Source organism: Streptomyces sp. NPDC004838 (assembly GCF_053600955.1).
The window spans coordinates 1-57,671 of the sequence record NZ_JBSGAW010000033.1; the positions used below are offsets into that span (position 1 = coordinate 1).

The window sequence follows — 57,671 nt, forward strand, 5'->3', positions numbered from 1 at the left end:
CTCCCCACCGCCACCTACGTCGAAATCGACGGCGCACCCCACGGACTCCTCACCACCCACACCACCGAAATCAACCAAACCCTCCTCGACTTCCTCCGCCAGTGACCCCTGTGCGGCGCAGGGGGTGGGCGGCCTCGCACGACCACTCATAGTTGACTGGTCTACTTCGAAGGGAGGTGGAAACCATGCGGGCCACCCACAGTGACACTCGCCGCAGGATTCTCGACGCCGCCCAGCGGATCATGGCGCACAAGGGGTTCTCCGCGGTGGGTATCAATGAAGTCCTCGCCGCGGCCGGCGTGCCCAAGGGGTCCTTCTACCACTACTTCACCTCAAAGGACGCCTTCGGCGAGGCGATGATGAGGTCCTACTTCGCCGACTACCTCGCCGACATGGACCGCATCCTCGCCGAGCCGGGCCGGACCTCGGCCGAGCGGCTGATGAACTACTGGCGGCACTGGCGCGATACACAGAGTCTCGACGACTTTCAGGGCGGGTGCCTCGCCGTCAAGCTCGGCGCCGAGGTCGCCGACCTGTCGGAGTCCATGCGGCTCGCGCTCAAGGACGGCACCGCCGCAATCATCGACCGCCTGGAACGGGCCGTCATCGCCGGCCTCGAGGACGACTCACTGACCGTCGACGACGACCCCCGTGCCACCGCGCAAGTCCTGTACGACCTGTGGCTCGGAGCCGCCGTCATGGCCAAGATCCACCGCGACACCGTCCCGCTCGACACCGCGACGGCGGTCACCCGCCGCCTTCTGCACCTGTAACAGCCCACCCATACGCCACGGTCCGCGCCGTCGCTTCCGGCGCGGACCGTCCCGGTCGCCTCGACAGAGGCGACCGGTCTACGAGAAGGGGAGACCGTGAAGGTCCTCATCGTCCTCACCTCGCACGACCAGCTCGGCGCCACCGGCAGGAAGACCGGCTTCTGGCTGGAGGAACTGGCCGCCCCCTACTACCGTTTCAAGGACGCCGGCGCCGACATCGTCCTCGCCTCCCCCAAGGGCGGGCGACCGCCGCTGGACCCCAAGAGCAACGAGCCCGGCTTCCAGACCGACGACACCCGCCGCTTCGAGTCCGACCCCGACGCCACGGCCGCCCTCGCCCGCACCGTCCGCCTCGACACCGTCTCCGCCGACGACTTCGACGCCGTCTTCTACCCCGGCGGCCACGGCCCCCTGTGGGACCTCGCCGAGGACCAGCACTCCATCCGCCTCATCGAGACCACGCTGCGTGCGGGCAAGCCCCTCGCCCTGGTCTGCCACGCTCCCGGCGTCCTGCGCCACGCCACCGGCTCCGACGGCGCACCCCTGGTCCAGGGCCGGAGGGTCACCGGGTTCACCAACGAGGAGGAAGCCGCCGTCGGCCTGACCGATGTGGTTCCCTTCCTCGTCGAGGACGAACTCACCAGGCTCGGCGGCGACTACTCCAAGGCGGGCGACTGGGAACCGTACGTCCTCACCGACGGCCTGCTCGTCACCGGCCAGAATCCCGCCTCCTCCGCCCCCGCCGCTGACGCCCTCCTCGCCCTCGCCGCCCGGACCGCCGCACCGTCCACACCCGCGCAGGAGCGCCTCCGCGGTGATGCCGGCAACTCCAACCGCCGCGGCGAGACCGAGCCGGTGGCCGGTTTCACCGCCTCCCCGCAGCTGGCCGAGGCCCTCCAGCAGGTCCTGGCCGACCTGGTCGAGCTGAGCCTCCAGGGCAAGCAGGCGCACTGGAACATCGTCGGCCCCAACTTCCGCGACCTCCACCTCCAACTGGACGAGATCGTCGACACCGCCCGCGAGTACAGCGACACCGTCGCCGAGCGGATGCGCGCCCTGGGCGCCGCCCCGGACGCCCGCACCGACACCGTGGCCGCCACCACCACCCTGCCCGTCTTCCCCGCCGGCGTGCAGGACTCCACCACCGTGGTCGACCTGGTCACCACCCGTTTGAACGCCACCGCGCACACCGCCCGTACGGTCCACGGCGGCGTCGACGCGGAGGATCCCACCACCGCCGACATCCTCAACGAGATCATCGGAGCCCTGGAGAAGCAGGCGTGGATGCTCCGGGAGGAGATCCGCAAACCCGCCTGAGCGGCAGCCGGGAGACCGCATCCGGCAGTGGTCCGGGTGCGGTCGGGTGTGTCGCGAATGGGCTGCGTGAGCCCTCTGGGGCGCGGTTTTCCGCGGTGATCGGGGGTGTGGCGTGTGCGTTCCGGTGTGTGCGATGGTCGTCCTGCCGGGGCCGCGCTCCCGGACCCGGCCTCTCCGCGCCGGGCAGGGCGCGGGCGGAATGAGGAAGAATCCCCAAGTCAGGCCCTCGTCGGCGCACTTGACGCGGTCCGAGGCGGATTCTAGCGTCATGCGTCATATCTGATATGCGACTGTCGGAGAGCGAGAGCGTGTACCGATGACCTTGGCACCGGCCCCCATCCCCTCCCGCACCCAGTACGTCCTCGACGCCGTCAGGCGCGCCATCCTCGCCGGACGCCTGCGGCCGGGGCAGGCGCTCGTCGAGACCGAGCTGGCCGGGCGGTTCGGGGTGTCCAAGACCCCGGTCCGGGAGGCGCTCAAGACGCTCGCGGGTACCGGGCTCGTGGTGATGAGCCAGTACCGGGGCGTCACCGTACGGACCGTGGACGCCGCCATGGCCCATCAGGTGTACGACGTACGGTTGCTGCTGGAGCCGGAGGCGCTGCGCCGTACCGTCGAGCGGGACGCCGGTCTGGACGCGGCGGACGAGGCGCTGGCGGCGGCCGACCGCGCCGCCGACGGGGCCGAACGCTCCCTCGCCGACCGGCGGTTCCACCGCGCGCTGTACGCGCCCTGCGGGAATCCGCTGCTCGTCCGGATGCTTGACGACGTGCGCGACCAGGCCGCGCTGGTGGCGGCCGTCGCCTGGGCGGCCGGGCCGTCCTGGGAACGGGAGGCCGCCGAGCACCGGGAGATCCTGCGGCTCGCGCGGAGCGGCGACGGCAAGACCGCCGCCCGTGCCCTCCACGAGCACATCCGCGGGTTCGTCCGCCGGGCCTTCCCCGACGCCCGCGTATCGCCGAAGGGCGCTGAATCCCCCGACGCGGACGGGGCATGACGACCGCGCCCGCCAACCCTCACACCGCCCCGAGCCGGATGGACCGAGCCGTTGGGCCGCCACCGCACGGCGGCACGCCCAGGGGCGCCGCCCGGGGTCTTGGCCCCGGCTCTTCGCCCGGGCTCTGAGGCCGCTACCGGAGCGCCGCCGCGATCATCTTCTGGGCCACCGGCGCGGCCAGGCCGTTGCCGCTGACCTCCGAGCGGGGGCCGCCCGCGTCCTCGATCAGCACCGCCACGGCGATCTGTTCGCCGGTCTCCGCGTCCTGGGCGTACGAGGTGAACCAGGCGTAGGGCGTCTCGCTGTTGTTCACACCGCGCTGGGCCGTGCCGGTCTTGCCGCCGACCTCGGCCCCTTCGACCCGCGCGTTCGAGCCCGTGCCGTCCTCCACGACGGTCACCATCGCGCTGCGCAACTGCTCGGCCGTCCTCTCGGAGACGATCCGCCGCGAGTCGCCGTCGTACGCGTCGAGGGTGGTCCCGTCGGAGTCCACGACCTTGGAGACCATGTGCGGGGACTCCATGACCCCGTCGTTGGCGATCGCCGCGGAGACCATGGCCATCTGGAGCGGAGTGGCCGTCACATCGAACTGCCCGATGCCCGTGAGAGCCGTCTGCGACCTGTCCAGACCGGTCGGATAGACGCTGGCGTACGCCCGTACCGGAACGTCCTGCTCCGAGTCGTTGAAGCCGAACTTCTCCGCCGTCGCCCGGACCTTGTCCTGCCCCAGATCGACCGCCAGTTTCGCGAAGACGTTGTTGCACGAGTAGCGCAGAGCCGTGCGCAGGGAGGCGTTCTCGCAGGGCGCGTCGCGGATGTCGTTCTCCAGCACCCGGGTGGTGCCGGGAAGGGTGTACGGCATGGGGCTCTCGGTCTCCTCGTCCACCGAGCCGTACAGCCCGTCCTCCAGCGCGGCGGCGGCGACGACCAGCTTGAACGTCGAACCGGGGGCCAGCGGCTGCCGCAGCGCCCGGTTGACCAGCGGCTTGTCCGGATCGTCCAGCAGCTTCTGCCAGGCGGCGGCGTCCGACGTGCCGGCGATCACCGAGGGATCGTACGAAGGGGTGCTGACCAGCCCCAGGATCTGTCCGGTCTTCGGGTCGAGGGCGACGGCCGCGCCCTTGGCGTCGCCGAGCGCCTCGTACCCGGCCCGCTGGACGTCGGGGTCGATGGTGGTCAGCACATCGCCCGGTGTCTGCTGCTTGCGCGTGACCGCGTCGACGGGGTTCTTCAGCCGGGTGTCCGTGCCGTCGAGGACCTGGCTGTAGATGCCCTCCAGCTGGGTCGAACCGTATGCCTGCGAGCTGTAGCCGGTGACCGCCGCGTAGAGCGGGCCGTCCGTGTAGGTGCGCTTGTACGCGAGATCGCCGCCGGTGGTCCGGGCCGAGCCGGTGACGGGTGATCCGGCCACGACGATGTCGCCCAGCGGCTGGGCATACTGGTCGATGACCTTGCGCCGGTTGTTCTCGTTGTCCGCGAGCGCCTTGGCGTCGTACGCCTGCACCCAGGTGGCCTGCACCAGCAGGGCGAGCACCAGAAGCAGGCTGAAGGCGGCGACGTGTCTGATTGTCTTGTTCATCCCAGGTGAAGACGAATGGGGTGGATCACGAGGTTCCCCGGCGGTGTCTTTCTGAGGAAATCCTCATACGGGCCCGACCGCCCGGCCGCCGCCCCGGATCGCCCGGAACCGTCCCGACCTCCGGCCCCTCCGGACCCCCCGGACCTCCCGGACCCCCCGGATCACCGGGGCGAGACGAACCCCGCCTCGTACGCGGCGATCACCGCCTGCGTGCGATCCCGCGCGCCCGTCTTCGCCAGCACCGCCGCCATATGCGTCTTCACCGTCGCGGGCCCCACGCCCAGCCGTCCGGCGATCTCCGCGTTCGTCAGACCCGTCGCCACCAGCCGCAGCACCTCGGCCTCCCGCTCGGTCAGCCGCGCCACCCAGGCCGGCGGCCGTCCGGCGACCGTCGAGCCGTGACCCGCGACCAGGGAACGCACGGCGGCCGGGAAGAGCACGCAGTCGCCGCGGGCGACCAGCCGGACCGCCTGCACCAGCTCCTCCGCGGCGGATCGCTTCAGCAGAAAACCCGACGCGCCCGCGCGGAGCGCGTCGTACACATACGAGTCGTTCTCGAACGTCGTCACCACCACGATCCTCGGCGGGGGCTCCACCGTGGCCAGAATCCGCTCCGTGGCACGGATGCCGTCGATCTCCGGCATTCGTACGTCCATCAGCACCACGTCCGGGCGCAGCTCCCGCACCGCCGACACCGCTTCCGCGCCCGTCGCCGCCTCGCCCACCACGTCCAGATCGGGCTCCGCGTCCAGGATGACCCGCAGTGCGGTACGGACCATCCGCTCGTCGTCGGCGAGGAGGACCCGCACCGCGCTCACCGGGGCCCTCCCGGCGGGCCGCCCCGGCGGCCGTTCAGCGGCAGCCGGGCACTCAGCAGCCAGTTCCCGTCCGCCGGCCCCGCCCGGGCCACGCCGCCGAGCAGCGTGGCGCGTTCGGTGATGCCGCGCACCCCCCGACCGCCTCCGGGACGGACCACGGGCGCCCGCTCGGGCAGCGGATTCTCCATCCGGATCTCCAACTCCTCACCGCGCAGGGCGATCCACAGGGACACCGGGGCCGCCCCGGCGTGCCGCAGGGCGTTGCTCAGCCCTTCCTGGACGATGCGGTACGCCTCGCGCGACACCGGTGGGGGGACGGCCGCCGTGTCGCCGTGCGAGGTGAGTGTCACGGGCACGCCACCGCGGGCGAGCAGACCGTCCAGCGCGCCGAGATCCGGCCCGTCGGCCGGTTCGGAGTCCTCGCGCAACAGGCCGAGTACGGAGTCGAGTTCGCCGACCGTGCGGCGGGCGGTCTCCTCGATCACGGTCAGTGCCTCCCGTACGAACTCCTGGTCGCCGTCGGGATGGTCGAGGACGCGACGGGCCGCGCCCGCCTGGAGCGTCACCGCGCTCAGCGCGTGCCCCACCGAGTCGTGCAACTCGCGGGCGAGCCGGTTGCGTTCGGCCAGTCCGGTCGCGCGCCTCTCGGCGGCGGCGAGCCGGTCCGCCGGGGTCGGGCCGAGAAGCGCCGGCGCCAGCCGGGCCACCAGCCACCCGGCGGCCGCGGCGACGGCGGCGAGGGCCAGCAGCATCGCCACCCCGACGAACGGCAGCACCGACAGCGCCCCCGGCGACAGCTCGGGGAGCTGGAGCCATCTCCTCACCCCCGGCGCGAACGGCGCCAGGAGCAGGCACACCGCCAACGGCGGCACCGCCAGCGAGATTCCGCCGACCAGCCCGCCCACCCCGGTGTGCGCGGTGAACCAGACGGCCGTCCGCACCCGTGCGGCCCGGGACCGCGCGGGCCCCTCGGCGAACCGGGAGGCGGGCACCCCGCACAGCGCCCTGGCCGCGGCCACCGACAGCGGTCTCGCCGACGGGGAGAGCGCGGTCAGCGCGGCCAGGGGCAGGGCGACGGCGTACGCCATGAACTGGTCCGTCAGGGAGCCGACGAACTCGTTCCGCGGACCTCGGAGGGTGCCGACGAGCGCCAGCGACGCGAGCCAGTACGGCATCAACAGCGCACCGCCCAGGATGAGATGGAGCCAGCGCATCCGGGCCCCGGCGCCGAACAGCGCCCGATGGCCCCGGAGCACGAGCGCCGTCACCGCCCGTGCCGCCGCAACAGCCCCGCGATGCCGGCGATGAGGAGGATGCCCGCGACCATCTCCACAGCGTAGGTGAGCGTGTACACGCCGGTCACGCCCTCCTTGGCGCGTGCTTCCGCCCCCAGTGAGGAGAGCGTCAGGAGGCCGCCCCAGGTCGCCATCGCGCCGGAGCCCACCCAGACGCCGGCGAGCGGGAGCCGCACCGGCAGCCGGTGCGCACGGCGCAGGAGGAGTGCCGCCGCGCCCGCGACGGCCACGGCCACCAGAACGGCCCGCACACCCTCCAGCAGGTGGAACTCCGCGGTACGGGAGGCGACCTCGCCGGAGGTCCACCCGAACGCCGAACCGCTCATCCAGAGCAGATGCGCGACGGCCGGGAACACGGCGAGCAGCGCCCCCGCGCCCAGGGCGAGCCGGGGGAGCCGGGCGGTCGTGCTCAGCACCCCGTCGCCGGTCCGGGCGCGCCACAGAGGTTCCCAGCGCTCACGGGCGTACAGCACGAACAGCGCGCCCAGCGCCAGGCCCTGGACGATGAAGCCGCAGTAGACGACGAGGAAGACCCAGTCGTGAAGGTAGGGCTCCTCGGGCGGGGCCGCTCTCTCCGCGCCGTCGAAGAGCGGGGCGATCAGCTGGAACGGGAAGCCCGCCATGATCGGGGCGAGCAGTCCGCTCGCGGTCCAGACAGGGAAGGTCAGGAACCAGGCTCTGACCCGCCTGCCCCAGGGCCGGGTGAGCAGGAGGGCGAGGACGACGACGGCCGCGTCCATCAGCGCGGTGACGGTGTTGAGGACGATGAAACCGGCCCGGTTCTCCAGCAGGACGCTGTCGTCCGGCACGCCGATCCGGCTGCCCGCGATCCACGCGGTCTTGAGGGCGAGATACGGGACACAGGAGGCGATCGTGACGGCGCGCAGCACGGAACGCACGCGCGTCGCCCGGCCGATGGGCGGAGAACCGACCGAGGGACCGGTCAAGGGACCGGCCGAGGGACCGGCCGAGGGACCGGCCGAGGGACCGGCCGACGAGTCGCCGGGTGTCCGGGCGGCCTTCGGATCGGCGGGGAGCGGGTTGTGTGTCATGACCGCCACACTCCCGGCCGGCGGCGGCCCTGCACCTCCTGCGCCGGGGTGATCCGCCTCCCCCGCACGGCGGAGGCGGGCCGCGCCGTGTCCGCCCGACGGCATCGGGGGCTCGGGGCCGGGTGGCGAGCGCCCGGCTCACGCCCGCGCAGCCGGGCGGTCCGCACCGAGCAGCTGATCGCGGTCCCGTGCCGGAGCGCGGTACGGGATCGCGACGCCGAAGCAGCGGCATGTATACAGGCTCGACTCGGGGTAGCCGACGACCTATCGGACCGCGGCGAGCGAGTGCGTGCCGGGGCGGTCGGCGAAGTGCTCCGGCAACTCCACCGTCCGTACAGCCGACTTGGCCCGCGCCCCACCACCGCAATCGGCCGTCGACATCGCTCCATGTCCCCTCCCGGCCGCGTCTGCCGCCGCGGGCCCTCTCGGCCGCTGCCGACCTGCTTGACCGTGCGGAACGCCCGGAAATAGTCTTCAGCTGCCATTCATCATCAGGAACTTTGTTCACACCACCGAACAGATCGAACGGGACCTGGGGGATGGCGATGTAAGGGGCGACAGGAGCAGAACGGAAGATCCGGAAGGAAGCCTCGGTGGCAGCAGCACCAGTCTGGAGTGTCGACCCCCGCAACGGGAACGCGCGTGAGCAGGTCGCGGTCGAGTCCTCGGCCGAGGAGATCGACCAGGCCGTCCGGGCCGCGCACGCGGCACGCGCCGCGCTCGCCGACCGGAGCGCACGGGCGCTGCTGCTGCGCACCGCCGCCGAGCTGCTGGACGCGGCGCGCGATCACGTCATCGAGGCCGCCGACGCCGAGACCGCACTCGGCCCCACCCGGCTCACCGCCGAACTCGCCCGCACCACCGGGCAGTTGCGCGCCTTCGCCGACGTCGTGGACGAGGGTGCCTTCCTCGACGTCCGGATCGACCACGCGGACGCCTCCCGCACCCCGCCCTGGCCGGATCTGCGCCGGTACAAGATCCCGCTCGGCGTCGTCGCCGTCTACGCCGCGAGCAACTTCCCGCTCGCGTTCTCCGTCCCCGGCGGCGACACCGCCAGCGCGCTCGCGGCGGGCTGCCCGGTCGTCGTCAAAGCGCACCCCGACCACCCCGCCACCTCCGAACTCTGCGCGTCCGTCCTGCGCAGGGCCGCCGCGAAGGCCGGACTGCCCGAGGACGTCGTCACCCTGGTCCACGGCTTCGACGCCGGACTCCGGCTGGTGCGCCACCCGCTGGTCGCGGCGGCCGGATTCACCGGTTCCGTACGCGGTGGGCGGGCCCTCTTCGACGCGGCCGCCGCCCGCCCCTCACCCATCCCCTTCCACGGCGAACTGGGCTCCCTCAACCCAGTCGTCGTCACCGAGGCCGCCGCCGCCGAGAAGGCCGAGCGGATCGGTACGGGGCTCTCGGGCTCGATGACCCAGGGCGAGGGCCAGTTCTGCACCAAGCCCGGCTTCGTCCTCGTCCCCGAGGGCGGAGCGGGCGACCGGCTCCTGACGGCCCTGACGGCCGCCGTCAGCGAGACCGAGCCCGGAGTGATGCTCGACCACCGGATGCGCGCCGCCTTCGTCGACGGTGTACGGGAGCGGGCCGCGCTGCCGTTCGTCGAGGCCCCCATCACCCCCGGAGCGGGCGGCGAGCACACCGTCAGCGCCGGATTCCTCTCCGTACCGGCACGGCTGCTGGCCGCCGAAGGCCCCCACGACCTGCTCCTCGAAGAGTGCTTCGGCCCGGTCACCGTCATCGCCCGCTATGCGGACGAGGCCGAGATCACCGCCGTACTGGACCGTCTCCCCGGCAATCTCACCGCCACCCTCCATCTCTCCGCCGCCGAGGCCGCGGGGGATGGCCGGGGCGCGGAACTGCTGGCCGGGCTCACCCCGCTCGCCGGACGCGTCCTCGTGGACGGCTGGCCCACCGGCGTCGCCGTCGCCCCCGCGCAGCACCACGGCGGCCCTTACCCGGCCACCACCTCCACCGCGACCTCGGTCGGTGCCACGGCGATCGAGCGCTGGCTCCGCCCGCTCACGTACCAGACCACTCCCGAGGCGCTCCTCCCGCCCGAACTGCGCGACGACAACCCCCTCGGCCTGCCGCGCCGGGTGGACGGAACCGCCGAGAACCCGGCGGGCTGAGCACTCGCCCGCTTCCCCGTGGGGCTTCTCGCGCGGACCGGCGCGGTCGGTGTGGGTGGCGGCGTCCGGCGGGCTCGGCCACGATCGCGCAACGCCGCCGGGCCGGGCCCCGCGGATCCCGGACGCGTCCGCCGCCGATCATGAAAACCTGCGGAGGATCGTGGTCCCGACGGGAGGAATGCCCCGTTCGCCGGTTGTGTTGACGACACGAGGGACGCATCCGTCCCCGCACGTCCGTGGTCCGTCCTCGTTGCCGTTCTGTGGATCCCGTGGAACCACGGGTCCCCTGAGAACGCCCTCAACACCTGGAGAGAGAGTCAGCATGCGCGTCGAGATATGGAGCGACATCGCCTGCCCGTGGTGCTACATCGGGAAGGCGCGCTTCGAGAAGGGGCTCGCGGAGTTCGCCCATCGCGACCAGGTCGAGGTGGTGCACCGTTCCTTCGAACTCGACCCGAACCGTGCCAAGGGCGACACGGGGTCCGTCGTCGACATGCTGGCGGCGAAGTACGGGCGTACCCGTGAGGAGGTCCGCGCGATGGAGGAGAACGTCGCCTCCAACGCGCGCGCCGAAGGGCTCGGCTACCGCACCGAGGGCCGTGACCACGGCAGCACCTTCGACATCCACCGGCTGCTGCATCTGGCCAGGGCGCACGGTCGCCAGGGCGAGCTGCTGAACCTCGCCTACCGGGCCAATTTCGCCGAGGAGCGGTCCGTGTACGACCCGGAGGTGCTGGTGGCGCTCGCCGTGGAGGCCGGACTGGACGAGGGCGAGGCCCGCGAGGTCCTCGCGGGCGACCGGTACGCCGACGACGTACGGGCCGACGAGCGCGAGGCCGCCGAACTGGGGGCGAACGGGGTGCCGTTCTTCGTCTTCGACCGTCGTTACGGAGTCTCGGGCGGACAGCCCGCGGAACTGTTCACCCAGGCGCTGGAGCAGGCGTGGAAGGGGCGGGAGATCACTCCCATCGCGGGTGTCGCCGCTGCCGCCGAGGGGGCCGACGCGGCCGTCTGTGACACGGACGGGTCGTGCGAGGTACCCGGGAGCGCCCGCTGAGCGGCTCCTGAGCGGCCGTCGCGGGCGGTGGGCTCCGGCCGGGTCCTGATTGACCGGGGCCCGGCCGGACCTCAGTGTGATCGTATGGAGACTCTGGGCGGTGCCGAGTTCACACCCGACAACACCTATCTGAACACCTCGTCCTCCGGTGTGCTGCCCGGCCGGGCAGTCGCCGCCATGACGGCCCTGCTGGGCGAACTCGCGGCCGGTCGTCCCGGCAGGGAGGGCGACTTCTCGGCGTTCGCCGCCGCCCGGCGGTCCTTCGCCCGGCTGAACGCCGTGGCCGAGGACCGTGTCGCCCTCGGCGGCTCCCTCTCCGCGCATGTCGGACTGATCGCGAACTCGCTGCCGGCCGGTGCGGAGGTCCTCTTCCCCCGGGGCGACTACACCTCGCTCATCACCCCGTTCTCCGTACGCGGCGACCTGCGGCTGCGGTACGCGCCGCTGGCGGATCTCCCGGACGCCGTGCGGCCGGACACGGCGCTGGTGGCGTTCTCGTCGGTGCAGTCCGCCGACGGCCGGATCGCCGACCTCCCGGCGGTACGGGCCGCCGCGGCGGCGCACGGCGCCCGTACGCTCGTCGACGCCACCCAGTCGGCGGGGTGGCTGCCGCTGGACGCGGGGGAGTGGGACTTCACCGTCACGAGCGCGTACAAGTTCCTGCTGTGCCCGCACGGGGTCTCCTTTCTCACGGTCACGGAGGAGGCCCAGGAGTCGGTGGCGCCGATCCTCGCGGGATCCTTCGCCTCCGAGGACTGGACCGTCTACGGACCGGTCGAGCGGCTCGCCCGCTCGGCGCGCCGCTTCGACGAGTCGCCGGCGTCCATGGCGTATCACGGGGCGGCGCGGTCGCTGGCACTGCTGGAGGAGATCGGCGTCGACGCCGTCCACGCGTACGACACCGCCCTCGCCCGGCGGTTCCGTGAGGGGCTGGCGGAGATCGGGCTTTCCGCCCTGCCGGGCGACTCCGCGATCGTCGCGGTTCCCGGTCTCGGCCACCGGGCCCCGGAGCTGCTCAGGGAGGGGATCGTCGTCTCGGATCGCGCGGGCAACCTGAGAGCGGCGTTTCACCTGTACAACTCACAGGACGATGTGGACCGCACGCTGGGCTCGCTGGCGCGGGCGGCGGCCGGGACGTGACCCTCCGGCGTGCGGGTGTCGAGAGGGAGAGCGCGCGGAGGCTGTGAGGTACGAGCGGTCGAGCACGGTCGACCGTCGACAGACGCTGGAGCGCCCCGTGGGGTCCCCCCCCGGACGGAGTCCGGGGGAGAACCGAGCCCTCAAATAATCAGTCCGTGCCGTGTCAGCCCGTACCGTGGCAGTCCGCCGTCTGTTCGCAGAGATTGGCCTCCACCTTGGACAGCAGCCGGGTCAGCTCGGCCCGCTCGGTCTCCTCCAGGCCCGCGAGGGTCTGCTCTTCGAGGGTTCCGAGGGACTCCTGGACCGCCCAGCGGAGGCCGCAGCTCTTCTCCGTGGCCTCCACGAGGACCGCGCGGCGGTCGGCGGGGTCGGGGCTGCGGCGGACATGGCCCGCCTGTTCGAGGCGCTGGAGCATTTTGGTCACCGTGGACGGGTCCAGGTCCGCGGCTTTGATCAGTTCGGACTGCCGTACCGGGCCCGCCTGCCACAGGTGGAGCATGACGAACTCCTGGCCGGGGTAGAGCCCGAGCGCCCTGAGCTTCTTGCCCGCGGCCATCCGGTGCAGCCGGGCGACGCGGGCGACCGAGTATCCGACGGGACCGCCGAGAGCGGAGGCCGACACGGCCTCCGCGCAGGCGGATTCGTTCCCTAGCGGCAGTCCGGCGAGCTGCTCGTCGCAGACAGGGTCGGTCGCGGCCTCGGACTTCATCGGGACTCCTCGGGAGCGCTGGCTCTGGACTGGCGGAAAGTGTTCCCCGGTTCCTGGCCAGTGTCTCGCAGAAATTTTACCTTGGTCGGCCAATAATCGTGCATTGGCCGACCAAGTAAATGCGCTACAGTGACTCCCGGCAGAGATGCTTGGCCGACCACATATCTTCTTGGGAGCCTCCATGACCACCGCATTCGACCCGATCGACCTGTCGGGCCGGCAGCTCGCGAACCGTATCGCCATGGCGCCGATGACCCGCAGCCGCGCCTACGGTCCCGGCCTCTCGCCGACCGAGCTGGTCGCCGAGTACTACGCGCAGCGCGCCTCGGCCGGTCTGATCATCACCGAGGGAATCCAGCCATCCGTCGTCGGCCAGGGCTACCCCGACACCCCCGGTCTGCACAGCGCGGAGCAGGTCGCCGCATGGCGTAAGGTCACCGACGCCGTCCACGCCCGCGGCGGCACGATCTTCTCCCAGATCATGCACGCCGGCCGGATCGGGCACCCGGATCTGCTGCCGGGCGATCTCCACCCCGTGGCCCCCTCCGCCGTCGCCGCCGAGGGACAGGTCTTCACCAAGGAGGGGCCGAAGGACTTCCTCGCCCCGCGCGAGCTGACGGCGGACGAGATCGGGACCACGGTCGACGACTTCGTCTCCGCCGCCCGCAACGCCGTCGACGCGGGCTTCGACGGCGTCGAGCTGCACGGCGCCAACGGCTACCTCATCCACCAGTTCCTCGCCCCGAACACCAACCTGCGCACCGATGAGTGGGGCGGCACGATCGAGGGCCGGATCCGCTTCGCCCTGGAGGTCGTCCAGGCGGTCGTCAAGGAGATCGGCCCGTCCCGGACCGGGCTGCGCATCTCTCCCAGCGTCCCGGTCAACAGCATCGAGGAGCCCGAGCCGCAGCCCCTCTACACCGCGCTCGTACGGGAAATCGACCCGATCGGACTCGCCTATCTGCACATTCTGGAGGGTGCGCCCGAGCTGCGTGATCTGACCCTCGCACTGCGCAAGGAGTACTCCGGCACGATCGTCCTCAACGCCGCGACCGACGGACCGACCGACCATGGCGCGCTCGAACTGATCGAGAACGGCACGGCCGATGTGCTCGCCTACGGCGCGCTCTTCCTCGCCAACCCGGACCTGCCGGTCCGGCTGAAGGCGGCGGGCCCGTACAACACCCCCGACCCCACCACGTTCTTCGGCGGCGACCACAAGGGATTCACGGACTACCCGACCCTGAGCACGGTCTGAGCCCGGTACCCGCTCCTCCTCGGCGGGGAATCGAGGCGGCACCGGGACGGGGGCACACGGGGACAGCGAGATGGGGGGCAGCGAGACGGGGGGCAGGGGGATCACGGGAGGCAGGGAGAACACACGGCACAGGAGGGGGAACACACGGGGACGGGAACGGGAGGGGCAGCGGGGCCGGGGGCCCGCACTCTCCCGTCCCCGTCCCCGTGGTGCCGGGTGCCAGCCCCCTCCCGTTCCCGTGCTCCTGCCGTACGGACGGGCCTACCGCACGGGTGTGAAGTCCCGTGCCCCGATGAACTCCGGCCTCGGCGCCGGCGCCGCGAACGGCGTCACCGCCGCGTTCTCCACGCTGTTGAACACGATGAAGACATTGCTGCGCGGATACGGGGTGATGTTGTCCCCCGAGCCGTGCATGCAGTTGCAGTCGAACCAGGTCGCCGATCCCGCCCGGCCGGTGAACAGCCGTATGCCGTGCTGATCGGCGAGCCGGGTCAGCGCCGCGTCGGACGGGGTCCCGGCGTCCTGCATCCGCAGCGACTTCTTGTAGTTGTCCTGCGGAGTCGCGCCGGCGCATCCCAGGAACGTCCGGTGCGACCCCGGCATGATCATCAGGCCGCCGTTGGTGTCACGGTTCTCCGTCAGCGCGATGGAGACCGACACGGCGCGCATGTTCGGCAGCCCGTCCTCCGCGTGCCAGGTCTCGAAGTCCGAGTGCCAGTAGAACCCCGACGCCCCGAAGCCCGGCTTCACATTGATACGGGACTGGTGGACGTACACATCCGAGCCGAGGATCTGCCGCGCCCGGCCCACCACGCGCTCGTCGCGCACCAGCGCGGCGAAGACCTCGCTGATCCGGTGCACCTCGAAGATCGAGCGTACGTCCTGCGACTTCGGCTCGATGATCGAGCGCTCGTCGGCGCGTACGGCGGGATCGGCGATCAGCCGGTCCATCTCCGCGCGGTAGAGAGCCACTTCGCCGTCGGATATCTGGTCCGGGACGCCGAGGAAACCGTCACGCTCGAAGGCGTCGAGGTCGGACGGGACCATCGGACCCGGCGTGCCCGGCGCCGACCAGACGACCGGGTCCTGACGTGGGGTCACCACCTCGGCCGTGCCACGGGTCGGGTAGAGATCGCTGCGTACGGCGGCGGCGGTCGCCATGGTTCAGCCCTCCTCGGTGATCAGGGGATAGACGCCGTTCTCGTCGTGGTCCTCCCGCCCGGTGACGGGCGGGTTGAAGACGCAGATACAGCGGAAGTCGGTCTTCGGGCGCAGGGTGTGGCGCTCGTGCCCGTCGAGCAGATACATCGTTCCGGGCGTGATCCAGTGGGTCCGGCCCGTCTCGTCGTCGGTGAGTTCGGCCTCACCCTCCACACAGAGCACGGCCTCGATGTGGTTCGCGTACCACATCGACGTCTCCGTGCCCGCGTACAGCACGGTCTCGTGGAGGGAGAAGCCCACCTTCTCCTTCGCGAGCACGATCCGCTTGCTCTCCCAGGTGCCGGACGCGGATCTCACATGGCGCTCGGTGTTCTCGATGTCCTTGAACGATCGGACGATCACGGTGCGTTGCCGCCTTTCTCCTGCGGTACGGGGCTGTGTGTGGGGCCACGGGTCGGGTGCGGTGGGCGTACGGGGAGGTCAGGCCGTCTCGCGTACGGAGCGGGCGAGGATGCGCAGGCCCTCGTCCAGTTCCTCGGGGGTCACGGTGAGCGCGGGCAGCAGTTTCACGACCTCGCCCAGCGGGCCGGAGGTCTCCAGGAGCAGCCCCAGTTCGAACGCGCGGGCGCAGATCGCCGACGCACGCGAACTGTCCGGGAACTCGAGACCCCACACCAGGCCCCGGCCCCGGAAGGACACACCGGGCTCGGTGCTCTCGTTCGCGATGGCGAGCAGGGCCTGTTCGACCTGCTCGCCGCGGGCCAGGGTCTGCTTCTCCATCTGCCCGTCGGCCCAGTAGGCGTCCAGTGCGGCGGCGGCGGTGACGAACGCCGGGTTGTTGCCGCGGAAGGTGCCGTTGTGCTCGCCCGGCTCCCAGACGTCCAGCTCCGGCTTGAACAGGCAGAGCGACATGGGCAGCCCGTAGCCGCTGATGGACTTCGAGAGAGTCACGATGTCCGGGGTGATGCCGGCGTCCTCGAACGAGAAGAAGCCCCCGGTGCGGCCGCAGCCCATCTGGATGTCGTCCACGATCAGCAGCATGTCCTGCCGCTCGCACAGGGCCTGGAGCGCGCGCAGCCACTCGGGCCGGGCGACATTGATCCCGCCCTCGCCCTGCACGGTCTCGACGATCACCGCGGCCGGCTTGTTGAGCCCGGATCCCTGGTCCTCCAGCAGGCGTTCGAACCAGAGGAAATCCGGGACCCGGCCGTCGAAGTAGTTGTCGAACGGCATCGGCGTGCCGTGGACCAGGGGGATTCCGGCCCCGGCACGTTTGAAGGCGTTGCCGGTGACGGCGAGCGATCCGAGCGACATGCCGTGGAAGGCGTTGGTGAAGGAGACGACCGACTCGCGGCCCTTCACCTTACGGGCCAGCTTCAGCGCCGACTCGACCGCGTTGGTACCGGTCGGTCCGGGGAACATCACCTTGTACGGCAGATCGCGCGGTCGCAGGACGATGTTCTGGAACGACTCCAGGAAGGCCCGTTTCGCCGTGGTGGCCATGTCCAGGCCATGGGTGATGCCGTCGCGTTCGATGTAGTCGATGAGTGCGCGTTTCAGCACCGGGTTGTTGTGGCCGTAGTTGAGCGATCCGGCACCGGCGAAGAAGTCGAGGTAGGTGTGGCCGTCCTCGTCGTGGAGGCGGCTGCCCTGCGCGCGGTCGAAGACGGCGGGCCAGCCGCGGCAGTAGCTGCGCACCTCCGACTCCAGGGTCTCGAAGACGCTCAGGGCGGGCGGGGTGATGGTCACAGCGGTCTCCCGATGGGGTCGGTCAGGCGGAGATGGGGCTGATGCGGTAGAGGACTTCCGGCTGATGCGCGTCCTCGCCGGGAACCGGGTGGCCCGCGGAACCGGTGCGGTCCGCGTGGTCCGTGGAGCCTGGGCCCGTGCGGCCCGAGTTCGCGCGGTCCGCGTTCGTGCGGCCCGAGTTCGCGCGGTCCGAGTTCGCGCGGTCCGCGTTCGTGCGGCCCGAGTTCGTGCGGCCCGAGTTCGCGTGGTCCGCGTGGTCTGTGAGGTCCGCGGCGCTGTCGACCGGCGCGGGATTCCCGGCGCGCTCGGGATCCCCGGCGTTCGCCGATTCCCGCGGCGTCCGCGGGAACAGCGCGCCCTCGAAGAGGACTTCGCGTTCGAGCCGGGCGCCGTGGCGTTCCGCGTACGCGGTGAACAGCCGATCGGACGCGGTGTTGTCGGGCGTGACGGTCGTCTCCAGCTCCCGGATTCCGAGGTCGCCGGCGACCCGGGAGGTCAGCGCGTCCAGCAGGGTGCCGGCGAGCCCGCGCCCCCGGTGCTCCCGGTCGACGGCGATCTGCCAGACGACCAGGGTCTGGGGGCGGTCGGGCCGGGCGTACCCGGTGACGAAGGCGATCGGTTCGCCGTCGAGGTCGCGCGCCACCAGGGAGGTGGCCGAGAAGTCGCGGCACCACAGCAGATAGCTGTACGAGGAGTTGAGGTCCAGGACCTCGGAGTCGCGGGCGATGCGCCACATCGCGGCTCCGTCCTCCACACGGGGCGTTCCGATATCTGTGAATTCGCTGTCAGACGGGGTGTGGGGCGTGGCATGAGGTGCGGCTCGTACAAGTTGGTCTTGCGCGGCGGTCATGCCCAGGAAATTTACCTAGGGAAATTGAGAAATGCATGGCGGAGAAGGGTTGGGTGAAGGCGGTCCATGTGTTATCGCGCGGGCGCGACCGCCGATATGAAGAGTGGGAGATTTATGACCGTTTGTACGGTAGATAAGTGATGAAACGGTCGCAGTGTGGAGTCGGTCACACCGTGAGACCGGTGGATCGATCTTGTCGGAACCTTGGCGTTTAGGGTTGGAGAACCGGGGCAGAAGAAAACGGGAAGCTGTCTTCGAAAAGACGGCTTCCCGTGTTTCTTAATGCTTTGGGTTCTTGCTCGGATTCAATTCCTGGATATATGGCTTTCTCTTATCGCCAGGCTTCGGTGACCGCTCGCCCCGCGGCCTCCAGATCGACCACGGCACCCGTCTCGGCGAGGGCCGCGCCCAGCGCCGCGAGCGAGGAGCGCACCGCGCCGCGCGTGGCGTCCACGCCGTAGTGGTTGACGCGGATCATCTCCTTGGCGAGCGGGCCTCCGCCCGCGATCAGCGGCAGGGAGGGATCGGCGGACAGCGCCTTCGCGACCAGTTCGGAGGCGTTGCCCCCGGCCGGGGCGCGGAGCGTCGTCGCCACCGGAGCGGCGTCCCGTGCCTCGTACACATACGGTTCGAGGCCGCCACCGAGCGCGGTGGCCCCGGCGCGGGTCGCCGCGGCGGCCGAGGCGTGACGCGCCATCACCGCGTCGAGCCCCTCCGCTTCAACGCGCTCCACGCACGCCTCCAACGCCAGCATCTCCAGCTGCGCGGGCGCGTGCAGCAGCGCCTTGCGGCCACCGTCGATCCAGCGCTCCTTCCAGTCCAGGAGGGAGAGGTACGAGCGCCGGGGCGCGGCCGGATTCGACGCGAACCGCCGCCAGGCGCGTTCGCTCACCGACACAGCCGACACCCCGGCCGGGCCGCCCATCGCCTTCTGCGCGCCGATCACACACAGGTCCACGCCCCAGACGTCCGGCAGCAGCGGCTCGGCGGCGACGGAGGCCACCGCGTCCAGCATGAAGAGCGCGCCGTGGGCGCGCACCGCCTCGCCGATCTCCGCGACCGGGTTCGTGTTGCCGGTGGCCGCCTCCGCGTGCACCAGTGAGACGAAGTCGATCTCCGGGCGGGCGGCCAGGGCCTGTTCCACCTGCTCTGCGGTCACCGCCGTGTGGAAGGGAACCTCCAGATCGACGACCTCGGCGCCGCAGTCCCGGAGCCAGTTCCCGAACGTCTGCCCGTACGGGCCCGTCACCACGTTCAGCGCGGTCGAACCGGGCCGTGCGCCGGCGCGGATGCAGCCCTCCAGGGGGAGCAGCGCCTCGCCCTGGGTGATCACCACATCCTGTTCGGTGCCGAGCAGCGCGGCCACCCGCCGTTCGATGCCCGCGAAATGGGCGGCGGTCAGCGGGGGGAGGTCCAGAAACGGATGCGTCACGGTGGTGCCTTCTTCGACATGGGTCCTCCCGGCGGGGGCCGGGAGCTCTCGGTCGAGGGTACCCAGGGCCCCCTCGTACAGTGCAGATGTGACTCCACCTACCGCTAAAGGCGGCGGGTTTCCTGTGTCGGTGGCTGGGCACCGTGGCAGAGGGTCAGCCCGGCCCTGTTGAGCACGTTGAGCGCGCCTACGTGGTCGGCGTTCGCGAGGAAGCCGCATGCGGTGCACTCGAACTTTGCCTGGGTGACGCGGTTCTCCTTGGCGACGTGCCCGCATTCGGGGCAGGTGCGGGAGGTGTTGCGGGCGTCTACCGGGATCACGCGGCGAGCGGCACTCTCAGCCTTCTGCGCCAGGATTCCGAGGAACAGTCCCCAGCCCGCGTCGAGGATGCTGCGGTTGAGCCCGGCTTTGGAGGCGGCCCCGTTCGGCAGGAAGCCGCCGGGGGTCTCGGGGTCGGGCCTGGGTGCCGGTCTCTTGGTCATCCCGGCGGTGTTCAGTTTCTCGTGCGCGATCACGTCGTTCCCGGCGACGAGCGCGTTTGCGGCTTTGTGGTGGTGGTCCAGGCGCTGGCGCCGGATCTTGGCGTGCAGCCTGGCGGCCTTCCGCGCTGCGGCCCGGTGCTTCTTCGTGCGGCGTCGGGTGCGCTGGGGGAACGTCGAAAGATGCTGCTGGGCTGCGGCCAGGGCTTCGGCGGAGGATTCGAGGAAGCGCGGATTGGCGACGTGCTCACCGTTGGACGTGGTGAGGAAGTGCGTCACGCCCATGTCGATGCCGACGATGCCGCCGGTGGCGGGGAGCGGTTCGGCGGGCACCTCGTCGCAGGCGAGGACGACGTACCAGTGCCCGCCCTCGCGCTTGACCGAGATGGTCTTGGCCCGGCCGCGCACCGGGCGGTGCTGGTGCACGCGGACGTGCCCGACGCCTTGCAGGCGTAGGCGGGTTTGGGTGTCGTGCGGGGTGGAGTCCCAGCGGCATCCGTCGCCGTTCCTGGGGAAGGTCACGGTGTCGAAGTGGCCGACGCCCTTGAACCTGGGGTAGCCCGGCGTCCGACCGGCCTTCAGGCGCCGGAAGAACGCGGCGAACGCCTTGTCCAGGCGGCGCAGCGTCGCCTGCTGCGAGGAGAAGGACCAGCGGCCCTGACGCTCGGGGTCGACGGTGCGGATCTCCTTGAGCTGGGCGGACTGCTGCCCGTAGGTGACCGAGGTCTTCGAACTGTGCCGCCAGGCGTCCCGGCGTTCCTGGAGCGCGCCGTTGTAGAGCGAGCAGTGATCCCGGAGCATCTCGCTCAGGGCCCGCTTCTGGCGCGCGGTCGGGCGAAGACGGAATTTGTAGGCGCGGATCACTTCCACGCCTCCTTCTCGCCCTTCTTCCAGGGGCGCTCCCACTGGGTGTCGATGTACTCCTCCACCGTCGCCGCCGATACCGCGCCGACCGAGGCGGCGAAGTACGACGACGACCACAGTGTGGGCATCTGTGACTTCAAGTGCGGGAACTCGGCCCGCAGCACGCGGGAGGTGAGACCCTTGAACTGGTTCGCCACATAGGAGGCGGACGACTTCGGATCGTGCTTGACGGAGAGGTGCACGTGGTCCGGCATCACCTCAAGGGCGATGATCTCCCACCCGTGTTCATCCGCTTTGGCCCGGATCAGCTCGTCCAGACGTTCCGCGACCCGGCCGTCGAGGACCGGGCGGCGGTACTTCGGGCACCACACCACGTGGAGCCCGAGGTCGTACACGCCGCCGGAGAACCGGCGAACCTTCCTGGTCACAGTCACGTGATTACTATACACACTTGCTAAGTCTAGTGCGACCGAGAGGCAGTACGGGTGAACAGTGCAGATCCATGGGCCCCGCTGAGGTCAGAGCAGGGCCGAGAAGCCATTCCCCACCCCGCTCAAGCGGGGCGTCCCCCGGCTAGGTCCTGATGGCAGATATGAGTGATCACGTGGTGCTTCATGTGAAGGGGCGGGTGCTCGTCGGCGCCGACGACGTACGCGATGAGCTGTGGGTCGTGGGCGGGCGCGTCACCTACGAGAGGCCGTCGCGCTCCGGCGACGCGCTGACCGTCGAGGGGTGGGCGCTGCCGGGGCTGGTCGACGCGCACTGTCATGTGGGGCTGGACCGGCACGGACCGGTGGACGACTCGACCAGCGAGAAGCAGGCGATCGCCGACCGGGACGCCGGAACCCTGCTGATCAGGGACGCGGGATCGCCCTCCGACACCCGCTGGATCGACGAGCGCGAGGACCTTCCGAAGATCATCCGGGCGGGCCGCCATATCGCGCGCACCCGCCGCTACATCCGCAACTACGCCCATGAGATCGAGCCCGGCGACCTGGTCGCCTATGTGGCCCGAGAGGCCCGGCGGGGCGACGGCTGGGTCAAGCTCGTCGGCGACTGGATCGACCGCGAGGTCGGGGATCTGTCCGCGTGCTGGCCGCGCGGCGCGGTCGAGGCGGCGATCGCCGAAGCGCACCGGCTGGGGGCGCGGGTGACCGCGCACTGCTTCGCCGAGGACTCCCTCCGGGATCTGGTCGAGGCGGGAATCGACTGTGTCGAACATGCCACCGGGCTCACCGAGGACACGATTCCGCTCTTCGCCGAGCGCGGGGTCGCCATCGTCCCGACGCTGGTCAACATCGCCACCTTCCCCGCGCTGGCGGACGGCGGTCAGGAGCGGTACCCCGTCTGGTCCGCCCATATGCGGCGGCTGCACGAGCGCCGGTACGACACGGTCCGGTCGGCGTACGACGCCGGCGTCCCGGTCTTCGTCGGCACCGACGCGGGCGGCTCGCTGCCCCACGGTCTGGTCGCGGCCGAGGTCGCGGAACTGGTGAAAGCCGGGATTCCGCCGCTCGAGGCGCTCTCGGCGACCACCTGGGGCGCGCGGGCCTGGCTCGGCCGCCCGGGGCTCGACGAGGGCGCACCCGCGGATCTCGTGGTCTACGGCACGGATCCGCGGGCGGACGTCAGGGCGCTCGCGGATCCGCGCCGGGTGGTCGTGAACGGGCGGATCGTGGGCTGATCCGCCCGCCGTGCGGTCATCGCCGTGTTGACCGAGCGTGACTTCTCGGGGTGGACGGTCGTTAAGACCCTTTTTGTGGGATTCCCTGCACTTGACCGGCGTACGCCCTCGTCGCCTTCGAGGGCGGGGAAAAAGGGAACGTCCGTGCCTCATGAATCGAATACAGGATCGGAAACCCCTCTTTGGAGTGAACTGACGCCCAGTGTCTGGAAGTTCACTCTCAGTGCGTAAAGATGATTGGCGTCTCAGTCGCCGCATTCCACGTGTCCCCGTGGAATGCGGACGGCGTCATTCCTCTTGTGGGGGTTCCACCATCTTGAACAGCGACACCTTTCGCATGTCCGCCCGCCGTTGCGCCTCCATGACGGCCGCCGTCGCCCTCGTCGCGGCACCCGTCGCGCTCGCCGGGCCGGCGCACGCCACCGGCGGCGACGCGGAGGGCCGGGCCAGCGCGGCCGTGCTCCGCACGGGACTCGACGTCTCCCTGCTCAACAAGACCGTCAACGTTCCGCTCACCGCGTCCCTGAACGAGGTGAAGGCCCCCGCCAGCGCCGAGAAGACCGCGCTCTCCGTACAGCTCGACGGCGTCGACGGGGGCAAGCCGTTCCAGGTGCTGCGCGCTGACGTGGCCACCGCGAAGGCCACCGTCGACAAGGAGAAGTCCGAGGGCTACGTCAATCTCGCCAACGCCAAGGTCCATGTGCCCGGCCTGCCGCTGCTCTCGCTCATCGAGGTCGAGAAGGTCACCTCCAAGGCGGTCTGTCCGGCGGGCGGGAAGCCGACCGCCGAATCGAACGTCCTTGGCGAGGTGAAGGTACTCGGCAAGAAGATCACCCTGACCGCCAGCGGTCAGACCCGCGTCGAGGTGCCGGGTGTCGGCGTGGTGACCCTCGACCTCTCCCGGACCGAGACCACGAGCCGTACGGCCGCGGCCACCGCGCTCGAACTCAAGGTCGCGGTGAACCCCCTCAACCTCAACGTCGCCGAGGTGAACGGTTCCGTCACCCTGGTCGAGGCGAAGTGCGAGGCCCCCAAGGCCGCGGAGCGCGAGGAGGAGCCCGAGGAGGAGCCCGAGACGTCCGAGGAGCCCACGGCCGCTTCGACCCCCGGCATCAAGGCCCACGGCGGCGACACCCCCGTCGAGACCGAGAACCTCGCGGAGACGGGCGGCAGCTCCTCCACGATGTACATCGCCGGCGGCGCGGCCGTCCTCCTGGGCCTCGGCGGCGGCGTCATGCTCCTGAACAGGGCACGCGCCCGTAACCGGGCCTGACTCCCACAGGCGTCCCCTCGCGGGGACGGGTGCCGGGGACCCGTGGCCGGGGAGCTACGGGTCCCCGGCCACCTTCGGTCCTGTGCCGCCCTCGCCGTCACCGGGGTTCCCGCGCCGGGCTGCCGCCCTTTGCGCCGGGCCGTTCGGCAGCCGCCGGAGCCGGTGGCGTCGCGCTCAGTCCCCGACCATCGTCAGGGCCTGGTCCAGCGCCTGGAGAAAGCGGTTCGTCGTGGTGCGGTTGCGGACCGCGAGGCGGATCCAGCCGGGGCCGAGGCCCGGGAACGTGTCGCCTCGGCGGGCGGCGAACCCCAGGCGGCGCAGCCGCTCCCGTACCTCCGCGCCCCGCCGCACATGGACGAGGACGAAGGGACCCGCCGCCTCCTCCACCACCCGGACCTCGTCGAACTCCGCGAGCCCCGCGAGCAGATGGGCCCGCTCCACCGCGATCTGCCGCGCCGCCTGCTCCGCCTCCTTCAGCGCCGCCGGATCCACACACGCCTCCGCCGCCGCCAGCGCGGGAGCCGAGACCGGCCACAGCGGCTGCGCGCGCTCCAGCGCGCGGACCGTGTCGGGCTCGGCCAGCACATAGCCGATGCGCAGACCCGCGAGCCCCCAGGTCTTGGTGAGGCTCCGCAGCACCACCAGTCCCGGTACGTCCGTCCGGTCCGCCAGCGTCTCCGCCTCGTCCGGCACCGCGTCCATGAACGCCTCGTCCACCACCAGCAGCCGCCCCGGCCGGGCGAGCGAGGCGATCGCGGACGCCGGATGCAGCACCGACGTCGGATTCGTCGGGTTGCCGATCATCACCAGATCCGCTCCGTCCGGCACCGCCGCCGGATCGAGCCGGAAGCCGTCCCTCTCCCGCAGCAGCAGCCGTTCCACCTCGTGCCCGGCATCCCGCAGCGCCGCCTCGGGCTCGGTGAACTGCGGGTGCACCACCAGCGGATGACGAACCGTCAAGGCGCGGGCCAGCAGTACGAACGCCTCCGCCGCGCCCGCCGTCAGCAGCACCCGCTCCACCGGGAGCCCGTGCCGCTCCGCGACGGCTGCCCGTGCGGCCCGGCCGTCCGGGTAGGCCGCCAGAGAGGTGAGCGAGGCTGCGATACGCGTACGCAGCCAATCCGGGGGAGTACCGGCACGGACGTTGACCGCGAGATCGATCAGCCCTTCGGCCGCGTCCCGCATCTCCACGTCACCGTGATGGCCGAGATCATATGGGTCAGTGTGCGTGTGCATGGCTGCCGTGCTGGTGCCCGTGACCATGCCCGCCATGCCCGTGCCCGCCATGCCCGTGCCCGCCGTTCCCGTGACCGTGGTGGTGCCCGTCGTCGTCCGGGTGGTAGTGCGGCTGCTGCGGCATTCCGACCTTGTCCTCGAACCCCGGCAGCGCGATCCGGTACACGCACGAGTCGCAGTTCATCCGGATGTCACCGGCCACGGCCTCCCGGTACCGCTCCATCACCAGATCGAGCAACTCGTCGGTGGGACCGATCACATCGGCCGCGAAGACCTCCACCTCGGGATGCCGGGCGGCCCACTCCTTCGTCTGCGTCCGCACCCGCTCCGGCAGAATGCCCGTGAACAGGAAGTACGGCAGCACGACGACGCGCCGCGCACCCAGCCGTACACACCGGTCGAGACCGTTCGGCACATCGGGCGCGGCCAGCGACACGAACGCCGTCTCCACCCCTGCGTACCCACGCCCCTCCCAGAGCAGCCGCGCCGCCTTCAGCACCTCGGCGTTGGCGTCCGGGTCGGTCGACCCCCGGCCCACCAGCAGTACGGTCACCTCCGCCCGGTCGGCGGAGGAGTCACCGAGGGCCTCGGCTATCCGGCGCTCCAGCACCGTCAGCAGCGCCGGATGCGGTCCGAGGGGGCGGCCGTAGGTGTACGAGATCCCCGGATGCCGCTCCTTCTCCCGGGCGAGCGCCGCCGGGATGTCGCCCTTGGCGTGTCCGGCGGAGACCAGCATCATCGGCACCGCCGCGAAACGTCTCACCCCGCGCTCCACGAGTTCGGTGACGGCTTCACCGAGCGGCGGTGGCGACAGTTCGATGAAGCCCCCGGCGACGGGGAGCGAGGGGTTGCGGCGTCCCAGCTCCCGTACGAAGTCCCGGAAGGCCCCGGCCCCCGCTTCGTCTCGGGTGCCGTGGCCGGCGATGAGCAGTGCGGGCGGGGTGGTCACGCGTTCTCCTTGGGGTGAGGGTGGTACAGCAGGGCGTTGAGCGCCGCCGCGGCGACGGCGCTGCCCCCTTTCTCGGACACATTGCTGACGGCCGGGAGCCCGCTGTCGCGCAGCGCGGCCTTCGACTCGACCGCGCCGACGAAGCCGACGGGCAGACCGATGACGAGCGCCGGCTCCGCGCTCAGCGTCAGCAGCTCCTCCAGCGCGGTGGGCGCACACCCGATGACCCAGATCGCACCGGGCCCGACCTGCTCGTACGCCAGCCGCACCGCATGCGCGGAACGCGTCAGCCCCTGCCGGGCCGTGGCGTCCTTCAGCCGGCAGACGGTCTCGCGGCGGGTGATCCCGGCCGCGACCATCTCCACGTCCACGACGACGGGGGCCCCGGTGTGCAGCGCGTCGTGCGCCACGGCGAGAGAGGCTTCGTCGCAGACCAGATCCGCCGCGTAGTCCAGATCCGCGGCGGAGTGCACGACCCGCTCCACGACGGCCCGCGTCAGCGGCGGCAGCCCGGTGGTGTCCAGCCGGGCCCGCAGCCTGCGGAAGGACTCCTGTTCTATGGGGTGGACGACACGGGTCATGCGGCGGCTCCGGGGTGAGGGTCGGTGCGTGCGGTGGCGTCGGCGGATCGCGAGATCATCGGGATCTGGCCGGAAAACGATGGTCGCGTGCCGGGAATCGGGCACCGCGACCGGGCACGGTCAACTCGTGGGCGACGGTGGGTGATCAGGGCTCCGGGCTGTCGCGCCCGCCGCGGCTCGTACGCCGACGGGGTCCCGGCGGCTCGTGCGGACGGGCCGCTCGGCGGCTCGGGCACGGCCTGGGACACGGCCCCGGACGCTTCCGCGCGATACGGCTTCCGGCGCTGATCCGGCTCCCGGACGCGGCGCGGCTCCTGGACACGGTCCGGCTGCCGGACTCGCTGCGGCTGTCGGACGGCGACCGGTGCTCCCCTGTGGCACCAGGCATCGCGCAGGGCCCGTACGTGCCGGAGAGCCCGCGCGTGCCATGAAACCCGTATGCGCCGGGGAGCCCCTGCGTGCCATGGAGCCCGTACGCACCACCGGACCCCGTACGCACACCGAGCCCGGCGCGCGTCCCGCACATGGACGCGCGCCGCTGGGCTCCGGGTCATGCCCGGAGGGGTGCCCGGGATCATGACTGCCACCGATAGCCGCGCGGGGTCACCATGCGGCCCGCGATCTCGCGGGTGGCCGTGTTGCCGACCGTCACGACCGTCATCATGTCCACCGCGGAAGGATCCACTCCGGCGAGTGTCGTCACTCGGCTGGATTCATCCGGCCGGGAAGCGTTCCGTACGACGCCCACCGGAGTTCCGGGCGAGCGGTGCTCGGCGAGGATTCCGAGCGCTTTCGGAAGCTGCCAGTCGCGGCCACGGCTGCGCGGGTTGTAGAAGGTCACGATGATGTCGGCCTCGGCCGCCGCCCGTACCCGGCGTTCGATGACCTCCCACGGGGTGTGCAGGTCGGAGAGGCTGATCGACACATGGTCGTGGCCGAGCGGCGCGCCCAGGATCGCCGCCGCCGCGAGGGCCGCGGTCACTCCCGGCACGCCCACCACGTCGATGTCGTCGGACGCCTCGGCGAGTGCGGGCGACGCCATCGCGTACACCCCCGCGTCACCGCTGCCGATCAAGGCGACCGCGTGCCCCGCGCGGGCTTCGGCCACGGCCGTACGCGCGCGTTCCTCCTCCGCGCCGAGACCGGATTCCAGCACTCGGGTGCCGGGCCTGAGCAGATCGCGGATCTGGTCGACGTACTGGTCGAGCCCGACCAGCACCGACGCCCGCCGCAGTTCGTCCGCCGCCCGAGGCGTGAGCAGATCACGTGCGCCGGGCCCGAGGCCGACCACGGCGAGCCGGCCGCGCGGCGGCCTGCGCGCCACCGCGCAGGTCGCCATCGCCGCCCGCCCCTCGGGGCTCGACTTCCGCTTCGGCACGAGGAGTTCCCCGCCCCCGGCGAGGGCCGCGGCCTCCGCGACCGACGGAGTCCCCACGGCAGCGAGCGGCGCTCCGGACGGATTCGGTACGGGGATCTCCGCGAGGCGCTCGGCGGCGTACGTCACCAGCGGCACCCCGAGCCGCTCCGCCGCGCCCACGATGCCCGGCTCGCCGGCCTTGGCCTCCACCGTCGCCAACTCGGCCACGCTCAGCGCCGAAAGACCCGCTCCGCGCAGGGACTCCCCGATGAGCCCGAGGACTTCGTCCACCGGCGCTCCGCTGGACGCGCCCACCCCGACGACCAGCGACGGGGGCCGCAGGACCGCCGCCGAAGGCCCCAAATCCAGGAGCCGGTCGGTCACATGAAGCACGGCATCGGCATCGGCATTGGCATCGGCAGCGCCCGGCCTCGCGTCCGACGGCCTGGCGTCCGGCGACCCCGCGGTCGTCGCCTCCGGAACCGGCAGTTCCGCGCTCGTCGGCTCCGTGCTCGTCGGACTCACGTTCGGTGGCAGCGGCGGCAGCGGCCACACCGCGTCCGCCCGCAGTTCCACCGGCTTCCCGTCGAGCAGCGCCCGCGTCACGGACGCCACCGCGCCCTCGACCGGCAGGCCCAGTGTGTCCAGCCCCGGCACATCCGTCGCGTCCGTCGCCGTCGTCACCACCGGCTCACAGCCGAGTACTTCCGCGACCCGGCCCGCCAGTTCGTTCGCGCCGCCGCCGTGCCCGCCGAGGAGGGAGACCGCGTACCGCTGCCCCTCGTCCACGCAGACCACTCCGGGATCGGACGCCTTGTCCGCCAGCAGCGGGGCGATCAGCCGTACGGTCGCTCCCGTCGCGAGGAAGCACACCAACTGCTCGCACTCCGCGAAGGCGCGCTCCACGGCGGTCCGGACCGGGCCCTCGTACACGCGGGTGCGGCCGGGCCAGGCCGATACGAGCCGGTCGCGGGCGACGGCACCCGCCGCCGTCGCGGAGATCAGGCCGATCACTGGGTCTCTCCTTCACTGGTTCCGACGCCGACTCCTGTCGGCGGCGCTGTCGCCGTTCCTGCCGTTCCTGCCGTTCCTGCCGTTCCTGGCGTTCCTGCCGTTCCTGGCGTTCCTGCCGTTCCTGGCGTTCCTGGCGTTCCTGGCGTTCCTGGCGTCCGCCCGGTCGCCCGTACCGCGGGGCGTGCGACGGGCCGTCCCGCCGTGGGACCGGCCTCCGGCCGGGTGCCCGGATCCTCGGCCCTGTCCGCCGGGCGGTCGCCCCAGAGCAGGAAGACCGGATTGGCCGCCGCGAGCCGGGTCACATCCCCCGGCAGGGGCGCGAGCCGGGCCGAGTTCAGCAGTACACCGTCGACCGCGAAGCCCGCCCCGGTGAGGGCGGCCCGTACCGAGGGCACGCGGTCCAGCGCCGCCAGCGCGACGACCACCGTGCGCCGAGCCCGCCGCGCGCACGCGCCGACGATCGCGGGCAGATCGCCGCCACCGCCGCCGATGAACACCGCGTCCGGGTCCGGGAGGTCCGACAGCGCGGCGGGAGCGGTCCCGTGCACCGTCTGCACCTCCACGCCGTGCGCCACCGCGTTGGCCCGGATCCGGTCGACGCCGTCCCCGGACTTCTCCAGCGCGACGACCGCCGCACCGAACCGCGCACACTCCACGGCCACCGAACCGGAGCCCGCGCCGATGTCCCACACCAGTTCGCCCGTACGCGGCCCGAGGCGGGCCAGTGCGAGCGCCCGTACCTCGAACTTGGTGATCATCGAGTCGCGGTGGTCGAAGTCGCCCTCGTCCAGCGCCCATCGGGAGGGGTTCGCGGCGGGCCCGGCGACGGTGAGCTGCCCCGGAGCCAGCTTCCGGGTCTCGTCCAGGCAGAGGACCACGCTCACCGCGTCCCACGTGCGCCCGGCCGCCAGGGCCGGAGTCAGCCGTTCGACGCGCTCGTGCTCCGGATCGCCGAGCGCCGACGCCACCACCAGGGTCCGGTCCAGGCCCGCCAGCGCGGCCCCCAGCTCCGCGGGGCCCGCGCCGGGGCCGGTCAGCACCGCGGTCTTGGGGTGCGCCCGGCACACATGGACGGCGGTCCGCAGATCACGGCCGTGCGCGCTGACGACCACCGCGTCGTCCCAGGGCAGGCCGAGGCGGGCGAACGCGACCGCGACGGACGCCGCTCCGGGCCGTACGTCCAGGGCGTCCGGACCGAAACGGTCCGCCAGGATCCGTACGATCCCGAAGAACCCCGGATCTCCCGAGGCGAGCACCACCACCCCGTTCGCCTCGCCGATGCCGATGCCGATGCCGACGCCCTCGCCGATTCCCTCGCCACGACCGCCGCCACCCCCGACGGCCTCCTCGATACGGTCGAGCGCCGGGGCAAGCGGACCGAGGACCATCTGTTCGGCGGCGGTCGGCACGGGAGCCGCCGCAAGATGCCGCCGCGCCCCCACGACCAGCGTCGCGGACTCCAGAGCCGCGGCGTCCCGTACGGAGAGCGGCCCCCCGGTACCCGTGCCGATGACGGTGATCACGGCGTCGCGCCCTGGGCGCGCAACGCCTTGCGGGCGGCCGGATCGGCCTTGCGGAAGCCGTGGAAGTGGCCGGGGTGGTACAGATGCGAGCGAGTCCCCGACGAGGAGAGCGCCGGGCCGACCAGGAACAGCGTGTGCTTCCAGAGCTTGTGCTCCTTGACGGTCTCCTCCAGCGTGCCGATCGTGCAGCGCAGAATCAGCTCCTCCGGCCAGGTCGCCTGATACGCGATCACCACCGGAGTCCGCGTCGGATAGCCGCCTTCCAGCAGCTCCTGGGCCAACTGTCCCGAGCGCGCCGCCGACAGGAACAGCGCCATCGTCGTCCCGTGCCGGGCGAACTCACGCACCTCCTCGCCCGGCGGCATCGGCGTCTTCCCCCCGCCCAGCCGGGTCAGGATCACGGACTGCGCGACCTCCGGGATCGTCAGCTCCCGCTGGGCGATCGCGGCGACCGCCGAGAACGACGACACCCCCGGCACGATCTCCACCTCGATGCCCAACTCCCCGCACCGGTCGAGCTGCTCCTGGGTGCCGCCCCACAGGGCGGGGTCGCCGGAGTGGATACGGGCCACCCGCAGCCCCTCGGCACGGGCGCGCGCGTACACGGCGACCACGTCCTCCAGCGACATGGCGGCCGAGTCGAGGATCTCGGCCCCCGCACGGGCGTGGTCGAGGACGTCGGCCTGCACCAGGCTCGCCGCCCAGATGACGATGTCGGCGTCGGAGATCGCCCGCGCGGCGCGGAACGTCAGCAGATCGGCGGCACCGGGGCCGGCGCCGACGAATGTCACCTTGCCCTGTGCGCCGTGTACGGCAGCGGCCATGATCGGGTCCTCCGGGATCGAAAAATCCGTGTGTCTCGTGTGTTTCGTGTGTCTGGTGTGAAACGGGTGACTGGGGCTGCCGCGCAGGAGATACGGCGAGGTCACCGCACCGGCGAAGGCGCAGGGCGGTCTTCGTCGCGCCCGGCGTGTTCCTGATGACGCCGTCCGGCGGCCGGACGGCGCGACGCGTCACCGTGTCGCCCGAGGCGCCGAACCCGGACGACGGCCCGGATTCCGTAACGGACGACGGCCCGGATCCGGTGTCGGACGACGGCCCGGATTCCGTAACGGACGACGCCCCGGATCCGGTGCCGGACACCGGCCCGGTTCCCTGCCAGCCAGTCCGCCCGGTCTATGGGATGTCACAGCTTGCCGCCTCTGCCGCCGTCGCGTGGCGCGGGGGCGATCAGCGTCGAGAGATACGGCAGAGGCACGCCGTCCAGCTCGTCCATCTCGGACGCCTGCCGAATCGATTCACCGGGCAGTCCGAGAGCGGATCCCCACACCGCGCCCTCCGTCCGCCCGGTCTCCCGCAGCGCCGTCGCCACCTCGGCGGCCAGCCGTCCGAACTTGTACGCCACCACCGTCCCCGGCCCCTCCAGCGCCTCCTTCAGCACGGCGGCGCCGGCCGTCACCGGGACCAGCGTCAGCGGTTCGGTGCCCTCGGTCAGCACCGCGCCGCTCCGGGCCGCCAGATCCTGCATCGCAGTGATGCCCGGCACGGTCTCCACGGCCGTGCCGGGAACCAGCGCGCCGATCGTCTGCGCGAGATAGGTGAACGTTGAATACACATTGGGGTCGCCGATCGTCGCGAACGCGACACGGCCCCGCTCGCGCAGCAGCTCCGCCACCCGCGCGCCCGCCGCGTCCCAGGCGGCCTCGCGCCGGGCCCGGTCGGTGCGCTCATTGAGCGCGAACACGATCCGTACGACCTTCTCCGCGCCGACGTAGTGCAGCACGGTCGCCTCGGCGCGCCCCCGCTCACCCGTCTCCATGACGGGCACGACGACGACATCGGCCTCCCGAAGCTCCCGTACGCCCTTCACGGTCACCAACTCCGGGTCGCCGGGCCCCACTCCGACCCCGATCAGCCTGCTCATCGCGCGCACCTCTCCATGAATCGACGGGCGACACCGGGCTCCGCGGCCCAGTGCGTATGCAGATAGCTCGCATGCACGCCCCGCTGGACGAATCCCTCGGTCCGGCGCTCCGGGCGGACGAGGCCCCAGGCGGGGGCCGGCCCCGCGCCCGGTGCGATTCCGGTCCGGTGGAACTCGTGCCCGCGCAGCCTTGTCCCGGCCACGGCGAGGCAGCTGTCGCTCACCGCGACGGCCTCCCGGTACCCGAGCGTCAACCGCTCTCCCATCCGCGCGTGGGCGTCCAGCACCCCGCACATGGGCCGCTCGTCGAGTGACCGGGACAGATACAGCAGCCCCGCGCACTCGGCGGCGACGGGTCCTCCTCCGCGCGCGAACTCCGCGACCGCCTCGCGGAGCGGTTCGTTCGCCGACAGCTCCGGCGCGTACACCTCGGGGAACCCGCCTCCGACGACGATCCCGGCCGTGCCCTCGGGCAGCGACTCGTCCCGCAGCGGGTCGAAGGGGACGACGTCCGCGCCGTACGCGGTGAGGAGTTCGAGCTGCTCGGCGTACGAGAACGTGAACGCGGGCCCGGAGGCCACGGCCACCACCGCCCGCCCGCCCTTCCCCGACGGGTCCTGGGCGGTACTCAGTCGGGAGCCCGCGCTCCACGGCCCGGCGGAGCCCGCGCTCCACGGCCCGGCGGAGCCCGCGCTCCACGGCCCGGGCGAACCCGCGCTCCACGGCTCGCCGCCCACGGCGTCCCAGCTCGGCGCGGACCGCGCCAACTCCATCAGCGCCCCCAGATCGCAGCCCCGCCGCACCAGATCGCCCATCGCCGCCACCGAGGCCACCGCGTCCGCCCGCCGCTCCGCCACCGGCACCAATCCCAGGTGCCGCGAGGGAACCGCGACCTCCGCACCCCGCCGCAGCACGCCCAGCACCGGCACCCCGGAACCCTCCAGCGCCTCCCGCAGCAGCGCCTCGTGACGGTCGGAGCCGACCTTGTTGAGGATCAGGCCGCCGATCCGGACCATCGGGTCGAAGGAGACGAAGCCGTGCACCAGCGCGGCCACCGACCGCGACTGCGACGACGCGTCGACGACGAGCACCACCGGGGCGCGCAGCAGCTTGGCGATCTGCGCGGTGGAGGCCAGCTCGCCTTCGCCGGCCACACCGTCGTACAGCCCCATCACGCCCTCCACCACCGCCACATCGCACCCCGCCGCGCCATGCGCGAACAGCGGCGCCATCAGCTCCGTACCGCACAGATAGGCGTCGAGGTTCCGGCCGGGGCGGCCCGTGGCCAGCGCGTGGTAGCCCGGATCGATGTAGTCGGGACCCACTTTGTGCGGGGACACGGCGAGTCCCGACGCGGCGAAGGCCGCCATCAGGCCGGTCGCGACGGTGGTCTTGCCGCTGCCGGAGGACGGCGCGGCGATGACGAGTCGTGCTACCACTCGATACCCCGCTGGCCCTTCTGACCGGCGTCCATCGGATGCTTCACCTTCGACATCTCGGTCACGAGATCGGCGAAGTCGATCAGCTCCGGGGGAGCGTTACGGCCGGTGATCACCACATGCTGGTTACCGGGACGGTCCCTCAGCACGGAGAGCACCTCGGCGGTGTCCACCCACCCCCAGTGCATGGGGTAGGCGAACTCGTCGAGGACGTACAGCCGGTACGTCTCGGCCGCCAGATCGCGTTTGACCTGCTCCCAGCCCTCGCGGGCGGCCTCCTCGTTGTTGAGCTGCCGGTCGCGCTGCACCCATGACCAGCCCTCGCCCATCTTGTGCCAGTCGACCGGGCCGCCCTCGCCGGACGCCCCGAGCACCTTCAGCGCGTTCTCCTCGCCGACCTTCCACTTCGCGGACTTCACGAACTGGAACACCCCGATCGGCCATCCCTGATTCCAGGCGCGCAGCGCGAGCCCGAACGCGGCCGTCGACTTGCCCTTGCCGATGCCCGTGTGGACGACGACGAGCGGACGGTTGCGGCGCTGGCGCGTGGTGAGTCCGTCGTCCGGTACGACGGACGGCTGTCCCTGCGGCATTACGCGACCCTCCTGCCCGAACGGGAAACGGAACCGGAACCGGCCCTCAGACCAGACCCGGACCCAGCCGCAGCCCCTGAACCGGACCCAGCCCCAGCCCTGAGACCGGACGTGGACCGGGATCCCGAGCGAGCCCCCGAACCCGCGGCCCGAACGTCCCTCACCAGCCCGGAGATCGCGTCCGCCCGCAACTCGTCGAGCGACACAGCCGCCCCCTGAAGATCACCGGCGAGCGTGCCCGCGAGCCCCAGCCGCACCGGCCCCGACTCGCAGTCCACCACGATCGCGGCCGTCCCCTCGGCGGCGTGCAGCCGCGCGGCGCGCGACGCCAGCGCCAGCGGGTCGGGCCCACCGGTCGCCCGGCCGTCGGTCACCACGACCAGCAACGGCCTGCGCGAGGGATCGCGCATCCGCTCCACCCGCAGCACGTCACGCGCCCTCAGCAATCCGGCCGCCAGCGGCGTCCGCCCGCCCGTCGGCAGCAGCGCGAGCCGGGCCGCCGCCGTGTCCACCGACGAGGTCGGCGGCAGCACCACCTCGGCGTCCCGGCCCCGGAAGGTGACCAGCCCGACCTTGTCCCGGCGCTGATACGCGTCCAGCAGCAGCGACAGCACGGCCCCCTTCACCGCGCTCATCCGCTGCCGGGCCGCCATCGAACCGGACGCGTCCACCACGAACAGCACCAGATTGGACTCGCGCCCCTCCCGTACCGCCTGCCGCAGATCGTCCCGGCGCACGACCAGCCCGTTGCCCGAACGTCCCCGCGCCCGCTGGTACGGGGCCGCCGCCCGCACCGTCGCCGCCAGATGCAGCTTGGTGAGCGCGCCCCGAGGCCGCCGCGCCCCCGTCGTCCGGCCGTGCTCGGCACGGGAGCGCGACCGCCTGCCCGCCGCGCCCTCGCCCGTTCCCGGCACGGTCAGCTCCTTCGTACGGAACGGTTCCCCCGTCGCGGCAGCCCGCTGCTCACCGCCGCCTCCGCCCGCGCCCTGGGACGGCTCCTCCCCGCCGCCGGCCTCCGGCGACGCCGGCGCGTCGCCCGGCGGCGAAGCGCCGGGCCCGTCCTGCGGCGGCAGCCCACCGCCGCCATCCGGATCTGTATCCGGATCTGTATCCGGATCTGTGTCTGGATCCGGATCGGGCTCCGGATCCGGGTCGTCGTCCCCGGAGGGGCTGTCGCCGGACCCGCCGAACTCCTCCAGCGTCTCGTCGAGCCTGTCCTCGTCCAGACCTGGGGCGTCGAACGGATTCCGGCGGCGCCGGTGCGGCAGCGCCAGCAGCGCCGCCTGCCGTACGTCCTCGGCCAGTACCTCCGTACGCCCCGCCCAGGCGGCCAGCGTGGCGGCGGTCCGCGCCATCACGATGTCCGCCCGCATCCCGTCCACCTCGAACGCCGAACACGTCGCCGCGATCTGCCGCAGCGCCCCGTCGCCCAGCCGGACCTCGGGCAGCAGCGCCCGCGCCGCCGCGATCCGCGCCCGCAGCGCGTTCTCCTCACCGGTCCAGCGGGCGGCGAAGGCCACCGGATCGTCGTCGTACGCGAGTCGCCGCCGTACGACCTCCACCCGCTCGTCGGGATCCCGCGAGGCCGCGACCTCCACGGTCAGCCCGAACCGGTCCAGCAACTGCGGCCGCAGCTCGCCCTCTTCGGGATTCATGGTCCCGACGAGGAGGAAACGGGCGGCGTGCCGCACGGAGACGCCCTCGCGCTCGACATGGGAAGCGCCCATGGCCGCCGCGTCCAGCAGAACGTCGACCAGATGGTCGTGCAGCAGGTTCACCTCGTCGACGTACAGAATCCCGCGGTGCGCGTCCGCCAGCAGCCCCGGCTCGAAGGCTTTCACCCCCTCCGACAGGGCGCGCTCGATGTCCAGCGCACCGACGAGCCGGTCCTCCGACGCGCCGACGGGCAGTTCCACCATCCGCGCGGGCCGGTCCGTCCCCGGGCCCGCCTCGTGCGGCCCGTCCGGGCACCGGGGATCGGGCGCGGCCGGATCGCAGGAGAACCGGCACCCGGCGACCACCGGCACCTGGGGTATCAGCGCCGCCAGGGCACGCACGGCGGTGGACTTGGCGGTCCCCTTCTCGCCGCGCACCAGCACCCCGCCGACCCGCGGGGACACCGCGTTCAGCAGCAGCGCCAGCCGCAGGTCCTCCTGGCCGACGATCGCCGTGAACGGGTAGGGCGTGCTCATTCGTCCCCCTCCAAGTCACCTTCGAGTTCGAGATAGGTCCGGCGCAGCCGCTCCAGCGTGTCCGCGTCCGGTTCGGCCCACAGGCCCCGCTCGGCCGCCTCCAGTAGCCGTTCCGCGATGCCTCTGAGCGCCCAGGGGTTGGACTTCTTCATGAAGTCGCGGTTCTCGGGGTCGAAGACGTACTCGGCGCTGAGCTTCTCGTACATCCAGTCGTCGACGACCCCCGCCGTCGCGTCGTACCCGAACAGGTAGTCCACGGTCGCGGCCATCTCGAAGGCGCCCTTGTAGCCGTGCCGCCGCATCGCCGCCATCCAGCGCGGGTTGACCACCCGCGCCCGGAACACCCGATGCGTCTCCTCGCCCAGCGTGCGCGTCCTCACCTGGTCGGGGGTGGCGCTGTCGCCGACGTACGCCTGTGGGGACTCGCCCGTCAGATGGCGCACCATCGCCACCATGCCGCCGTGGTACTGGAAGTAGTCGTCTGCGTCGACGAGATCGTGCTCACGGGTGTCGACGTTCTTCGCCGCCACCGCGATCCGCCGGAACGCCGTCTCCATGTCCCCGCGCGCCGCCCGCCCGTCCAGCCCGCGCCCGTACGCGTAGCCGCCCCACACCGCGTACACCTCGGCGAGGTCGGCGTCCGACGTCCAGTTCCGCGCGTCGATCAGCGGCAGCAGACCCGCCCCGTACGCACCCGGCTTGGAGCCGAAGATCCGGGACGTGGCCCGCCGCCGGTCGCCGTGTTCCGCCGTGTCCGCGTCCGCGTGCGCCCGTACGTAGTTGGACTCGGCGGGCTCGTCCAGTTCCGCCACGGCCCGCACCGCGTCGTCGATGAGGCCGACGACATGAGGGAACGCGTCCCGGAAGAAGCCGGAGATCCGGACCGTCACATCGATACGGGGACGGCCCAGCTCCGCCGGCGGTACCACCTCGAAGCCGGTCACGCGCCGGGACGCGTCGTCCCACACCGGACGGCAGCCCAGCAGGGCGAGGATCTCGGCGATGTCGTCGCCCTGGGTGCGCATCGCGGAAGTGCCCCAGACGGTGAGGCCGACCGACTTCGGATACGCGCCCGTGTCCGCGAGGTAGCGGGCCACCAGCGAGTCCGCGAGCGACTGGCCCACCTCCCACGAGAGCCGGGACGGAATCGCCTTCGGGTCGACCGAGTAGAAGTTCCGGCCCGTCGGAAGGACGTTGACCAGACCACGGGTGGGCGACCCGGACGGACCGGCCGGAACATAGCCGCCGTCCAGGGCGTGCAGGACGTTCCCGATCTCGTCCGTCGTACGGGCGAGCCTGGGCATCACCTCACGGCAGGCGAACTCCAGCACGGCGACCGCGTCCGGCACCTCGGCGTCCAGCACCTCCCGTACGAGAGCGCTCACCTCGGCCGTCTCCCAGCCGCGCGCCTCCATGCCCTCGGCCAGCGCCCGGCACAGCCGCTCCAGCAGATCGATCGCGTCCGCACCCGTCCGCGCCGGCCCCTGAACCAGGGCGGTCAGCCCGTCGGGGATCTTGACCGGCGCTCCCGGCTCGGCCAGCAGCTCCTTCTCCACCAGACCGAAGCGGGCGGCGAGGCAGGCCCGCAGACCCGGCAGCGCGTTCGCCTGCCCGCCCCAGACCTGGGAGGCGCGGAGCACGGCCAGCACCAGATTGACGCGGGCCTCAGCCACCGGACCGCCGCCCAGCACATGGAGGCCGTCCCGGATCTGGACGTCCTTGATCTCGCAGAGATAGCCGTCGATGTGCATCACGAACTCGTCGAAGGCGTCGTCGCCGGGCTGCTCGTCGACGTGGAGGTCGTGATGCAGCTCGGCGGCCTTCACCAGCGTCCAGATCTGGGCCCGCACCGCCGGGGCCTTCGCCGGGTCGAGATCGCTGACCAGCGCGTACTCGTCCAGGAGCTGTTCCAGCTTGGCGAGATCGCCATAGGTGTCGGCGCGCGCCATCGGCGGCACCAGATGGTCCACGACCGTGGCGTGGCCACGGCGCTTGGCCTGGGTGCCCTCGCCGGGGTCGTTGACGATGAAGGGGTAGACGAGCGGCAGTTCACCGAGGACGGCGTCGGGGCCGCAGCCCGCCGACAGTCCGAGACCCTTGCCCGGCAGCCACTCCATGGTGCCGTGCTTGCCCATGTGGACGACGGCGTCGGCCCCGAAGGACTCCTCCAGCCAGCGGTAGGCCGCCATGTAGTGGTGTGACGGAGGCATGTCCGGGTCGTGGTAGATCGCGATCGGGTTCTCGCCGAAGCCGCGCGGCGGCTGGATCATCACGACGACGTTCCCGAACCGGAGCGAGGCGAGCACGATCTCGTCGCCGTCGACGTAGAGCGAGCCCGGCGGCTCGCCCCAGTGCTCCAGCATGCCCTCGCGCAGCGCGGGATCCAGGGCGTCGAACCAGGCCCGGTAGTCGGCGAGCGGCACGCGCGCGGGGGCGGCCGCCAACTGCTCCTCGGTCAGCCACTCCACATCGTGGCCGCCCGCCTCGATGAGCCGGTGGATCAGCTCGTCGCCGTCGTCCGGGTGGCCGTCCACCGCGTAACCGGCGTCCCGCAGCGCGTTGAGGACCCGTACGGCCGAGGCGGGGGTGTCCAGACCGACCGCGTTGCCGACGCGCGAGTGCTTCGTCGGATAGGCGGTGAACACGAGCGCCAGCTTCTTCTCGGCGTTCGGCTTCTGCCGCAGCCGGGCGTGGCGGACCGCGATCCCGGCGACCCGCGCCGCCCGCTCGGGGTCGGCGACGTACACCGGAACACCGTCGGGGCCCTGCTCCTTGAAGGAGAACGGGACCGTGACGATCCGCCCGTCGAACTCGGGGATCGCGACCTGCATGGCCGCGTCCATGGGGGAGAGGGCGGCGTCCGACGCCTCCCAGACGGCGCGGGACGAGGTGAGGCAGAGCCCTTGCAGCACGGGCACGTCCAGCTCGGCGAGCGCCCCGATGTCCCACGCCTCCTCGTCCCCGCCCGCGCTCGCCCTGGACGCCGTGGCCCCTCCGGCCGCGAGGACCGTCGCGATCAGCGTGTCCGCCGTGCCCAGCAGCTCGTACAGCCGGGGGTCGGCGTCCCGCAGCGAACCGACGTACACCGGAAGGGCGTTGGCCCCCCGCGCCTCGATCCGCTCACAGAGGACGTCCACGAACGACGTGTTCCCGGACAGCTCGTGCGCCCGGTAGAAGAGCACACCGACCGTGGGCCGACCCTCCGTCCGCTCCCGCGAGCCGTGCACGCCCCACTCGGGCATCTTCCGGGGCTCGGCGCTCTGTCTGACGCGTTCCGCCCCCACCGGCCCGGCGCCGGTCAGCAGCACATCCTGGACGAGGAACCGGGCCAGCTCGGCGAGGTTGCCCGGACCGCCCTCCACGAGATACCGCAGCGCCTCGGCCACCGCGCCCGCGTGGACCGTCGACTCGGCCATCAGCTCCGCGTCGGGGACGGACTCCCCGCCGAGCAGCACGGTCGGGATCCCGGACTCCCTGAGCACGGCGAGCCCCTCCTCCCAGGCGCGCCGGCCGCCCAGCAGCCGTACGACGGCGATGGACGAGCCCTCGATCAGCGCGGGCAGTTCACCGGCGGCGTCGATACGGGTCGGGTTGCCTATCCGGTACGGAGCGCCGGACGAACGGGCCGCCAGCAGATCCGTGTCGGCGGTCGACAACAACAGCACTGTGCTCATACGGGTGCTCCGAAGTCTCTCGGGTCGCCGGGCGCGCCGGGCGGGATGAAAGGAAGGTCCTCGGGCGCGCCCCGCTCGATGAGCCGCATGAGCGCGTCCGTGTCAACGTGTTCTTCGACGAGGTCGCCGAGCCGGTCCAGCTGCTCTTCCCGCAAGGCCGCGAACGAGGTGTCCGGGGCGGGGACGAAGCGCCGGCCGGCGGCACTCGCGACCTGCCGCAGGAACTGCCGCCGGAAGCCGTCGCTCTCCAGTGAGCCGTGCCAGTGGGTGCCCCACACGGCGCCGACCCGGCAGCCCTCCTCGCCGTGGCCGTCGACGCCGGAGGTACCAGAAACCCCAGAAATGCCGGAGATGGCAGAAGCACCGGAGACGCCAGAGATGAACGCCTCACCGCCCAGGACCTCGGCGACGCCGTGGTGGATCTCGTACCCCTCCACGGGTTCGCCGAGCGCCGTGCCGGCCGGTCTCGCGAGCGTCTTGTCGGCCGCGAACCGCACCCGCACGGGCAGCAGTCCCAGACCGGTCACCGAACCCGCCCGTGACTCGACGTCGTCCTCGATGCGCTCGCCGAGGATCTGGAACCCGCCGCAGATGCCCAGCACGGGACGGCCCTCGGCCGCCCTGCGCGCCAACTCCCGCGCGAGCCCCCGCTCCCTCAGCCACTCCAGCGCGCGGACCGTGCCACGGGTTCCCGGCACGATCACCAGATCCGCGTCGCCCAACTCCTCGGGCCGGTCCACGAACCGTACGACGACGCCCGGTTCGGCGGCCAGCGCGTCCACGTCCGTGAAGTTGGACATCAGCGGCACCGCGCACACCGCGATCCGCAGGATCTCCTCGCCGACGGGCGGGGCGACGACCGACTCGCGCACGGCTCCCCGCAGGGAGACGCGCAGCCCGTCCTCCTCGTCGATGCCGAGCCCGTGCGCGTACGGCAGGACCCCGTACGTCCGCCGCCCGGTGAGCCCTGTGAGCATGTCGAGTCCGGGCTCCAGCAGCGAGACGTCACCGCGGAACTTGTTGACGAGATACCCGGCGACCAGCCGCTGGTCCTCACGGCCGAGGAGCGCGGTGGTGCCGAAGAAGGAGGCGAAGACGCCGCCGCGGTCGATGTCCCCGACGACGAGCACCGGGAGGTTCCCGGCTCTCGCGATGCCCATGTTCACGAGGTCCGTACGCCGCAGATTGATCTCGGCCGGAGACCCGGCCCCCTCGCAGATCACGGCCTCGTACGTGCCCCGCAGCTCCTCCAGGCACTCCACGACGGTGGAGAGCAGCGCCTCCCGCCGACCGCCGCGCAGCCCCGTGCCGGGCGACGCGGCCGCCGCCCCCGGTCCCTGGCGCGTCGCGGGCTCGGCGCTTCCGAAGAATCCGCGCGCGCTCAACTCCCCGACGGGTCGGCCCAGCAGGACGACCTGGCTGCTGCGGTCGCTCCCCGGTTTCAGGAGTACGGGGTTCATCAGCGCGGTCGGCTCCACACGGGCGGCCTGCGCCTGCATGGCCTGGGCCCGCCCGATCTCCGCGCCGTCACGGGTCACGAAGGAGTTGAGGGACATGTTCTGTCCCTTGAACGGAGCCACTTTCACGCCCTGGCGTGCGAGCCAGCGGCAGATTCCCGCCGTGACCACGCTCTTGCCCGCGTCGGACGTCGTTCCGGCGATCAGCAGCCCGCCGCCCCGCCTGCGACCGGTCATCGGGTCCCTCCCCTCGTCGCCCTCGTCTGTGCGCTTCGCCCCGCGACCCGCTGGAGAAGCAGCCGGGCGGCGATGCTCGTGCCCAGCGCCAGCAGGCCCACCCGTCGCGACAGCCGGGCCGCCCGCTCGATGTCCCCGACGGCGACCGGGCGTCCACCGCCGTTGAGCACGGGCCGGTGCTCCACCCGCCCGCCGTACGAGAGCGTTCCCCCGAGCCGTACGCCGAGGGCTCCCGCGAACGACGCCTCGACGGGCCCGGCGTTCGGGCTCGGATGCCGGCGGCCGTCGGCGCGCCAGGCCCGGACCGCTCCTCGCGGGTCGTCGCCCGCGAGTGCGGCGAGTGCCGCCGTCAGCCGTGCGCCCGGCGCGCCGGTGAGGTCGTCGAGGCGTGCCGAGGCCCAGCCGAACCGCAGGTAGCGGGGCGACTTGTGTCCCACCATCGCGTCGAGCGTGTTGACGGCCCGGAAGCCCACCAGACCGGGCACGCCCGCCAGGGCGCCCCACACCAGCGCGCCGACCACGGCGTCGGAGGTGTTCTCGGCGACGGATTCGACGACGGCGCGGGCGATTCCGGGTCCGTCCAGGGACTTGGGATCGCGGCCGCACAGATGGGGAAGCCGCTCGCGGGCCGCCTCGATGTCACCCGCGGCGAGCGCGTCCGCGACGGCGCGGGCCTCGCGCACCAGGGACGTACCGCCCACGACGGTCCAGGTGGCCGCGGCGGTCAGCGCCACGGACGCGGCCGGAGCGCGGCGAGCGGCGCGCGAGAGGAACACGGCCCCCGCGGCCGCGCCCCCGGCGCAGACGAGGGTGTGCAGCGCGCCCCAGCCGCGGTGGTCACGCCACAGGACGCGCTCGACGGCGCCCGCGGACCTCCCGAACACGGCGACGGGATGTCCCCGGCGGGGATCGCCGAGCAGCAGGTCGCCGGTGAGGCCGAGGGTGGCGCCGTACGCGAATACTCGGTCGGCACGCATGGATCAGGCGGGTGTCTCGCCTCGGGGGGCCGGTGAAATCGGTGCTGTACTCAGTGCTCTGGGGGCAGGAGCTGAACCGCAGCCGCGCATGGCGAAATGTCCTCACTCAGGGTGTCCGCGCCCTGGTTCGACGTGACCGACGGTGAGAGTTCCTGGCTTCCGGGGGTGTTCCCCGGTCACAGTGGCGGGACCGCGCCGGATTCGCACCGGCTTCCTCTGTTTCCGTCGTGATGGCTCCGGCAGTCCACCACGCTCCGAGAACACCCGTCAACTCGCCCTTGACCTGCGAAGGGTCAGTGTGCTGAGCCCCACAGTCGGACGACGGCCGGGCCGGGCGCGTCAAGGGCGCCCGGCCCGGCCGGGTGGAACGTATGGCGGTGCGTGTGCGGGTCGCGCGACCTGTACAGCGGGGTGCGGGTGTGCGGGGTGCGGGGGGATCCGTACGTCAGGTGATGATCAGATAGATCCCGTACGCCACGGCCGCCGCGCAGAGCCCGAAGCAGGCGTACGCGCCGGTGCGCGCGAGGGCGGTGGAGCCGCCTCCGGCTTCCGTCGCCTCCTGCTTGCTGAGGGCCACCACGCCGACGGCGAAGAGGCCCACCACGACGACGGTCGAGACGAGGCTCACGCCGAAGACGGATCCGAGGGCTGCCCAGTCGATTTTCATTGCTGATCCGTCCTTACACCGCGGCCCGGCTCGCCGGACCCGCTTCGGGGGCCGAGGGAGCGGGGGACGGGATGGTGGTCTTGAGTTCGTCCTGGGCGATGGCGGCGTCGACGCCCGCGGGCCCGTCGCCGTGGTCGGTGTCGTTGACGTTGGTGTGGTCGACCACCTGACGGCGGGAGATCAGCCAGATCCAACCGCTCGACGCGACCAGGAAGACCGCGACGACCGCGACTCCCCAGTCGCCCTGCTTGGTCACGAACTCCGAGCCCGCGGCGACCAGCGCGGCGGCCGGCAGCGTCAGACCCCAGGCGACGAACATCCGGGTGGCGGTGGACCAGCGGACCACCCCGCCCTTGCGGCCGAGGCCCGCGCCCATCACGGCGCCGGAGCAGGAGTGCGTGGTGGAGAGCGAGAAGCCGAGGTTGGACGAGGCGAGGATGACGCTGGCCGCGCTGGTCTGGGCGGCGAAGCCCTGCTGCGGCTGGAGGTCGGTCAGGCCCTTGCCCATGGTCCGGATGATGCGCCAGCCGCCGAGGTAGGTGCCGAGCGCGATGGCGACGCCCGCGGAGACGATGACCCACATCGGGGGGTTGGAGCCGGGGGAGAGCACACCGCCGGCCACCAGGGCCAGCGTGATGATGCCCATCGTCTTCTGGGCGTCGTTGGTGCCGTGGGCGAGGGAGACCAGACCCGCCGAGGCGATCTGACCCGCCCGGTATCCCTTCTCGGTGCCCTTCGCGCCCGCCTTCTGGCCGATTCGGTACGTCAGCCGGGAGGCGAGGTACGCGGCGATGCCGGCGACCAGCGGGGCGGCGACGGCGGGGATCAGCACCTTGGTGACGACCGTGCCGCCGTTGACGCCGCTGATACCGACCGAGGCGATGGTCGCGCCTATCAGACCGCCCATGAGGGCGTGTGAACTGCTGGACGGCAGGCCGATCAGCCAGGTCGCCAGATTCCACAGGATGGCGCCGACGAGCGCCGCGAAGATGACTTCTGGGGTGATGCCTGACTCGTTGACGATGCCGCTGGAGATCGTCTTCGCGACCTCCACCGACAGGAACGCGCCGACGAGGTTGAGCACGGCGGACATGGCCACCGCGGTCTTGGGTTTCAGGGCGCCGGTCGAGATGGTCGTCGCCATCGCGTTGGCGGTGTCGTGGAAACCGTTCGTGAAATCGAACACGAGAGCTGTCACGATCACGATCGCGAGCAGCAGCGTGATGTGTTCCATTTACCCAGGCAATCTTTGGGGGTCAGTGGCTCGCTGAACGTAGGTAACCTGGGTGAACAGAAGATGAACTGAGACGGGACTTGGGGTGTCTCCAACCGGTTCTCGTCATTCCGTTTTCTCTCTCGCGGGGCCGGTTTTCCGGCTCCGGAGGCTCGAAGGGGGAGAGAAGCGGCTTTCATGCGGTTTTATGGTGATCTGCGTCACCGTGCCTCTGTTCACTTCTCTGATTCCGGTATCTGATACCGGGGCCCTCCGCGGCGGACCGTCCGCGGCGGTTCGCGCCGTCGCCGCACGCCGGTCGGCGGAACCGCCACGCCGTCCGGTTCGACGCCGTCCGGATCCCCGCTCCGGGGCCGGGGGCATCGCCCGCCGCCACCCGGACGGCGGCCCTCCACTGGCACCCCGGCGCCCGCGTGCCGACACTGGAACCGTGCGCCCGGCAACCGCGACGGCTACAGCCGTCACCACCCTGATAGGCATCGGCACGGCGGCGGTCGTGGCCGCCCGGTACGCGGGCGACGCCGCCCTCAAGGCGTCCCCGAGCCGCCCCCTGCCCGGCGACCCCCGGCTCACCGTGCACGGCACCGCGGCGGGCACGGTGACCCTCACCCGCAGCCTCGCCTCGCTGCGCCCCGGCACGTACGGCCTCGACGGCGACGGCGTCCACGCCGTCGTCGGCCCGGTGTTCGAGGGAGCCCCGCACGACGCCGACGCGGTCGTGCGCCGTCTGGAGCAGGTCGCCCACGGCAGCCTGGAGCCCGGCACCCGGGTACGGCTGACCCCGCGACTCCACCTCGGCAGCCCGGCCGACGCGCTCGGCATCGACCACGAGGACGTCGCCGTCCCCGGAGAACTCGGCCCCCTGCCGTCCTGGTTCGTGCCGGGCCCCCGCGATACCTGGGTGATCGCCGTGCACGGCCTCGGCGCCACCCGCGAACACCCCATGAACCTTCTGCCCTTCCTGCACGGCAGACGCGTGCCCGTGCTCGGCCTCGGCTACCGGGGCGACCCCGACGCGCCCCGTTCCCCCGACGGACTCGGGCACCTCGGCGACTCCGAGTGGCGCGATCTCGACGCCGCCCTCCGCTTCGCCGTACGGAACGGGGCCGCGCGCGTGGTCCTGTACGGCTGGTCCACCGGGGCCACCATGGCGCTGCACGCCGCCGCGGACTCGGTGCTGCGCGACCGGATCAGCGGCCTCGTCCTCGACTCGCCCGTCCTCGACAAGGCCGCCACCCTGCGCGCCCTGGCCGCCGCCCGCCACACCCCCGGACCCCTGCTCCCGCTCGCCGTGAGAGCGGCCCGGAGCAGAGCGGGACTGAACGGCGGCGGACCGCTCGCCCCGGACTGCGCGTACGCGGTCCGGGTGCCGACCCTGATCTTCCACGGCCCCGACGACACCGTCGCCCCCTGGGCGCCCTCCCGCGGACTCGCCGCAGGCCGCCCCGACCTCGTCACCCTCCACACCGTCCTCAACGCCCCGCACGCGGCCATGTGGAACGCCGACCCGGCCCGTTACGAAGAGACGCTCCGCCGCTTCCTCACCCCTCTGATGTAGCCGGTGGCCCGGCGGTGACGGAGCCCGTCGGCCGGGCCCCTGGGGCCCTGTCCCGCCCGAGCGGACTGCGCCCGATAAATGTATTCACCACTAGGTTCCGTTTGGGCTTTCCGGCCGTCAACGGGAAGACTGCTCCCTGTGACGTCCCGAAAGCCTGATGAGCAATTGGCGCGCAACTCCAGACTCCGGCTTGTCCGCCCGCGGCCCCTGGCCACCGCCCGCCGGGCCGTGACGACCCGGCGTACCCGGCCGGCCCCGAGGCCCCCCGAGGGCACACCGCCTCCCGCCGAACTGGCCCGCCAGGCCAGAGAAGTCCTCGCCGACGCCGTGCGGATCGCCCGCTGGGCCGCCGTCGAACGCGATCCGAGCACCGCACCGCTCGCCGACCGTGCCGAGGAACGGGCCGCCGCCGCACTGGAGTTGACGACCGCTCAGGTGCGCGCGGGCTGGGACCGCGCCCGCCTGGCCGGCCTCGTCGAACTGCACGGCGACACCGCCCGGCCCGGCTGGCGGCTGCGTGCCTGGGACCGTGACGACATGGCCGTACTGCGCGGCTGGGTCGCCCTCTTCGACGCCTGGTCCCTGGTCCACCCGGCCCCCGGCGAGGTCGCCCCCACCGCCGTCGCGGAGGTCGTCGAAGCCGTCCCCCAGCTTCTCTCCCTGCTCCAGCTCTCGGCCGGTCCGGTCCTCGTGCCCGCCCTGCTCGACCTGCTGGAGCAGCGCGTCGCGGAACTGCGCGAGGAGCGCTGCGAGGTCCCGTACGACCCCCAGGACCAGCTCGGCCGGCTCGTGCCCGCCGCCGCGCCTTCGGACGGCTCCGTGCCCACGGGTGACGCCGGTCCCGGCGCGGGAGCGGACGCGGCCGCGGCAGCCGCCGTCCCCGAGCCCCCGGCCCCCGCCACCGCCGTCCTCCGCACCGGCCCCGCGGCCGATGTTGCCACCGCGCCGGACGTCCCCGCCGCACCCCTTCTCGACTGGGCCCTCGACGGCCTGGCCGCCGTCGGGGCGCTGACCCTCGACAGCGGCCGGTCCGCCACCCTCACCCCCCTCGGGAACTGGGCGGTCTGGGTCAAACTGGAGCAGATCTGCGTCGCCGCCCAGAGCCCGGCCGGCAACATCGAGCAGTCCGCCGACGACATGCTCCGCGGCTGCGCCCGTCTCACCCCGGGGCCCGCCCGCGCCGAGTACCGCGCCTGGCTCGCCGCCCGCCCGGTCTCCAGCGCCGTCGCCGAACTGCTGACCGTCGCCAGGGGCGAGGACGCCCTGCTCCGCGGACTCGCCTTCGAGGCGCTGCGCGCCGTCGGAGCCCCCGCGGAGGCCGAGGTCCGCGCCGCCTCCGACGAGCCCTCGCTGCGCCCCTACGCCCTGCTCTGGATCGCCGAGTACGACGGCATGGACCCCGAGGACGCCCCCGACATCCTCACCCGTGAGGAAGCCACCTGGCTCTGGGTCGACACGGCCGCCGCGGTCGCCGACCACGGGGAGCCGCAACTGCTGCTGCGCCACCTCGACTCCGCGGTCCAGGGCACGGTCCCGGCGCTCCTCGAAGAGGTACGGGCCGGAGGCCACCCCCGCACCGTTCAGGTCCTGGTCGCGCTGGCCGCCGCGCACCCCGATCCGGCCCTCGCCAAGGCGGTGCGCCGGGCGGCGTTCCAGGTCCACACCGGAGGCGCGTAGACCGCGCCGCCGCCGTCCCGTCCGCCGGGGCTCCGGCCAGGACCAGGAGCCCCGGCCACCGGACGGTCGTCGCCACGGGCGGACGGCCGCGAATCCTCTCAGGGCCGTCCCGGCCGGCCCGTCGGCGCTGTTCCGGCGGCCCCGCTTCCGCCGGCCCGTGCCTCGGGCCCGTTTCCGCCGGCCCGCGCGTTCGGGCGGCACGTGCGGCCCGCCGTGGCATCGCCCTTCTCGCCGCGCCGCCCTCTTCCCGGTTCGGGTGAAGGCAAAACCACTTGCACGCCCCCGTTAGACTGGCCCCTATGGCCATTCTCCTCGTGCATTAGACGGCGTCGAACCATCGCACGCCCTCCCTTCCGCCGTCCGTACCGCCCCGCCGCCCTGGAGTCTGTCCGTGATCACCGCTTCCGGCATCGAGTTGCGCGCCGGCGCCCGCGTCCTCATCGAGTCCGCTTCCTTCCGTGTCGCCAAGGGCGACCGCATCGGTCTGGTGGGCCGTAACGGCGCCGGCAAGACCACCCTCACCAAGTGCCTCGCCGGCGAGGGCATCCCCGCCGCCGGCACCATCGCCCGCTCCGGCGAGGTCGGCTATCTGCCGCAGGACCCGCGCACCGGCGATCTGGAGACCCTGGCGCGCGACCGCATCCTCTCCGCACGGGGACTCGACACCGTGCTGAAGAAGATGCGCGAGAACGAGGACCGGATGGCGAACGGCCAGGGCGCCACCCGTGAGAAGGCGATGAGGAGGTACGAGCGCCTGGAGACGGAGTTCCTGACCAAGGGCGGTTACGCCGCCGAGGCCGAGGCCGCCACCATCGCCGCCGCGCTCGGGCTCCCCGACCGGGTGCTCGGCCAGCCCCTCCACACGCTCTCCGGCGGCCAGCGCCGCCGGGTCGAGCTGGCGCGCATCCTCTTCTCGGACGCCGACACCCTGCTGCTCGACGAGCCGACCAACCACCTCGACGCCGACTCCATCGTCTGGCTGCGCGACTATCTCAAGACCTACCGCGGCGGCTTCATCGTCATCTCCCACGATGTCGACCTCGTCGAGACGGTCGTCAACAAGGTCTTCTACCTCGACGCCAACCGTTCGGCGATCGACGTCTACAACATGGGCTGGAAGCTCTACCAGCAGCAGCGCGAGGCCGACGAGAAGCGCCGCAAGCGCGAGCGCCAGAACGCCGAGAAGAAGGCCGCCGCCCTCAACTCGCAGGCCGACAAGATGCGGGCCAAGGCCACCAAGACCGTCGCCGCCCAGAACATGGCCAAGCGCGCCGAACGCCTTCTCGCCGGTCTGGAGGAGGTGCGGATGTCCGACAAGGTCGCCAAGCTGCGTTTTCCCGACCCCGCGCCCTGCGGCAAGACCCCTCTCACGGCGGAGGGGCTTTCCAAGTCGTACGGATCCCTGGAGATCTTCACCGACGTCGATCTCGCGATCGACAAGGGCTCGCGCGTCGTCATCCTCGGTCTCAACGGCGCGGGCAAGACGACACTGCTGCGGCTCCTCGCCGGCGTCGAGCGGCCGGACACCGGCGCGGTCACTCCGGGGCACGGCCTCAAGCTGGGCTACTACGCCCAGGAGCACGAGACCCTCGACCCGGACCGTACGGTCCTGGAGAACATGCGCTCCTCCGCGCCCGACCTCGATCTCGTCCAGGTGCGCAAGACGCTGGGCTCGTTCCTCTTCTCCGGCGACGACGTCGACAAGCCCGCCGGTGTGCTCTCCGGCGGGGAGAAGACCCGGCTGGCGCTGGCCACCCTGGTCGTCTCCTCCGCGAACGTCCTCCTCCTCGACGAGCCCACGAACAACCTCGACCCCGCCAGCCGCGAGGAGATCCTCGGCGCGCTGCGCACCTACAAGGGCGCGGTCATCCTCGTCACGCACGACGAGGGAGCGGTCGAGGCGCTGGAACCGGAGCGGATCATCCTGCTGCCGGACGGCGTGGAGGACCTGTGGGGCGCGGACTACGCGGACCTGGTGGCCCTCGCCTGACGGAACGCCGGTCCGGGAACGGGCCGGACTCCGCCCCGGAACCGGCCGGAATCCCATCCGGGAACCAGCCGGAATCCCATCCGGGAACCGGCCGGGCTTCCGCTCCGGAACCGGCCGGACGCCGTCCACCGGCTGGTCGGACGCCGGTTCGACACCCCCCGCCCCGAGCCGGCGGCCATGGAGTGATCCACTTCGTATGGATCATTCGGCTCACGGGTGATCCACCATCTGAGTGAGAACGTCTCGTACCCCGGCGTGGCACCCCGTGCAACGTCCGCCGCTGTGCGCCGATCCCGGTCGGATCGCCCGTAGCCTCCCTGACCTGGCAACTCTTCGGGGAGTTCGGCCCGGAGTGCCGGCGACGGTGTGCGGAATTGAAAATTCCGGCGGCGGTGACCGTTGCGCGTGCGGCAAAGGTCGCGCCATGGACCTTGCCGAATGGGTGGCCAGGAAGCCGACGAGGGGTGATCATGAGAAGTCCAGAGCGCACTTCCCATGAGGAGGCACGGGTGGCCGAGACTCTGAAGAAGGGCAGCCGGGTTACCGGCGCCGCGCGCGACAAGCTCGCGGCAGACCTGAAGAAGAAGTACGACTCCGGTGCGAGTATCCGGGCGCTGGCCGAAGAGACCGGCCGTTCCTACGGATTCGTCCACCGGATGCTGAGCGAGTCCGGAGTCACGCTGCGGGGACGCGGCGGGGCGACGCGAGGCAAGAAGGCCGCTTCGGCCTGACGCCCGCGCGTCGGGGGCTCCTTCGGTCCACCGGTTCCCGAGGTGGTCACCCGGCCGTTCCCTACGGTCGGCCGGGTGGTTACTGTGCAGTCGCTTAGCTATCGTGCTGTGACTGCACCCGAACCGGAGGCGCCCATGACTTCGCCCGACTCTGCGCGAGACCTTGACCCTGTGCGTGATCTCGTGCTGGACGAGGACGGCGTACGGCTCACCGTCGAGGACGCGGTGGCCACGGTGACGCTGACCAACCCGGCCAAGCGCAACGCCCAGTCTCCCGCTCTGTGGCGGGCGTTGACACATGCCGGACGGTCGTTGCCGGGCACCGTGCGGGTCGTGGTGCTGCGCGGCGAAGGGCAGTCCTTCTCCGCGGGGCTCGACCGGCAGGCGTTCACGCCCGAAGGGTTCGACGGTGAGCCGTCCTTCCTCGATCTCGCGCGCGGTTCGGACGCGGACCTCGACGATGTCATCGCCGAGTACCAGCAGGCGTTCACCTGGTGGCGGCGGAGCGACATCGTGACGATCGCGGCCGTACAGGGCCATGCGATCGGTGCGGGGTTCCAGCTCGCCCTGGCCTGCGATCTGCGGGTCGTCGCGGAGGACGTGCAGTTCGCCATGCGCGAGACCAGCCTCGGGCTCGTCCCCGATCTCACGGGCACGCACCCGCTGGTGTCCCTCGTCGGCTACGCCCGCGCGCTGGAGATCTGCGCCACGGGCCGCTTCGTGCGTGCCGAGGAGGCCGAGCGCACCGGGCTCGCCAACCTGGTCGTGCCCGCCGACGAACTCGACGCCGCGGTCCAGGACCTGGCGTCCGCGCTGCTCGCGGCCCCGCGTGACGCCGTGATCGAGACGAAGGCCCTGCTGCGGGGCGCGTCCGGCCGTTCGTACGAGGAGCAGCGCACCGCCGAGCGCGCGGCCCAGGCCCGCCGACTGCGGGACCTCGCGGGCATCGGCGACTGAACCGGGAACGCGAGGGAGGCGCCACAGCGCGCGGAAGGCGCCACAGCGCTCGGAATCCTCCTGGGGCTCCGGGGAGCCCCCGGGGGATGATTCCGGGCCCCCGAACCTCCGGATGAGAACCTCAGATCCCGCCCCGGCCGGGCGGTGCTTGCCCGGCCCATGCGTTCCGGTTCGTCGGCGGCCGAGGCGGTTCTGTCATACGCCCACGGCTGTGACCAGGACCGATACCGGACGATCGTCGCCGAGCGCTGTGGAAACCGCCTCGCGGACCGCCCGGACCGCGTCCAGCGGGCGGTGACCCCGTGCCACCGCGACCTCCACCCGGACATGGTTCGCCGAGGCGTGCACGGGTGCGCCGAGGGTGTCCGTCAGATAGGCGACACCCCGTGCCGTGGAGGCCGCCAGGGCGGCCGGCCCGGCCGGGCTCGAGGGCCCGGCTCCGGCCGGTCCGGGAACGGGGGCCGGGTGCTTGACCTCGCCCTCCTCGGCATCCGGTCCGGGCGCGGGGGGCGCGTCGAACAGATCCGTCGCCCGTAGATCGACCTCCGACACCAGCAGGTCCAGCTTCCGCCGCGCGGCGGTGAACAGCGCGTCCCGCAGTACGGCGGCGGTGTCGGGCAGCGGTTGCCGGGCCGTGGCCGCGAACTCGGCGGTGATGCGCAGCGGCCCCGGAGACAGGGCGCTCGGCGGCGGCGGAACGGCGGGAGGGCCCGCCGCCTCCGGGTCGGCGAGCGACAGCCGTACCGTGCCCAGGACCGCCGTCGCGACCCCCTCCGCCGCCAGCCGCAGCTCCGCCTCGGCCGCCTGTTCGGTGAGCCAGGCCCCGTCGCCGGCTTCACCCAGCGGCAGCAGCCTGCCGAGTCCGAGCCGTCTCCGTACCGCGTCCGCAGTGCTCATTGCCCCAGCCTGCCGCATCCCCGGCGCGGGATGGGGCACACACACTTACTGTGGGCAGGAGGGGCTCTTCTGGATCACGCGGGAATCCGGCAAGATCCAGGAGGCGCCCGCGAGGGGAGACCAGGATGTCGTCCAGGCCGTAAAGCCCCGACAGGCCGTAAAGCCCGAAAGGACAGGCGATGAGTGACACCGCGCCCAGGAACCGGCCCGAGACCGCCGGCGGTGAGTCCGGCTCGGGCGATGAGCCCAGGAACGAACCCAGGAGGACGACGGTCACCAAGCGCGGTGGCGGGGACCCCGGCTCCCGCGGCCGTACGACCATCGCCGACGGTGTCGTCGAGAAGATCGCCGGAATGGCGGCACGGGATGTGCTCGGCGTCCACGCGATGGGCGGCGGTCTGTCCCGTACCTTCGGCGCGGTACGAGACCGTGTGCCGGGCGGCGGCAGATCCAGTGTCACCCGAGGGGTGAAGGCCGAGGTCGGCGAGGTGCAGACCGCCCTCGACCTGGAGATCGTCGTGGACTACGGGGTCTCGATCTCCGACGTCGCCCGTGCCGTGCGCGAGAACGTGATCGCCGCGGTGGAGCGGATGACCGGACTGGAGGTCGTCGAGGTCAATATCGCGGTCAGCGATGTGAAGCTGCCCGAAGAGGAGGAAGAGGAGCCGGAGCCGCGCATCCAGTAGCCACGGATCCCCCGCGGCGGTCCGGCGACGACGGATCCCTCGGCCGGACGGCTCCGGTGCCGTAAGGTCCCGGAAAACCCGTGGTCCCGTCGTTCGCGCGGTTTCCGCAGTTCCAGTAGAGGAGCTCACGATGAGCATGGCTGTGGTCGGCCTGTTGGCCGGTATGGCGCTCGGGTTCGCCGGGTACTTCGGCGGCTTCGGCGCGTTTCTGCTGGTCGCCGCGTTGGGCGCGGTCGGGTTCGTGGTCGGCCGCTTCCTGGAGGGCGACCTCGACCCCGGGGACTTCTTCCGCAGTCGCGAGCGCGGCGACCGGCGCCGGTGACGGGGGTGGCCGCTGAACGCGGCGCCGCCGTCACCGCCGGTGACCGCGGTGCGACCGTCATCGCCGACCGGGTCGTGGCGAAGATCGCGGCCCAGGCGGCGCGGGAGGCCCTCGTCGGCGTGCCCGAGGGCGGCGATCCGCCCCACGCCACGGTCGTCGTCCACCACGACGTCGCCCGTGTGCGCATCAGTCTCGAACTGGAATACCCCTCCGACATCGGCGGGCAGTGCGGCGACGTGCGTCACCGGGTCACCGAGCGGGTAAGGGCGTTGGCGGGGATGGACGTGCCCGAGGTGTCCGTCTTCGTCGAACGGCTGCACTCGGCGCACTCACGCGGCGCGGCGCAGGGGAGGATCCGATGACCGAACCCGTACCGTCCGGACCCGTGCTCGACCTGGACCAGTCCGCGTCGGGGTCTTCCTACGATCCCGTCGAGGCCCGCGAGGACGGTCCGGGCCGCAAGGCCGGGCGCTTCTGGTCCGTACGGCGGGTGCCGGCCGCGCTGCTCGCGCTCGTGGTGCTCGGCGGCGCGGGCATCCTCCTGTACGACATCGCGGCGGTACGGGCGGGCCGGCCGGCCATGGAATGGCGGCGCTCCCTCGCGCGCTCCCTCGCGAACTGGCGCGTCGACGAACCCTGGGTGCTGGTGGTCGCGTCGGCGGTCGTCGTCCTCGGACTCTGTCTGATCGTCGTCGCCGTCACACCCGGACTGCGGTCGGTGCTGCCGATGCGCCGTCACGAGGAGGCCGTACGGGCGGGCTTGGCGCGCGAGGCGGCGGCCCTGGTGCTGCGGGACCGGGCGGTCGAGGTCTCCGGCGTCCAGTCCGCACGGGTACGCGTGGGCCGGTCCCGGATCACCGTGCGGGCCCGCTCGCACTTCCGCGATCTGGACGACGTACGCGCGGACCTCGACACCGTGCTGACCACCGGGATCGCCGGACTCGGTCTGGAGAAGCCGCCCGCGCTGACCGTGAACGTGACCCGGCCGCCCGCGAAGAAGAGGTGACAGTCGGATGCTGCGTACCGTCAACCGTGTGGTGCTCGGGCTCGCGGGCGTGGTGCTGCTGTGCGTCGGCGGCGGGGTGCTCGCGGCCGGCACGGGGCTCTCCGTACCGTCCTGGTGGCCCTGGGACGGCAGCCGTGACGTCCTGCTGAGCACGGCGGACCGCGAGCGCTGGCGCGACGAGAGCTGGTGGTGGCCCTCCGTCATCGCGGGCCTCGCGATCATCGTTCTGCTGGCCCTGTGGCTGCTGCTCGCCCAGCTCCGCCGCGCCCGCCTGGCCGAGGTCCTCGTCGACAGCGGCGACGGCGAGGGGGCGCTGGTGCGAGGCTCGGCGCTGGAGGGCGTCCTCGAACGCGAGGCGGAGTCCCTGGACGGCGTCGCCCGTGCCCACATCACCCTCAAGGGCCGCCGCACCGAGCCCGAGGCCCGTGTCCGCCTGCTTCTCGAACCGTACGCCTCCCCGGCGAAGACCCTGACCCGGCTGACCACCGAGGCGATCGCCCACGCCCGCGAGTCGGCGGGCCTGAAGGTCCTTCCGACGGAGGCGCACCTGCGGGCCGCGAAGCACGGCGCCCGCCGCGTGACCTGAGCCCGCCCGGTCCGATCTCCCGCGCCCGCGCCCGCCGCGGAGCGACCCGCGCCCCGCCGCGGCGGGGGACCGGGACCGCGTCGGACCGGGCCGGGACTGCGCCGGATCGGGCCACGCGCCCCCTCGGGACCGGCTTGCGGACCACCTCCGGTCAAGGACCGGCCGGCGGCTCCGGGGCTCAGAATCCGTGCCGCGCACCCCCGTCCACCGGCACCATCAGACCCGTCAGATACGACGCCGCCGGTGACAGCAGGAACGCCGCCACCCGACCGAACTCCTCCGGGGTCCCGTACCGCCTCAGCGGAATCCGGGACTCGTTGGCCGCGCGCGCGGATTCGGCGTCGCCGGTGAGGGCGTCGAGTTCGCGGACCCGGTCGGTGTCGATGAGGGCGGGGAGGACGGCGACGACGCGGATGCCCTGGGGCCCGAGTTCGTCGGAGAGGGATTTGGCGAAGCCTGCCAGGCCGGGCCGGAGCCCGTTGGAGATGGTGAGGCCGGGGATGGGCTCGTGGACCGAGCCGGAGAGGACGAATCCGATCACACCGCCCTCGCCGAGCGCCGCCGCCGCCGTGCGGGCCATGCGGACCGCGCCGAGGAAGACGGACTCGAACGCCGCCCGCCACTGCTCGTCCGTGTTGTCCGCGGCGAAGCCCGGCGGCGGGCCGCCCACGCTGATCAGCACACCGTCGAAGCGCCCGAAGTGGGCGCGGGCCGCCGCGATCAGGCGTTCCGCGCCCGTGGGGTCGGCGTTGTCGACGGCGACGCCGACCGCGTCGGGGCCGAGTCCGACGGCGGCGTCGGCGACGGTCCGCTCATCGCGCCCGCTGATGACGACCTTCGCGCCCTCCCCGACCAGCGCTCGCGCCGATGCGTTGCCCAGCCCCCGCGACGCGCCCGTGACGACATAGACGCGGTCCTTCAGTCCAAGATCCATGGACCTATCCTGCATTCTCCTCATGGGCCAGCGCGAGGGCGGTGGTCACCAAGGCGATATGGCTGAACGCCTGGGGGTAGTTCCCGAGCTGTCGGCCGGCGACGGGGTCGTACTCCTCGGCGAGCAGCCCGACGTCGTTGCGGAGCCCGAGCAGCCGCTCGAACAGCTCGCGCGCCTCCTTCACCCGCCCCGTCATCCGCAGCGCGTCCGCCAGCCAGAACGAGCACGCGAGGAACGCGCCCTCGTCCCCCGGAAGCCCGTCCACCGTCGCCCCCTCCGTGCTGTAGCGCCGTACGAGCCCGCCCCCCGTGCCCAGTTCGGCCCGTACCGCGTCCACCGTCCCCACGACCCGCGGGTCGTCGGGCGGCAGGAACCCGACGCGGGGGATCAGCAGCGTCGCCGCGTCCAGTTCGGTGGAGCCGTAGTACTGGGTGAAGGTGTTCCGCTCGGGGTCGTACCCCTTCTCGCACACCTCCCGGTGCACCTCGTCCCGCATCGCGCGCCAGCGCACCGCGTCCCCGCGCAGTGAGGGGTCCGCCTCCAGCGTGCGTACGGCCCGGTCGGCGGCGACCCACGCCATCACCTTGGAGTGCACGAAGTGACGGCGGGGCCCGCGCACCTCCCAGAGCCCCTCGTCCGGCTCACGCCACTTGGACTCCAGGAAGCCGAGCAGGCTGAGCTGGAGGTACCAGGCGTGCTTCTGACCGGGGATGCCCTCCTGCTTGGCCAGGAAGAGCGAGTCCATGACCTCGCCGTAGACATCGAGCTGCAACTGCTCCACCGCCGCGTTCCCGGTGCGCACGGGGAGGGAGCCCGCGTACCCCGAGAGCCAGGGCAGCTCCGTCTCGGGCAGTCTGCGCTCCCCGGCGAGCCCGTACATGATCTGGAGGTCGGCCGGGTCGCCCGCCACCGCCCGCAGCAGCCAGTCGCGCCAGGCCGCGGCCTCGTCCTTGTAGCCCGCGGTGAGCAGCGCCCCCAGGGTGAGGGTCGAGTCCCGCAGCCAGCAGAAGCGGTAGTCCCAGTTCCGTACGCCTCCCAGCCCCTCCGGCAACGAGGTCGTGGGCGCGGCGACGATCCCTCCGGTGGGGGCGTACGTGAGCGCCTTGAGGGTGATGAGGGAGCGGACGACGGGCTCGCGGTAGGTGCCGAACGTCTGGCAGCGGTCCGCCCAGTCCCCCCAGTCCTGGAGGCTCTGCTCCAGCGCGTCGAACGGGTCGACGAGGTCGGGACGCTGTTCGTGCGAGGGGTGCCAGGAGAGGACGAACGCCACCTTCCCGCCCTCGCCCACCGTGAACGACGAGACGGTGCTGAACTGCTGACCCCATGTCTTGACCGGCGGCTCACTGCGCAGCCACACCGAGTCCGGCCCGGCGATCGCCACCCGGTGGCCGTCCGCGCGGCGCATCCACGGCACGATGGAGCCGTAGTCGAAGCGCAGCCGCAGCACGGACTCCATCTCGACCTTGCCGCTGACACCCTCCACGATCCTCATCAGATCGGGGGTCTTGTCGCGCTGCGGCATGAAGTCGATGACCTTGACGGTGCCGGTGCGTGTCTCCCACACCGACTCCAGCACGAGCGAGTGTCCGATGTAGCCCCGGCGGGTGCACCGGTTCGCGCCCTTGGGCGTGAGCCGCCAGTGCCCGTTCTCCTT

General features: G+C 72.2%; 49 protein-coding genes, 2 pseudogenes and 1 riboswitch (1 of these 52 running past the window's edge). Of the genes and pseudogenes, 20 read left to right on the forward strand and 31 right to left on the reverse strand.

Annotated features, from left to right (window positions below):
• From ACWEFL_RS30030 to ACWEFL_RS30045, 4 genes are all read left to right on the forward strand, one after another.
• On the forward strand, positions 1–105 hold a 105-nt coding region (locus ACWEFL_RS30030), incomplete at its 5' end, for an alpha/beta fold hydrolase (protein ID WP_451718686.1).
• Between the two features lie 80 nt (positions 106–185).
• Entirely contained in the window at positions 186–773 is a 588-nt protein-coding gene (locus tag ACWEFL_RS30035) for a TetR/AcrR family transcriptional regulator (RefSeq protein ID WP_451718477.1), read from the forward strand.
• Positions 774–869: 96 nt separating this feature from the next.
• Positions 870–2,090 carry a ferritin-like domain-containing protein gene (locus ACWEFL_RS30040; protein ID WP_451718480.1) on the forward strand — a complete coding sequence of 407 codons (1,221 nt, stop codon included), beginning with the start codon at positions 870–872 and terminating at the stop codon, positions 2,088–2,090.
• Positions 2,091–2,406: 316 nt separating this feature from the next.
• Positions 2,407–3,087 carry a GntR family transcriptional regulator gene (locus ACWEFL_RS30045; protein ID WP_451718482.1) on the forward strand — a complete coding sequence of 227 codons (681 nt, stop codon included), beginning with the start codon at positions 2,407–2,409 and terminating at the stop codon, positions 3,085–3,087.
• Positions 3,088–3,220: 133 nt separating this feature from the next.
• Here ACWEFL_RS30045 and ACWEFL_RS30050 read toward each other — a convergent pair whose 3' ends face one another.
• The 5 genes and pseudogenes from ACWEFL_RS30050 to ACWEFL_RS30070 form a co-directional block, all read right to left on the reverse strand.
• A complete protein-coding gene (locus tag ACWEFL_RS30050) occupies positions 3,221–4,666 on the reverse strand; it encodes a peptidoglycan D,D-transpeptidase FtsI family protein (RefSeq protein ID WP_451718485.1) in 1,446 nt (481 codons plus the stop codon).
• A gap of 161 nt (positions 4,667–4,827) precedes the next feature.
• Positions 4,828–5,445: a response regulator gene (locus ACWEFL_RS30055; RefSeq protein WP_451718689.1), complete on the reverse strand. Its 618-nt coding sequence runs from the start codon at positions 5,443–5,445 to the stop codon at positions 4,828–4,830.
• 35 nt (positions 5,446–5,480) lie between these two features.
• Positions 5,481–6,752: a sensor histidine kinase gene (locus ACWEFL_RS30060; RefSeq protein ID WP_451718488.1), complete on the reverse strand. Its 1,272-nt coding sequence runs from the start codon at positions 6,750–6,752 to the stop codon at positions 5,481–5,483.
• The gene (locus ACWEFL_RS30065; protein WP_451718490.1) at positions 6,749–7,831 is read right to left on the reverse strand and encodes a hypothetical protein; all 1,083 of its coding nucleotides are present in this window, start codon (positions 7,829–7,831) and stop codon (positions 6,749–6,751) included. The genes ACWEFL_RS30060 and ACWEFL_RS30065 overlap by 4 nt, the downstream gene beginning before the upstream one ends.
• Positions 7,832–8,098: 267 nt before the next feature.
• Positions 8,099–8,212, reverse strand: a pseudogene (locus tag ACWEFL_RS30070) (IclR family transcriptional regulator); the annotation flags it as partial.
• Positions 8,213–8,424: 212 nt separating this feature from the next.
• On the opposite strand from ACWEFL_RS30070, the gene ACWEFL_RS30075 reads away from it, so the two are divergent.
• From ACWEFL_RS30075 to ACWEFL_RS30085, 3 genes are all read left to right on the forward strand, one after another.
• On the forward strand, positions 8,425–9,963 hold the full coding sequence (locus tag ACWEFL_RS30075; RefSeq protein ID WP_451718492.1) for an aldehyde dehydrogenase (NADP(+)): 1,539 nt from the start codon (positions 8,425–8,427) through the stop codon (positions 9,961–9,963).
• Between the two features lie 322 nt (positions 9,964–10,285).
• Positions 10,286–11,020 (forward strand): DsbA family oxidoreductase, encoded by a 735-nt coding sequence (locus ACWEFL_RS30080; protein ID WP_451718495.1) that lies wholly within the window; start codon positions 10,286–10,288, stop codon positions 11,018–11,020.
• Between the two features lie 84 nt (positions 11,021–11,104).
• Complete coding sequence (locus ACWEFL_RS30085) at positions 11,105–12,160, forward strand: aminotransferase class V-fold PLP-dependent enzyme (protein ID WP_451718498.1); 1,056 nt, start codon at positions 11,105–11,107, stop codon at positions 12,158–12,160.
• A gap of 163 nt (positions 12,161–12,323) precedes the next feature.
• Here the strand turns inward: ACWEFL_RS30085 and ACWEFL_RS30090 are convergent, their stop codons facing one another.
• Positions 12,324–12,869 (reverse strand): MarR family winged helix-turn-helix transcriptional regulator, encoded by a 546-nt coding sequence (locus tag ACWEFL_RS30090; protein WP_451718501.1) that lies wholly within the window; start codon positions 12,867–12,869, stop codon positions 12,324–12,326.
• 181 nt (positions 12,870–13,050) lie between these two features.
• On the opposite strand from ACWEFL_RS30090, the gene ACWEFL_RS30095 reads away from it, so the two are divergent.
• Positions 13,051–14,127 carry an alkene reductase gene (locus tag ACWEFL_RS30095; protein WP_451718503.1) on the forward strand — a complete coding sequence of 359 codons (1,077 nt, stop codon included), beginning with the start codon at positions 13,051–13,053 and terminating at the stop codon, positions 14,125–14,127.
• Positions 14,128–14,388: 261 nt separating this feature from the next.
• On the opposite strand, the gene thpD is transcribed toward ACWEFL_RS30095, so the two are convergent.
• From thpD to tnpA, 7 genes and pseudogenes are all read right to left on the reverse strand, one after another.
• Positions 14,389–15,288 (reverse strand): ectoine hydroxylase, encoded by a 900-nt coding sequence (gene thpD, locus ACWEFL_RS30100; protein ID WP_451718506.1) that lies wholly within the window; start codon positions 15,286–15,288, stop codon positions 14,389–14,391.
• A 3-nt stretch (positions 15,289–15,291) separates the two neighbouring features.
• The gene (locus ACWEFL_RS30105; protein WP_451718509.1) at positions 15,292–15,690 is read right to left on the reverse strand and encodes an ectoine synthase; all 399 of its coding nucleotides are present in this window, start codon (positions 15,688–15,690) and stop codon (positions 15,292–15,294) included.
• A gap of 78 nt (positions 15,691–15,768) precedes the next feature.
• Positions 15,769–17,037, reverse strand: coding sequence for a diaminobutyrate--2-oxoglutarate transaminase (ectB, locus tag ACWEFL_RS30110; RefSeq protein WP_451718512.1), 1,269 nt, complete (start codon positions 17,035–17,037; stop codon positions 15,769–15,771).
• A 343-nt stretch (positions 17,038–17,380) separates the two neighbouring features.
• A pseudogene (ectA, locus tag ACWEFL_RS30115) lies at positions 17,381–17,887 on the reverse strand (diaminobutyrate acetyltransferase); the annotation flags it as partial.
• Between the two features lie 331 nt (positions 17,888–18,218).
• Positions 18,219–19,319, reverse strand: coding sequence for a pyridoxal-phosphate-dependent aminotransferase family protein (locus ACWEFL_RS30120; protein WP_451718515.1), 1,101 nt, complete (start codon positions 19,317–19,319; stop codon positions 18,219–18,221).
• 104 nt (positions 19,320–19,423) lie between these two features.
• Entirely contained in the window at positions 19,424–20,662 is a 1,239-nt protein-coding gene (locus ACWEFL_RS30125) for an RNA-guided endonuclease InsQ/TnpB family protein (protein ID WP_451718518.1), read from the reverse strand.
• On the reverse strand, positions 20,659–21,090 hold the full coding sequence (gene tnpA / locus ACWEFL_RS30130; protein WP_451718691.1) for an IS200/IS605 family transposase: 432 nt from the start codon (positions 21,088–21,090) through the stop codon (positions 20,659–20,661). Before tnpA ends, ACWEFL_RS30125 begins: the two co-directional genes overlap by 4 nt.
• 164 nt (positions 21,091–21,254) lie before the next feature.
• Here tnpA and ACWEFL_RS30135 point away from each other — a divergent pair, with 164 nt between their 5' ends.
• Both ACWEFL_RS30135 and ACWEFL_RS30140 read left to right on the forward strand, forming a co-directional pair.
• A complete protein-coding gene (locus ACWEFL_RS30135) occupies positions 21,255–22,346 on the forward strand; it encodes an amidohydrolase family protein (protein WP_451718521.1) in 1,092 nt (363 codons plus the stop codon).
• 316 nt (positions 22,347–22,662) lie between these two features.
• Positions 22,663–23,619, forward strand: coding sequence for an SCO1860 family LAETG-anchored protein (locus ACWEFL_RS30140; RefSeq protein ID WP_451718523.1), 957 nt, complete (start codon positions 22,663–22,665; stop codon positions 23,617–23,619).
• Positions 23,620–23,793: 174 nt separating this feature from the next.
• On the opposite strand, the gene cobC is transcribed toward ACWEFL_RS30140, so the two are convergent.
• From cobC to ACWEFL_RS30215, 15 genes are all read right to left on the reverse strand, one after another.
• On the reverse strand, positions 23,794–24,855 hold the full coding sequence (gene cobC / locus ACWEFL_RS30145) for an Rv2231c family pyridoxal phosphate-dependent protein CobC (protein WP_451718525.1): 1,062 nt from the start codon (positions 24,853–24,855) through the stop codon (positions 23,794–23,796).
• Complete coding sequence (locus ACWEFL_RS30150) at positions 24,839–25,804, reverse strand: sirohydrochlorin chelatase (RefSeq protein ID WP_451718527.1); 966 nt, start codon at positions 25,802–25,804, stop codon at positions 24,839–24,841. The genes cobC and ACWEFL_RS30150 overlap by 17 nt, the downstream gene beginning before the upstream one ends.
• Positions 25,801–26,385 (reverse strand): precorrin-8X methylmutase, encoded by a 585-nt coding sequence (locus tag ACWEFL_RS30155; protein WP_451718529.1) that lies wholly within the window; start codon positions 26,383–26,385, stop codon positions 25,801–25,803. Before ACWEFL_RS30155 ends, ACWEFL_RS30150 begins: the two co-directional genes overlap by 4 nt.
• Positions 26,386–26,959: 574 nt before the next feature.
• On the reverse strand, positions 26,960–28,756 hold the full coding sequence (gene cobJ / locus ACWEFL_RS30160) for a precorrin-3B C(17)-methyltransferase (RefSeq protein ID WP_451718531.1): 1,797 nt from the start codon (positions 28,754–28,756) through the stop codon (positions 26,960–26,962).
• Entirely contained in the window at positions 28,753–30,279 is a 1,527-nt protein-coding gene (cbiE, locus tag ACWEFL_RS30165) for a precorrin-6y C5,15-methyltransferase (decarboxylating) subunit CbiE (protein WP_451718534.1), read from the reverse strand. The genes cobJ and cbiE overlap by 4 nt, the downstream gene beginning before the upstream one ends.
• A complete protein-coding gene (gene cobM, locus ACWEFL_RS30170) occupies positions 30,276–31,103 on the reverse strand; it encodes a precorrin-4 C(11)-methyltransferase (RefSeq protein WP_451718536.1) in 828 nt (275 codons plus the stop codon). Before cobM ends, cbiE begins: the two co-directional genes overlap by 4 nt.
• Before the next feature lie 362 nt (positions 31,104–31,465).
• The gene (cobI, locus tag ACWEFL_RS30175; RefSeq protein WP_451718539.1) at positions 31,466–32,203 is read right to left on the reverse strand and encodes a precorrin-2 C(20)-methyltransferase; all 738 of its coding nucleotides are present in this window, start codon (positions 32,201–32,203) and stop codon (positions 31,466–31,468) included.
• Positions 32,200–33,642, reverse strand: coding sequence for a cobyrinate a,c-diamide synthase (locus ACWEFL_RS30180; protein WP_451718542.1), 1,443 nt, complete (start codon positions 33,640–33,642; stop codon positions 32,200–32,202). The genes cobI and ACWEFL_RS30180 overlap by 4 nt, the downstream gene beginning before the upstream one ends.
• On the reverse strand, positions 33,636–34,235 hold the full coding sequence (gene cobO, locus ACWEFL_RS30185; protein WP_451718544.1) for a cob(I)yrinic acid a,c-diamide adenosyltransferase: 600 nt from the start codon (positions 34,233–34,235) through the stop codon (positions 33,636–33,638). The genes ACWEFL_RS30180 and cobO overlap by 7 nt, the downstream gene beginning before the upstream one ends.
• Positions 34,235–36,427 (reverse strand): putative cobaltochelatase, encoded by a 2,193-nt coding sequence (locus tag ACWEFL_RS30190; protein WP_451718547.1) that lies wholly within the window; start codon positions 36,425–36,427, stop codon positions 34,235–34,237. Before ACWEFL_RS30190 ends, cobO begins: the two co-directional genes overlap by 1 nt.
• Positions 36,424–40,101 (reverse strand): cobaltochelatase subunit CobN, encoded by a 3,678-nt coding sequence (cobN, locus tag ACWEFL_RS30195; protein ID WP_451718549.1) that lies wholly within the window; start codon positions 40,099–40,101, stop codon positions 36,424–36,426. The genes ACWEFL_RS30190 and cobN overlap by 4 nt, the downstream gene beginning before the upstream one ends.
• A complete protein-coding gene (locus ACWEFL_RS30200) occupies positions 40,098–41,795 on the reverse strand; it encodes a cobyric acid synthase (RefSeq protein ID WP_451718552.1) in 1,698 nt (565 codons plus the stop codon). The genes cobN and ACWEFL_RS30200 overlap by 4 nt, the downstream gene beginning before the upstream one ends.
• The gene (locus ACWEFL_RS30205; protein WP_451718554.1) at positions 41,792–42,772 is read right to left on the reverse strand and encodes a cobalamin biosynthesis protein; all 981 of its coding nucleotides are present in this window, start codon (positions 42,770–42,772) and stop codon (positions 41,792–41,794) included. Before ACWEFL_RS30205 ends, ACWEFL_RS30200 begins: the two co-directional genes overlap by 4 nt.
• Positions 42,773–42,896: 124 nt before the next feature.
• Positions 42,897–43,032, reverse strand: a riboswitch (cobalamin riboswitch).
• A gap of 185 nt (positions 43,033–43,217) precedes the next feature.
• On the reverse strand, positions 43,218–43,439 hold the full coding sequence (locus ACWEFL_RS30210; RefSeq protein ID WP_451718557.1) for a hypothetical protein: 222 nt from the start codon (positions 43,437–43,439) through the stop codon (positions 43,218–43,220).
• 13 nt (positions 43,440–43,452) lie between these two features.
• Entirely contained in the window at positions 43,453–44,673 is a 1,221-nt protein-coding gene (locus ACWEFL_RS30215; RefSeq protein WP_451718560.1) for an anion permease, read from the reverse strand.
• A gap of 430 nt (positions 44,674–45,103) precedes the next feature.
• On the opposite strand from ACWEFL_RS30215, the gene ACWEFL_RS30220 reads away from it, so the two are divergent.
• From ACWEFL_RS30220 to ACWEFL_RS30240, 5 genes are all read left to right on the forward strand, one after another.
• On the forward strand, positions 45,104–46,231 hold the full coding sequence (locus ACWEFL_RS30220; RefSeq protein ID WP_451718563.1) for an alpha/beta hydrolase: 1,128 nt from the start codon (positions 45,104–45,106) through the stop codon (positions 46,229–46,231).
• Positions 46,232–46,369: 138 nt separating this feature from the next.
• Entirely contained in the window at positions 46,370–47,908 is a 1,539-nt protein-coding gene (locus ACWEFL_RS30225; RefSeq protein WP_451718566.1) for a hypothetical protein, read from the forward strand.
• 391 nt (positions 47,909–48,299) lie between these two features.
• Positions 48,300–49,898 carry a ribosomal protection-like ABC-F family protein gene (gene abc-f, locus ACWEFL_RS30230; RefSeq protein WP_451718568.1) on the forward strand — a complete coding sequence of 533 codons (1,599 nt, stop codon included), beginning with the start codon at positions 48,300–48,302 and terminating at the stop codon, positions 49,896–49,898.
• Positions 49,899–50,407: 509 nt separating this feature from the next.
• Entirely contained in the window at positions 50,408–50,629 is a 222-nt protein-coding gene (locus ACWEFL_RS30235; protein WP_006123601.1) for a helix-turn-helix domain-containing protein, read from the forward strand.
• Positions 50,630–50,764: 135 nt separating this feature from the next.
• Positions 50,765–51,586 carry an enoyl-CoA hydratase/isomerase family protein gene (locus tag ACWEFL_RS30240; RefSeq protein WP_451718571.1) on the forward strand — a complete coding sequence of 274 codons (822 nt, stop codon included), beginning with the start codon at positions 50,765–50,767 and terminating at the stop codon, positions 51,584–51,586.
• A 195-nt stretch (positions 51,587–51,781) separates the two neighbouring features.
• On the opposite strand, the gene ACWEFL_RS30245 is transcribed toward ACWEFL_RS30240, so the two are convergent.
• Complete coding sequence (locus ACWEFL_RS30245; RefSeq protein ID WP_451718573.1) at positions 51,782–52,483, reverse strand: hypothetical protein; 702 nt, start codon at positions 52,481–52,483, stop codon at positions 51,782–51,784.
• A gap of 179 nt (positions 52,484–52,662) precedes the next feature.
• On the opposite strand from ACWEFL_RS30245, the gene ACWEFL_RS30250 reads away from it, so the two are divergent.
• The 5 genes from ACWEFL_RS30250 (at position 52,663) to amaP (ending at position 55,083) form a co-directional block, all read left to right on the forward strand.
• Positions 52,663–53,169, forward strand: coding sequence for an Asp23/Gls24 family envelope stress response protein (locus tag ACWEFL_RS30250; protein WP_451718576.1), 507 nt, complete (start codon positions 52,663–52,665; stop codon positions 53,167–53,169).
• A gap of 130 nt (positions 53,170–53,299) precedes the next feature.
• Positions 53,300–53,491, forward strand: a complete 192-nt coding sequence (locus ACWEFL_RS30255) for a hypothetical protein (protein WP_451718579.1) — start codon at positions 53,300–53,302, stop codon at positions 53,489–53,491.
• Between the two features lie 5 nt (positions 53,492–53,496).
• Positions 53,497–53,853 (forward strand): hypothetical protein, encoded by a 357-nt coding sequence (locus tag ACWEFL_RS30260; protein WP_451718582.1) that lies wholly within the window; start codon positions 53,497–53,499, stop codon positions 53,851–53,853.
• Positions 53,850–54,497 carry a DUF6286 domain-containing protein gene (locus tag ACWEFL_RS30265; protein WP_451718584.1) on the forward strand — a complete coding sequence of 216 codons (648 nt, stop codon included), beginning with the start codon at positions 53,850–53,852 and terminating at the stop codon, positions 54,495–54,497. Before ACWEFL_RS30260 ends, ACWEFL_RS30265 begins: the two co-directional genes overlap by 4 nt.
• A gap of 7 nt (positions 54,498–54,504) precedes the next feature.
• Positions 54,505–55,083 (forward strand): alkaline shock response membrane anchor protein AmaP, encoded by a 579-nt coding sequence (gene amaP / locus ACWEFL_RS30270; protein WP_451718587.1) that lies wholly within the window; start codon positions 54,505–54,507, stop codon positions 55,081–55,083.
• Between the two features lie 178 nt (positions 55,084–55,261).
• On the opposite strand, the gene ACWEFL_RS30275 is transcribed toward amaP, so the two are convergent.
• Entirely contained in the window at positions 55,262–56,017 is a 756-nt protein-coding gene (locus ACWEFL_RS30275; protein WP_451718590.1) for an SDR family oxidoreductase, read from the reverse strand.
• Positions 56,018–56,021: 4 nt separating this feature from the next.
• Positions 56,022–57,671, reverse strand: partial view of a glycoside hydrolase family 15 protein gene (locus ACWEFL_RS30280; RefSeq protein WP_451718593.1) — the 3' portion only. Its footprint extends 138 nt past the window's final position; 1,650 of the gene's 1,788 nt are visible here — the last part of the coding sequence; the start codon falls outside the window, past its right edge; its stop codon occupies positions 56,022–56,024.

What these genes read in the sequence shown, in the direction of transcription:
- ACWEFL_RS30035 (WP_451718477.1), top strand. Translation starts at nt 186, where the DNA reads ATGCGGGCCACCCACAGTGACACTCGCCGCAGGATTCTCGACGCCGCC.
- ACWEFL_RS30045 (WP_451718482.1), top strand. Translation starts at nt 2,407, where the DNA reads ATGACCTTGGCACCGGCCCCCATCCCCTCCCGCACCCAGTACGTCCTC.
- ACWEFL_RS30050 (WP_451718485.1), bottom strand. Translation starts at nt 4,666, where the DNA reads ATGAACAAGACAATCAGACACGTCGCCGCCTTCAGCCTGCTTCTGGTG.
- ACWEFL_RS30055 (WP_451718689.1), bottom strand. Translation starts at nt 5,445, where the DNA reads ATGGTCCGTACCGCACTGCGGGTCATCCTGGACGCGGAGCCCGATCTG.
- ACWEFL_RS30065 (WP_451718490.1), bottom strand. Translation starts at nt 7,831, where the DNA reads ATGACACACAACCCGCTCCCCGCCGATCCGAAGGCCGCCCGGACACCC.
- ACWEFL_RS30080 (WP_451718495.1), top strand. Translation starts at nt 10,286, where the DNA reads ATGCGCGTCGAGATATGGAGCGACATCGCCTGCCCGTGGTGCTACATC.
- ACWEFL_RS30085 (WP_451718498.1), top strand. Translation starts at nt 11,105, where the DNA reads ATGGAGACTCTGGGCGGTGCCGAGTTCACACCCGACAACACCTATCTG.
- ACWEFL_RS30090 (WP_451718501.1), bottom strand. Translation starts at nt 12,869, where the DNA reads ATGAAGTCCGAGGCCGCGACCGACCCTGTCTGCGACGAGCAGCTCGCC.
- ACWEFL_RS30095 (WP_451718503.1), top strand. Translation starts at nt 13,051, where the DNA reads ATGACCACCGCATTCGACCCGATCGACCTGTCGGGCCGGCAGCTCGCG.
- thpD (WP_451718506.1), bottom strand. Translation starts at nt 15,288, where the DNA reads ATGGCGACCGCCGCCGCCGTACGCAGCGATCTCTACCCGACCCGTGGC.
- ACWEFL_RS30135 (WP_451718521.1), top strand. Translation starts at nt 21,255, where the DNA reads ATGAGTGATCACGTGGTGCTTCATGTGAAGGGGCGGGTGCTCGTCGGC.
- cobC (WP_451718525.1), bottom strand. Translation starts at nt 24,855, where the DNA reads ATGCACACGCACACTGACCCATATGATCTCGGCCATCACGGTGACGTG.
- ACWEFL_RS30155 (WP_451718529.1), bottom strand. Translation starts at nt 26,385, where the DNA reads ATGACCCGTGTCGTCCACCCCATAGAACAGGAGTCCTTCCGCAGGCTG.
- cobM (WP_451718536.1), bottom strand. Translation starts at nt 31,103, where the DNA reads ATGGCCGCTGCCGTACACGGCGCACAGGGCAAGGTGACATTCGTCGGC.
- cobI (WP_451718539.1), bottom strand. Translation starts at nt 32,203, where the DNA reads ATGAGCAGGCTGATCGGGGTCGGAGTGGGGCCCGGCGACCCGGAGTTG.
- cobO (WP_451718544.1), bottom strand. Translation starts at nt 34,235, where the DNA reads ATGCCGCAGGGACAGCCGTCCGTCGTACCGGACGACGGACTCACCACG.
- ACWEFL_RS30190 (WP_451718547.1), bottom strand. Translation starts at nt 36,427, where the DNA reads ATGAGCACGCCCTACCCGTTCACGGCGATCGTCGGCCAGGAGGACCTG.
- cobN (WP_451718549.1), bottom strand. Translation starts at nt 40,101, where the DNA reads ATGAGCACAGTGCTGTTGTTGTCGACCGCCGACACGGATCTGCTGGCG.
- ACWEFL_RS30200 (WP_451718552.1), bottom strand. Translation starts at nt 41,795, where the DNA reads ATGACCGGTCGCAGGCGGGGCGGCGGGCTGCTGATCGCCGGAACGACG.
- ACWEFL_RS30205 (WP_451718554.1), bottom strand. Translation starts at nt 42,772, where the DNA reads ATGCGTGCCGACCGAGTATTCGCGTACGGCGCCACCCTCGGCCTCACC.
- ACWEFL_RS30210 (WP_451718557.1), bottom strand. Translation starts at nt 43,439, where the DNA reads ATGAAAATCGACTGGGCAGCCCTCGGATCCGTCTTCGGCGTGAGCCTC.
- ACWEFL_RS30215 (WP_451718560.1), bottom strand. Translation starts at nt 44,673, where the DNA reads ATGGAACACATCACGCTGCTGCTCGCGATCGTGATCGTGACAGCTCTC.
- ACWEFL_RS30240 (WP_451718571.1), top strand. Translation starts at nt 50,765, where the DNA reads ATGACTTCGCCCGACTCTGCGCGAGACCTTGACCCTGTGCGTGATCTC.
- ACWEFL_RS30245 (WP_451718573.1), bottom strand. Translation starts at nt 52,483, where the DNA reads ATGAGCACTGCGGACGCGGTACGGAGACGGCTCGGACTCGGCAGGCTG.
- ACWEFL_RS30250 (WP_451718576.1), top strand. Translation starts at nt 52,663, where the DNA reads ATGAGTGACACCGCGCCCAGGAACCGGCCCGAGACCGCCGGCGGTGAG.
- ACWEFL_RS30255 (WP_451718579.1), top strand. Translation starts at nt 53,300, where the DNA reads ATGAGCATGGCTGTGGTCGGCCTGTTGGCCGGTATGGCGCTCGGGTTC.
- ACWEFL_RS30265 (WP_451718584.1), top strand. Translation starts at nt 53,850, where the DNA reads ATGACCGAACCCGTACCGTCCGGACCCGTGCTCGACCTGGACCAGTCC.
- amaP (WP_451718587.1), top strand. Translation starts at nt 54,505, where the DNA reads ATGCTGCGTACCGTCAACCGTGTGGTGCTCGGGCTCGCGGGCGTGGTG.
- ACWEFL_RS30275 (WP_451718590.1), bottom strand. Translation starts at nt 56,017, where the DNA reads ATGGATCTTGGACTGAAGGACCGCGTCTATGTCGTCACGGGCGCGTCG.